Source organism: Nocardia sp. NRRL WC-3656, assembly GCF_000720265.1.
In the GTDB taxonomy this organism is placed as follows: domain Bacteria; phylum Actinomycetota; class Actinomycetes; order Mycobacteriales; family Mycobacteriaceae; genus Nocardia; species Nocardia nova.
Window position 1 is genome coordinate 1 of record NZ_JOJF01000031.1, and the last position, 57,671, is coordinate 57,671.

Sequence of the window (57,671 nt, forward strand, 5' to 3'; positions counted from 1 at the left end):
AGTCCTTCGGAGCCTCGAACAAGGCAAAAACCCATCAGCTACACCCCACCGCTCTGGGCATCCAGGGCACCAACCCCAGACACCTACAAACTTAGGGAACCACGATGGACATGCAATCGCCGATGATGCAGGTCATGCATTCGATCATGATGTGGCTGCACCAACAGGGCATTTGCCCGATGCCGATGCAGATGTGATTCTCCCGCGCGCCGCCGTGCACTGCGATCGGCACGGTGCGCAACCAACCTGCGAACGAGGCGAAGGAGACGACGATGATGATGTGGTACGGCAACGGTCTGAGCGGGTGGGGCTATGCACTCATGATCATCGGCATGGTGATCTTCTGGGCACTCATCGGGGCCGGCATCGTGGCCCTGATCCGCTACAGCGGCAAGAGCGGCTCAGCCATTCGGAACACACCCCCGCAACAGCACGGGCCCAGCCCCCAACAGATCCTCGCCGAACGCTACGCGCGCGGAGAGATCGACGAGGAGGAATACATCCGGCGCACGAAAACACTCGGCACCGGCACAGCCGCGTAACCGAGGCCGGGTACCGACGATGTAGAAACCGCGCCGACGCTCCTCGAGGCGCGCCGACCGCATTGCGCATCGGCCGCGGCAAATCGCCGCCATGTCCATGTCAGGCTCCAGCATCATCGTCGCCCTCAACGCTTCGGCCCTCAAACGACTCCGGCTCCCCGACCACACCGGACAATGCCGACGCGCATCGACGCGATCAGCCCCGCTGCCGGTGACGCGGCGTGCTTGCGCTGCTGCACTGATCGAAAGCCGCTCCGGCGGACGCCGGCACGGTCGGCGGTCACCGTAGCCGGACAGAAGGTTTGGCAGCGGCGGCGAAAAACAGCGGCATGGCCAGCATCAACCGGTCGTTGCGACCACGATGGGTTTGCTCGGCGATCCATTCGTCCGCCTGCTCACGGGTGACGGCCCCGGCAGCGCAAGCATTCTCGGCGAGCCCCGAAAGCATCGGCACCATCAGGGTATCGACGAAGACCACGGTGCGAACCTCCACAGCCACGTCGGCGAAGCCGTTGTCCAGCAACAAATTCCGGTAGCCGCGAGCGACGCGGGACTGACGACAGCGCTTGCCCTGGCCGTCACGATCGTGCGAGTCAGGTCCGGATCGTCGGAGTCGATGATGAACGATTCCCAATCCTGCCCAACCAATACGACACGCCCACCGGACGCCAGCACTCGCCAGGCTTCGTTAAGCGCGGCGCGAGGATCGGCGAGCTCGTGAAACACCTTGTCGGCGCGGTAACCGTCCATCGAGGAATCCTCGAGCGGCGACGCCGTAGCGTCGCCGGACCGAAAATCGTTACCAGGCAAGCGATCTCGCGCCGTATCGAGCATCTGGTGAGGTCGACCCCGACCACACGCATCCCGCGCTGCGACAGTTCCGCCACGGCGCGACCGGAACCGCACCCCACGTCGACCACCGGCAATTCTCGCCTCGAACAACTGCCGGACCCCGACGTTTTGTCTGCGCCTGACAGCCGTGTCGAAACGCCGTTCTGTGTTTTCACGGCACAGGCGCATCCCACAGTGGGAACCAGCGCTCGAGTTCGGCTTCGATGGGGAGTTCGCGGGAAAGTGCTGCGCGGGTCTGGAGTTCGAGGGTGTTGTCGCGGCGTTGCGCGCCGGAGGGCGCGAACGGGTAGATGGTGCCCCGTTTGAACAGATAGACCAACCCGAGCCGGTGTGGCGGGAGGTCAGCGGTGGCGAAGCCGATGACGGTGCACAGCAGATTCGGGCCGAAACCGTTGTCGGACAGAGTGGAATTGATCGCGTGCAGCGCCGTCACCAATGCGGACAGGTCGGCAGTGTCTTGCCGGCAGGTGATCCAGGTGTAGCCGAATTCGTCGATCGTCACCGCCACTGCGATGGTCGGTTCGAGGTGCAGCAGATCGAGGATCTCGGCCTCGGACTGTCTTGCGCCTGCGCCCTCGGCCTGTTTGAAGCACACGGCACCAGCCCCGGTCGGGTGGACGTCCAGCGCCGCCTGCAGAGTGTAGGCAGCGGGTGGAACAGCGAACAGTACATCGAGATTCGGCTGCACCGGCTTGGTGCGGCCCAGCAGCGCGTTGAGGAATCCCATCTCGATTTCAGCTCTCCTGCCCGAGTTCGGTAGCCAGTGCGCCGAGCTGGTCCAGTCGCTGCTGGAGGCTCGGATGGGTGGACAGTAGCGTCGACCAGGTGGCGCCGGCGCCCAGCGCGGGTGCGAAGAAGAACGCATTGAACGGCTGCTCGGTGCGCAGGTCACGGCTGGGAATGCGACCGATGTCCCCGCTGATCTTGGTCAGCGCCGAGGCCAGCTCCGACGGGCGGCCGGTGAGGATCGCCCCAGCCCGGTCGGCGGCCAGCTCGCGATACCGTGACAGCGCTCGGATCAGCAGGAAGCTGATCGCGTAGACGGCCGCGGAGACCGCCATCACGGCCAGGACGACGAGAAAGAGGTTGTCGCCGTCGCGGCGGTCCCGGCTGCCACCGCCGAACATTGCGGAGTACAGCGTGAATCGTGCGATCAGGCCCGCCAGCACGCCCATGAACGATGCGGTGGTCATCACCACCACGTCCCGGTGTGCGATGTGGGAAAGCTCATGCGACAGCACACCATCGAGCTCATCGGCATCGAGCCGCTGCAGCAGGCCGGTAGTGACGGCGATGACAGCGCGGCGGGGGCTGCGACCGGTGGCGAACGCGTTGGGCATATCGAGGTCCGCGATGGCGACCTGCGGTTTGGGCATGTTCGCGGTCGCGCAGAGCCGGTCGATGATGCCGTGTAGCTGCGGCGCCTCCTCCGCGGTGACGACGCGAGCCCGCATCGCGTACAGAGCGATCCGGTCGGAGAACCAGAACTGCGCGAACAGCAGCCCGCCCACGATCACCACGACCACCACGACCGACTTGATCAGCACCACCAGCGCCGCGATGAACGCGACATAGATCAAGCCGAGCAAGAACATGGTCAATCCCATGCGGGCCGTGAGCCGATGGTCCGGCCGGAAACGGGTACGCATGGCAGTTATCCCGGAATCAGTCCGTCGTCGCGCAGCATCGCGTGAACCTCGGCCAGCGGCATGTCCGCACTGGGAAGGACCAGATCCGAGGCGACCAGCGCATCGTCGGCTACCGGGGTGGCAAGATCCCGGACCGTGGCCAGCATGCGGCCCAAGACGAGCGAGAACCCGGTGTCGTCTCCCGCGTCGGCGGCCTGCAGCAGCTCGTCGTCGAGCTCGTTGAGGTCGCTGAGGCGGGCGTCGTCGAGGGTGTATTGGCCTTCGCCGAGAATACGAACGATCATGATTGCGGCCTTTCCTTCGCATTCGCCTCGATCGCCGGCGTGAGTGAGCTTTTCAGTTGCGCCAGTTCGGCATCGACATCGCTGCCCCGGCCGGCGTCGAGGGCGGCCTGAATATCGTCACGCCGGCCGACCGGAGCGGTGGCATCTTCCAAGGCACCGGAGGCGATCAGCTCGTCCAGCGCTTGCGAGCGCGAACTCATCTGCGCTGTCTTGTCCTCGGCCCGCTGGATCGCCAGCCCGACATCGCCCATCTCCTCCGAGATGCCGGTGACAGCCTCGCTGATCTTGGTCTGCGCCTCCGCGGCGGTATAGGTAGCCTTGATCGTCTCCTTGCGAGTCCGGAACGCCTCCACCTTCGCCTGTAACCGTTGCGAGGCGGTGGTGAGCTTCGCCTCCTGCGCGGCCAGGTCGTCATACTGCGGCCGTAGCTGCTCGATCTGGGCGAGGGTTGCCGCGCGCCGAGTCAACGCCTCCCGAGCCAGGTCGTCGCGACCTTGCCCGACCGCCTGCCGGGCCTGCGTCTGCAGGCGGTCGGCGGCCTGCTGGAGCTGGTTTTGCTGCAGTTCGATGCGTTTGCGGCTGGTAGCGACATCCGCCAGGCCGCGCCGCACCTGCGCGAGCATCTCCAACTGCCGCTGATACGAGTAGTCGAGCACCTCACGTGGGTCCTCGGTGCGATCGAGCAGCTTGTTCGTCTTTACCCGGAACAACAGAGCGATACGTCGAGCGATACTCACTTCTCGTCACTTCCTCACATGTAGGAGACGCTGTCTCCACTGTCGTCGCCCACTTCGCTCGCGGCCAGGGACCTACGGCCCAATTTCGACTGTCCATGCGTACGGCCGGGGTCTTCGGCTGGGGGACTGCCTGCGCATTGCGGAGCAATGGCCTTGCCGCGATCTCAGCTGCGGTAGTTGGGATCGAGCAACCGCCCAACAGCTGTGCGCTACGCACCACCAGGAGAGGGAGGCGCAGTTCGGGGATCGCCGGGCGGGAAGCGCGGTTCACCGAAGGGGGTCAGCGGTCGGGTAGCCGTACAAGTCGCTGGGTGTCGTCGAACAAGGCCTGTTCGGCTACGCGGGCAGTAGTGAGGGCGCCCAGCGCGGTGGCGGCGAGCAGCATGTACATGACAACTATCTGGTAGCGGATCGCGGTGAGGGGGTCGACGCCGGCGAGGATGAGCCCGGTCATGGCGCCGGGCAGGCTGATCAGGCCGACGACTTTGGTGGAGTCGATCGCGGGGATCAGCGCGGTGCGCAGGGCCGAGCGACGATGTGGTGCGAACGCCTCTCGGGCCGAAAGGCCAAGGCACAACCGGGCTTCGATGGCCGGACGGGCATGCTGGGCGTCTTCGCGCAGACGGCGCAATGCGATGCCGGTGGCCTGCATGGCGGCGGAGACGATCATGCCGCCGACCGGGACCACGACGCGGGCTTGGGTGGAGATGATCCCGAGTGCGAGCAGCGCGCCGAGAGTGATGCCCGATCCGGTGGCCACGCCGATGGTGGCCGCGCGGGCCGCGTGCGGGAGACCGGCACCGCGCCGTGCGGCGACTTGCCCCGCGATGACGATCATGACCAGGACCCAGCCGAGAGCGCCGGGCAGCCCGGTGTGCCGGACCAGGATCAGCAAGAGCGCGCCGACCGCGACCAACTGGATACCGGCACGAGCGGCGGCGACGAGCAGTTCGCGGGTCAGGTGCAACTGCTGGCGGTAGGCGATGGCGGCGGCTACCGCCACCAGTGCCAGCGATGTCGCCACCCCGCCCCAGCCGGGCACCGAAAGGCCCGCTGTCATTTCGTGTTCCGTGGTTCGAGGGGACGGGAACTACGGGTCAGCCGCCCGTGGTGAAGCGACCAGATCGTGTCGGCGACGCCGTCGACGAAGTCGGTGTCGTGGCTGACCAGCACGACGGTGCCGCCGTCGCGGGTGTGGGTACGGATGAGTTCGGCGACCGCGGTGGCGGAGTTCTTGTCGAGAGCGGAGGTCGGCTCGTCCAGCAGCAGCACTTCGGGTTCGACGGCGAGTGCGCGGGCCAGGCAGACTCGTTGGGCTTGACCGCCGGACAGTTGAGCGCATCGACGGGTGGCGAACTCCGGTCCCAACCCCAGCAGGGACAGCAACTGCTCGAGACGCTGCGTAGCCAAATCCGCTCGGGCATACCGGATCTCCTCGGAGACGGTATCGGTGAGCAGGACGGGCTGTTGTCCGACGAGCCCGACGCGACGACGGAGGTCGAGTACGTCGAGGCTGGTGATCGGCGTGCCGTCGAGCAGGATGGTGCCGCTGGTGGGTTCGGCGAGCCGGTTGAGCAGCCGCAGCAGTGTCGTCTTCCCGGCGCCGCTGGGCCCGACGACCGCCGAGCAGGCGCCACGGGCGAATTCCGCGTCGGCGTCGACGAGCACCGTGGTGGTGTCGTGGCCGGCGGTGACGCGGTCGAGGGAGATGGCAGACATGGGTTCCAAACAGGTTCAGCTGATGGGCTCGAATTCCCACAGCACCGGAGTGCCGTCAGGGCCTTTCGGGATCGGTACGTAGCAGTGGTGGGTAGCGGGGTCCACCGCGAGCGCCGGATGCCGAGGGGCCGCGAGAACTTCGCATTTCACCTCAACCGGAGCTAGCGTGCGGGTTCGATCCGGAAGACCGGGTACCGGTCCGCGATCTGCTCGAACTCACCGAGCGGGGCGGTGCGATCGATCAGAAAGTGCGGACGTGCGCCGGGAGCCACAGCAAGGTAACGGCGCAGAATCGGCGCCCGCTCCCCCACCTCCACCTCGGTGAGCCGCACCTCCTCACGACCGCGCCGGAGCAGGAACGCACGACCGTGCGCCGCACGAACATTGCGCACCCACCCCGCCTCCGCGCCCAGCATCGACACCAGGTACCGCTGCCCCTCGTACTCGGCGACCGCGATCGGAAGCCGCACCGGGCGCCCGGTACGCCGACCGGACACTTCCAAAGTCATGGCGTAGCCAGGGGACAACACACCCGCCGAATACATCCACTCCGAGGCCCGATTCAATACCCGGGCCAATCTCCCCGGCCGGTCACCCCGATACATCCGGCGTTTCGCCGCATACAGCAGATCCCGCACCCGGCCCATCCGATCCACCTTCCCTCGCCTGCCCCAGCGGTACCGCAAGACGGTAGCGCCTCCACTGTGCACCACGGGGTCTCCACACGAGGCAATAAAACCGTCGGAGTTGGTTTCGTGAAAATCTCCCTCCGCAGATAGCAGACTATGAGCCCGGGACCACACCCGGCAACGATTCCCACAGCCGGTACCAGCCGACCTCGACGCTCCAAAATATCGGCTTGCAAGCCCCGGAATCCGTGGCCACCATCGTGCGATGAGTGCTGAAACGTTCGGCGGCCTTGGCGCCCGGGATCACGCCGCCGCGCCGAGTCGAGGTGGATCGTCTGTTGATCCGCCAATGGCAGCCCGAGGACGTGACGGCGCGATGGCGAGCGATCACGGCGTCTTTCGATCATCTGTGTCCATGGTGGGGCGACAGTCTGATCGAACTGACAACGCTCGCCGGTCAGCGCGCTCATATCGAGCAGATCGCACGCTGGCCCGACAATGGCGGATCTTTCCGCTACGGCGTCTTCGACGGCGACAACACCGTGCTCGGGGGTGTCGACTTGCACGACAGGGTCGGTTGCCGGGCAATCGAACTCGGCTACTGGTGCCATATCGCCCACACCGGTCGCGGTGTGATCACCCGCGCCTCGGCAGCCCTGACCGAGACCGCGCTCCGCCTTCCCGGCATCGATCGGGTCGAAATCCACTGCGACGCAGCCAACACTCGCAGCGCCGCCGTCGCCCGTAGGCTCGGATTTCACCTCGACCGGACCGAACGGCGCGATAAGGCCGCCCCCAACGACTCCGGCCACATGATGTTTTGGATCCGGCACTCGTCGGGGCTCACGTCGTCCGCATGTCCAGCATCTTCGCCCGGACCTCGTTCTTGAGGATCTTGCCCACCTTCGAGCGAGGCAGCTCATTCCAGATCTCGATGTCCTTGGGCGCCTTCACACTTCCGATCCGTTGCTTGACGAAGGCTATGATGTCGTCGCCTGCGGTGTCGTGGCCGGCGCGGAGTTCGATTGCGGCGGTGACGCGTTCGCCCCACTTGGCATCGGGGAGGCCGACCACCGCCGAATCCTTGACCGCCGGATGTGCCGACAGGGCCTGCTCCACTTCCGCCGAATAGACGTTGAACCCGCCGGTGATGATCATGTCCTTCGCGCGGTCGACCACGAACAGGAAGCCGGCGTCGTCCAGATAACCGATATCACCCGTGTGATGCCATCCGAAGGCGCTGACCTCCGCTGTCGCCGTGGGGTTTTCGTGATAGCCGTCCATCACCAGCGGTCCGCGGACGACGATCTCGCCGCGCTCTCCGCGCGGAAGCAGTGTGCCCGCCGCGTCCATGATGGCGACGGTGGTCAATGGCGTCGGCCGGCCCGCCGACGTGAGACGCTCGGTCGCCACCGATCCGTCCGGGCGGAAGTGGTCGGCCGGTGCCAGCGTGGCGATCATGTTCGGGGCCTCGGTCTGCCCAAACAGCTGACCGAGAACGGGTCCGATCCGATGCAGGGCCTCTTCGAGCCGGGTCGGCGACATGGGAGCCGCGCCGTACCACAGACAGCGCAGTGATCCGAGGTCGCGGCTGTCGAGGTCGGGATGGTCGAGGACGCCGTAGACAACGGTCGGCGGGAGGAAGGCGTGGGTTATGCGGTGCCGCTCGATCGACGCGAGGAATTCGCCGATGTCGGGCGCCGGCATGATCACGACTTCGCCGCCGAGGCTCAGGATCGGAAAGGTCAGCACACCGGCGGAATGCGTCAACGGCGCGAGCGCGAGGTAGCGCGGCCGGTCACCGAACGGGTAGCTCATCAACGTCAGCGCCGTCGAGGTCATCATGTTGTCCTCGGTGAGCCGCACACCTTTCGGCCGCCCCGTGGTGCCCCCGGTGCCGGCCAGCATGCACAGGCCGCCCTCCGGCCGGCGCGTCTCGTCGGGCTGCGCGAGATGCTCGGCGAGCCAGTCGTCGTAGCGCATCGCCCACTCGAATTCGCCGTCGAGACAGACGAGCCATTCCAGGCGGGGCAGGACGCCGCGGATCCGGTCGACGAGCCCGGCGAACTTCTCCTGGAAGAACAGCAGCCGGCATCCGAACAGGTCGAACAGCTGCCGGTTCTCGTCGGCCTCGTTGCGGGGATTGACCGGGCACCACACCGCGCCCGCCCGCGATATGCCGAATACGCAGGTGAGCGCGAGGGGGTCGTTGGCCGACAGCACTGCCACCCGGTCGCCCGCCTCGATACCGGTGTGCTGCAGCGCACCCGCGATGCGGACGGATCGATCCTGGACCTCGCCGTAGCTGGCGGTCACGCCGCCGGTCGTGAGGCAGGGTTCCCCACGACCGAGCGACGCACCCTTGTCGAGATAATCTGCGAGACGCATCGTGGACCTCAGCGGTGCACGCTGACGATGGGATCGAGCACGAGCCCGAACGCGCGCAGCGTCCCGAGCAGTTCCCGATGCCCGAAAGCTTGGCAGCTGGAAGCGAATCCGACGCGCCGCGGTGGGCCCTGCAGCAGTTCGGCGGCGGCGTGCGCGTTGAGCAGGGCCGTCTGCTTGTAGTTGCAGTTGCCGTGGATCACGCAGTGCGCGCGCCCGAGCGGACCGGAGGCGTACACCGAGTCCAACGAGGTGTTGATCCGGGGGTTCTCCCGCGGCGGCATCTCGCTGCGAATCGCTGCCGACTGCTCGTCGATGATCCGGTACTTCTCCTCCTCCGACTTACCTTCCATCTGCTGCAACGCCGCGGCCACCAACACCGGAACACCTTGCATCAGTGGACGATTGAACACGCCACCCAGCGCGCGGGCGTTGGCGACGCGTGGATCGTTCTTGAACCACACCGGGTGTGAGGTGCCGCCCCAGGGCAGCGCCAGGCCGAGTTCGTGCTGTCCCGGCACGCTGACGGTGTAGAGCCCCTCCTCGGGAGGCCATTCGACGTACTCGTTCTGTTCCAGGTAGTACGCCTTGGCGAAGGCCGCGTTGGTGAGGATGGTGTTGGTCGAGGCCACGGTGGGATGGCCCTTCCAGAACACCTGGATGTCGAGGGTGTCGAGGCCGGGATTCTCCAGGCAGATGTTCGCGGCGATCTCACCGATCGAGTACATCTGCGCAAGGCCGGGCGTGAGAAGCACTCCGCGCGAGGCGAAGTCGGCGCTGTAGCGGTCCTGCGCGGCGATCATCCAGTTCTGCTCACCGTTGGTGTCGGTGTAGTGGGCGCCGATCTCCAGGCAGGCTTGCACTACTTCGTGGCCGTAGCGAGCGAAGGGACCGACGGTGTTGAGCACGACATCCGCGCCTCGGAATGCCTCGGCCAGTGCGGCGGTGGTGTGCTCGACCTCGACGATCTCGTGGTCGACGGTGTCGATGCCCGGCACGGCCTCGACGGCGGCTTTGACGCGTCCGTGGTCGCGACCGGCGGCGAGGAACGGAATGTTGTACTCGCGCAAGTACTCACAGATAAGACGACCGGTGTAACCGGAGGCACCGTAGACGACGACGCGCTTGTCGGTGGGCATGGCTGAACTCCTCTGAAGGTGGGGGTGTAGGTGAAAGCTGTTGCGACGGTGGAAGGTCCGGGCTACATCCCCATACCTCCGTCGACCGGGAGGCCCGCTCCGGTGATGAATTTCGCCGCGTCCGAGACGAGGAAGACGACGGCGTCGGCCATATCGTCGACCTGACCGAGGCGGCCGAGCGGCGTGAGCTCGGCAACGGCTTGCGCGGCGGCCTCGGGAGAGGGGAAGAGCCCGAGTTCGGCGCAGTCGACGGCGAGCTTGTTGCCCATGGCGGTCGGGGTCAGCGCCGGGTAGATGCAGTTGACCCGCACGCCGTAGCCGAGTTTGCCGGATTCGGCCGCGGCGACCCTGGTGAGGCGGTCGATGCCGGATTTGGTCGCCGAGTACATGCTGATGCCCGGGAACGCGATCGTCGCCGCCACCGACGCGATGTTGACCACCGCTCCCCCGTTGCCGGCCACACCGCCGGGACGCATGGCGCGGAACGCGTGCTTGATACCGAGGGCGGTGCCCAGCAGGTTGATCTCCATCATCTTCGATGTCGCTACGGGGTCGAGATCGACCAGCAGGTTCGTGACCTCGACGCCCGCGTTGTTCACGACGATGTCCAGTCCGCCCAGCGCCTGCACCGTGGTGGTGGTCGCGGCCTCCCATGCGGCGTCGTCGGTGACATCGAACGCGATGAATTCGGCTTTCGCCCCTGCCTTCCGCAGCGCCTCGACGGCTTGCCGGCCGCCCTCGACGTCGATGTCGCCGATCGCCACCGAGGCACCCGCCGCCGCGAGCGCTCGAGCCATGCCGGCCCCCAGGCCCTGTGCCCCACCGGTCACCAATGCGGTGCGGCCGGCCAGGTTGTAGCTCGTCATATCGATACCTCTTCGTCGAGATCCGCAAGCGTCGCGAACTTGCGAGCGTGATGTAGGAGACAGTCATCAGTCGATGTGTCGCAGGCCACAGTAAGCGGAAATCTTGACACTCGTCAAGACTTTTCTTGACAGACGTCAAGACTTCCTTGGACACTCGTCAAAAGGACGCCGCACGGGCACCGCTACACTCACAGGACAGACATGACGTGACCCGGACAGGACTCAACGTGACGCAGGTCGCCGACCCCAAAGCCCGCGTGGAAGAACGTGCCCGCGACAAGTTCCAGGCGCGGCGCAACGAGCTGGCCAGGGCCACTCTGCACACGCTGGCCGAACTCGGTTACGCACGCACGAGCCTGCGCGAGATCGCACAGAATTCCGAGTACTCGCACGGCGTACTGCACTACTACTTCACCGACAAACTCGACCTGATCGCCCACGCCGTACGCCAATACGAGGCGGTCTGCGTGACCCGCTACGACGAGGTCTGCGCGGCGGCCGAGAGCGCCGAGCAGCTGCGTACCGAGTTCGCCGCGACCTTCTTCGGCACCCTCCAGGCCGACGCGGCGATACACCGGCTCTGGTACGACCTGCGCAACCAGAGCCTGTTCGACGACTCGTTCCGCGCCGACGTCCTCGACATCGAGGCCCGCCGGGAGGAGATGATCTGGCGGGTCGTCTCACGTTACTGCGAACTTTCCGGCACGGAACCGGCGCTGACGCCCGCCACCGTCTACGTCACCATCGACGGGATCTTTCAGCGCACACTTCTGCACCACATCGCCGGCCGGGCAGCCGAAATCGACCGAGCCCGCGACCAGCTCGACGCGGTTTTCGCCCTACTGAGCGCACCGACCGGCCGAAACCGGAACGAGGCGGCCTCACCACCGAAGTGAGACGGAACCGGCAATCCCACACTCCCCCGATCTCCGAATGAAGTGGCGCTCTGCGAGCCGAAAGGTTTTCGGTCCGTTGCGCTTTCGAGGGCGTGGGGGCCGGTTGTCATGGCTGGGTGAAGAACTCGCGGAGGGAGGGGGCGACGGCGGTGGGGTTGCCGCCGCTGTTGGTCTGGCTGGGGTCGGCGGGTAAGCCGTGGTCCAGGCCGGGCAGCGTCACGCGCCGGTTGTGCGGGAGGGTGGCGGCGAGGTCGTCGAGGGCGGGCATGAGGAAGCGCGGGCCCTTCTTCGTACCGGACATCAACAGCACGTCCTGGTCGAGATTCGCGAAAGTGGTCAGCGTGCCTGCCATTTGGCCCAGAATGACGCAATCCCAGCGCAGAGTGGGGGCGAGCGCGCGCATGGTCACGTCGCCGGGGCCGGCCTTCTTGTCCTCGGCGGACATGGCCTTGTCGGTGAGGGCGGCGAGCAGGCCGCGGGGCATGACACGCATCGCGGCGGGGCCAGATCGAAGCCGTACATGCAGGTGATCAGGGCCGCGCCGACCTTACCGGCGGCCATTTCCCGGTCGAAGCGGGGCAGCCAGTCGGTGTAGCGGGTCTCACTAGTTCCCTGGGCGCTGTCCATGTAATGGATCCAGCAGACGCCAGGAAAACCCGGCGCCGACACGAGCCGCACACCGTGATCGCGGACAGGTGTCGCGACTAAGTTGCCGATATGGCTCTCGCGCTCGACCCACCCGTGGTCGCCTCCGCGACCGACACCGGCCTGATCCTCGACGTCGTCAGCATCACCATCGCCGACCCCCTCGGCCGCGGCGAACCCCACCTGCGACTACGCGACGGCACCACGATCGCACTGCCTGTACCGCTGCGCGACTGGGCGATGACCATGCTCGTCACCCACCACCACCGCGCCGGCGACGAAGTCCCGATCTTCCCTTGCCGCATCGAGTTCGGCGTCCGCGACGGCCACATGTACGCCCGACCCCTATCCCCCGCCGAACACCACGACGCGCAGTAGCGGGATCGACGCCACCCACGGTCCGGTCGCCACGGCGGCCGCCTTACGCCACGGCTCGTTCGTCACCGCCCAGCGTCCGGGTCAGCCGTGGACTCGCGATGCGCCGATCCGGTCGATGCGTGCGCGCCCCCACGCTCCGAGCGGTGCCAAGGCGGCGTTCAGCGCCGAACCCAGTTCGGTGAGTTCGTATTCCACGCGCGGCGGAACCTCCGGGAAGACGTTGCGGGTGATGATGTCGTCTTCCTCGAGTTCGCGCAGATGCTGGATGAGCATCTTCTCCGAGACACCGGGCAGCCCACGGCGGAGTTCCCCGAAGCGGCGGACGCCGTGTGCTTCCAGCTCCCAGAGGATGAGCGGTTTCCACTTGCCGCCGAGCACGTCCATGGCGGCGTCGATGCCGCAGAAATATGGTCCGGATCTCTTCGCGCCCATCGGCACCCTCGCTACCTGTTCACACACCTGCTGGTAAGTACCCGACCGAATAGTAGGTACTTGTCGAATGAACGGCCCTGCCGCAGGGTTGATTCCAGCGCGCTGACCACAACGTTTCCCAGTTTCCAAGGAGTTGATCCGCAATGGCGGAACAGACGACAGTGACGGTTCTCGGGCTCGGCGCGATGGGCCGCGCACTGGCCGCGGCGTTCGTGCGAGGCGGCCACCCGACAACGGTGTGGAACCGGACCGCGGGCAAGGATGCCGACCTGATCGCCTCCGGCGCCACCCGCGCATCCTCGATCATCGACGCGGTGCGGGCGAGCGATGTCATCGTGACCGTGCTGCTCGACCACGCCTCCGTCCATGCCACGCTGGAACCGGTTGCCGGACAGCTACGGGGGCGGCAGCTGATCAATCTCACCAGTACCGCACCGGAGGAGGCTCGGGAGCTGGCCCGCTGGGCCGCCGCTCACGACATCGACCATCTCGACGGCGGCATCATGGCGGTCCCGCAGATGATCGGCGGGCCGGGCTCCTCGGTTCTCTACAGCGGATCCCGCGCGGTATTCGACGCGAATCGCGAAGCTCTCGAATTGCTCGGCACCGCAGAGTATTTCGGCGCGGACGCCGGTCTCGCCTCGCTGTACGACTTCGCCCTGCTGGCCGGGATGTACACGATGTTCACCGGATTCCTGCATGGTGCGGCCATGGTCGCCTCGGCCGGGCAGTCGGTCGCGGCGTTCTCCGATCGGGCCGCCGCATGGGCCAGTGCCATGTCGCAATCGCTGCCCGAGTACGGACGGATCATCGAATCCGGGGATTACACCACCGATCGGCAACATCTGGCCTTCCAGAAGGCGGCGCTGGACGCGATCGTGCGCGCCAGCCGCGATGCCGGCGTCGCCCTCGACATGGTCGCGCCCGTCAAGAATCTGATCGACCGCCAAGTCGCCGATGGGCACGGGGCACTGGCGTTCGCGCGAACCTTCGAAGAACTGCGATGAAGAGACCATGGTCCAGCCGGCGGTGAACCGACGTCGACACTCGCAGCCAGGTCCTCATGGAGGCGTGCACCGACCGGCTTCACAGCTTCCATCCGCGGCGGGATGACTCGCCGGCGAGCTACTCAGTGCGTTCGCGCCGGCGACAGGCGCGCGATCTGGTTCCGGAAGCTCTCACGAAGAGCAGCTTCTGTGAATTCCGAACGGGCGGCGGGATCTCTGGCGACTCGGCTCTCCCAATGGAGACGAGCGTCGTTCTTGGAGATCCTCTTCGCTCCATGCCCGGGCAGGGCCCGGTATGCGCCGGGTTGAGGGACGGGGCGGTGCATGAATGCCCAGCCGCCGGTCCAATCGATCCGCAACTGCAGGCGCGCACCGGGATAGAAGTCGAGGAGCCACCCTCGTCCGGTCAGCAGTGATCGCTCGAGGGACGGGACCTGCCGCGCGCGGCAGGTCGCCGCGATTTCAGGCGCGAGGCGGTCGAGGGCGACGATCACGTCCTGCCATGTCACAGGCGCGTCCGTCTCCGGCGCAGACTTGTTCGATTCCGGCTCTGCTTCCGGTGGCTGCCAGCGAATCCGCTGTCCGATCCCCACGGATGAACAGGTTCGCACGACTACCACATTCCTGCAAGCTAGCAGGCTCGAAGTGGGGGTCATGGAATAGGCCGGAGGCAAATTGCCTGCTAATGGTCACGCGGAACGGCGCAGCCCGAGGCCTGTCGCGTAGACGGCCGCGGCGGTCCGGTTGGACGATCCTGTGCGGCGCAGGATCGCCTCCACGTGGGTGGCGACCGTCGATGCGCCGATCCGCAGGGTGCGGGCTATCTCGGTGTTGGCCGCACCGCGCGAAAGCAGTTCCAGCACTTCGAGTTCCCGCAACGTCAGTCCCGCGGGCGGCGGCACGGGGCGGTGCCGGACGAGGGTGCCACCGCGCACCGCGTCCAGGCGGACCTCGTGCACTTGCGCGCCGTGGATCACCGTCACCGCCGCAGGCCGGTCACGACCGATCAGGGCCGCGGCCAGGTCCGTGCGGGCGCCCGCGGTCAACGGGCGTGGGATGCCGTCGCGATCGATGAGCAGGGCCTCCTCGCCTGCGCCGATCGCGATGGCGCCGCCGTTCGTCGGGCGCAGCGGATCGACGGCGGCGGCGAGCGCGTCGGAGACCAGGGTGGTCAGCGGCAGGGTGTGCTCGTCGAGCGGTGTGTAGGTACTCAGGTTCAGCAAGCCGAGGTAGCGGCCGTGCGGCGAGTACAGGCAGTGGCTGAGCCCGTCGCGAAAGCCGTTGCGCCGGATGACGTCGAAGACGACGCCGCGCCGTCGCCGCCCGTCCACGTCGTGCAGCAGTACCGGGAGCCTGGTCTCGCGCAGTTCGTCGTACAGCTCCATGGCCGGCATGGCGTCGTTGATCAGGTCCAGCGTCGGGGTGCTGTAGCCGAAGTTGGTGTAAGTGGTGTGCTCGCCGGTCATCGGGTCCGGGATCGACAGCGCGGCATGGTCGTAGGGCACCACTCGGCGCAGCGCGAACAGCAGACGGCCCGCCTGCTGTTTGAGGGGTTCGCCCTCGGGTGATCCGGCCGCCGCGTCCCGGAGTTCGAGCGCGGCGGCGAGACGCGCACGCACCGCCGACTCGCTCATGCGGTCATGGTAGGTGCGCGGCTAGCGACTTGTCCGCGATTGCGCCTCCGCAATTCTGCCGATACGCGCCGTGATGTTCGCTCCTACCCTTCGCCCATCCTGCCCGCGAAGCACGAGGAGAAAATCGCATGGATGTCGCCGAATACGCCGCACACGACGCCACCGGTCTGGCGGAGCTGATCCGCGACGGTCAGGTCAGCGCGGCCGAGGTCTGGACGGCCGCCGCGACCGCCCTGGACGCGGTCGAGCCCGAACTGGCCGCCGTGGCGGGCGAGCGCTTCGACAAACCGCTCGACTACGACGAGTCCGGTCCGTTCGCCGGTGTGCCGTTCGCGCTCAAGGACCTCATCGCGCACGCGGGCGGGGTGCCGAGCCGCAGCGGCAGCAGGCTGTTCGGTGCGGGTGTCGCCCACCCGGAGGACACCCATCTGGTGGCGCGGTTCCGCCGCGCGGGCCTGGCGATCGGCGCGATCACTCGCAGCCCGGAGTTCGGGTTCAATGCCACCACCGAAGCCCTCGCCTACGGCGGACCCAGCCGCAACCCCTGGGCCACCGACCGCAGCCCCGGCGGTTCCAGCGGCGCCTCGGCGGCACTGGTCGCCGGGGGCGCGCTGCCGATGGCGCACGCCAACGATGGCGGCGGCTCGATCCGCATCCCCGCCGCCGCGTGCGGTGTGGTCGGCCTCAAGCCGAGCCCTGGGCGGACCACACCCGGCCCGGACTTCGCCGACCCGCTGCTGGGGCTCGGCATCGAATTCGCCGTCACCCGCACCGTGCGCGACAGCGCGCGGCTGCTCGACGCGGTGCACGGCGCCGAGCCCGGCGACCGCTACCTGCTGCCCGGCCCGGTTCGCAGCTACGCCGAGCACGCCGCCGCCGGTTCGCGCCCACTACGAATCGCCGTCACCGCGACCCCGATGGACGCCGGCCGCGCCGTCGACCCGGAATGCGTGGCCGCGGTGAACCACGTGGCCGAGCGGTTGGCCGAGATGGGGCACATCGTCGAGGAGGCCGCGCCCGAACTCGATGTGGCGGCCTTCGACCAGGCCAACCTCGACGCGTGGTGCAGTTTCCTCGCCGACGCCGTCCTGGGTGCCTCGGCGCTGCTGGGCGTGCAGGCGAGCCGGGAGCACCTGGAGGCGACCACGCTGGCGTGCGTCGAATACGGAAAGACGCTGTCCGCCTTCGACATCTACGCCGCCGACCGGGTGTTCAATCAGACCACCCGCGCGGTCGCGGGTTTCCTCACCCGCTACGACGCGCTGCTGACGCCCACGACCAGCGCGCCGCCGATCCCGCTGGGGCACCTCGACGCCGACGACGCCTCGCTGAGCGCCCGCGAGTGGTACGACCGCATCTTCGACTACGGCAGCTTCACCGCGCTGTTCAACGTCACCGGTATGCCCGCCATCTCGCTGCCGCTGGCCCAATCCGCGGCGGGGTTGCCGATCGGCATCCAGTTCGCCGGCCGCCACGGCGACGAGGCCACGTTGCTGGCGCTGGCCGGGGATCTCGAGCGCGCCATGCCGTGGGCGGACCGCCGTCCGGCCGTGCACGCGGGGCGGTAGCAATCATGGCAGCTGACCATTTTCAGTGGACAGTCATACACTGAATGGGTGAGCGATCGGCAGGAGGAGATCGAGGCGCTCGCCCGATTGACCGGCGATGAACTAGGCGGTGCCGTCGATGGGATCGCCGCGGTACATCGCGCCGTCGCCGATCACGTTTTCGCTGCCGTGCGGCTGGGGGTCGGCCCGGCCGCACGTCCGGCGCAGGTGGTACACGACACCATCGCCGACAACGTGTACCGGATCGTCAGCGGTTCCGCGGTGGCGGCGGGCACGCTGGCCGGACATGCCGCGACGTTCTCCGAGGTGCCCACCCCGTCGCGCACGGTTTTCGGCTCCGGCTTGCTCGCGGCCCTGCAGGGGTTGATCGGCGACACTCTCGCCCAGCAGCGGCCGATTCTGGCCGCGCCCATGGCATTTCGGTCCGACGGCGACCCGGTGGCGCCGGAACGGCTCGTGGAGCACGTCACGAACCCGAGCAGTCGAGTCGTGATCTTCCTGCACGGTTTGGCGGAAACCGAACACGCGTGGCGTCTCGGCGGCAGACCGACCTACGCCGAACGACTCGAGGCCGATCTCGGCTGCACATCCCTTCAGGTGCGATACAACAGCGGTCTGCACATTTCCGAGAACGCCCAGCAACTGAACGACCTGTTACAGCGCCTGGCCGAGCACTGGCCGGTCGAGATCGAACAGTTGTCGCTGGTCGGCCATTCGATGGGCGGGCTCATCGCCCGCAGCGCGTGTTTCGACGCCGCCGAGGAGCGACGTTCCTGGGTACGGCACGTGCGCCAGCTGGTCTGCCTCGGGTCACCTCATCTGGGAGCACCGCTCGAGCAGATCGTCCATTACCTCTCCGCAGCACTGGTCCGCGTCCCGGAGACCCGCCCCTTCGGACGGCTCCTACGCCGCCGCAGTGCGGGCATCCGCGATCTGCGCGATGGTTCACTCGTCGACCAGGACTGGGACGGTGTGGACGCGGACGCGTTGCGCCGCAAAGCGATCCGCGAGATCCCACTCCTCGAGGGCGCCGATCACTACTTCGTCACCGCGACCATAACCCGCAGCCCGCGAAATCCCCTGGGCCGCTTGATCGGGGACGGTTTCGTGCTGACCACGAGCGGTTCGGGCCGGAATCGCGCCCGCCGCATAGGTTTCGACGACGACAACGGCCTGCACCTACCCGGCGCGCATCATTTCACGCTACTCAACCACGAGGCAGTCTATGAGGCATTGACCCACTGGCTGCGCGGCGAGCGCGAACAGAAGTCGCTTCGTCCAGGCTGACCCCGCCCGTTCGACCGATCACGCGTCATGTCCCGCATCGGGATTCGGCTCCAGTTGTTCGGACACGATCCAGCGACCGGTTGCCGGAAGCGCGCACAGGATGAGGATCAGCAGGCTCACAGCGATCGGCATGTACAAGAAGGCGAAGCCTCTGTTGACAAGTTGCACCACGCACCCGACCAGCGCCGCCCCCGACGCGAGGATCAACAGAACTCGGCCCGTCTGCATGTACATCAGCAGCAGGAATCCTCCGACAACCCAGGCCAGTCCGATGACAGCGGCGACGATGCCCATGACCACCAGGTCCGAGGATCGGCTGATCTCGGTCGGCGCTTCGCGGGCCTGATCCTCGATTCCGGCGATCGTGTAGAGAACCCACAAGATTCCGGCGATGCCGGTGAGCAGGCCTACTATCAGCGCTGTGACGGCTGCGGCGATGGCCGTCGCACCATGTGGCGCAAACGACTCCGGGTTTGCCTGCGGATCTCTCACAGCACCGCCCCCTCATCGTTTCGGGTGAGACTACCTCGCGGTGGCGAAAGCTGGAGAGGTCGTCTCACCCGCCTTGCGTCATCCTCCATAGGAATTGCATCGCGACGAGACCGCAGCCATCAGCCGACAGGCTGGTGGCTGCGGAGGCGTGGACCGGTGTGCACGGGAAGGTGTTCGTATCCGTGCAGCGTGAAGAGCGGGCGACGGGTGGGCGCGTCGGTCGATCGCAGGTCCGGGAAAGTCTCGAAAAGGGCTCGCAGGGCATGCGCCGCTTCCATCCGTGCCAGACCGGCGCCCAGGCACACATGGATACCGCTACTGAATGACAGGTGGTTGCCGGCATTGTTCCTGGTGATGTCGAAACGGGCCGGCTCGGTGAACACAGCGGGGTCGCGGTTCGCGCCGGCCAATGAGAGCACCACGGTCGAACCCGCACGAAGTCGGATACCGCCGATCTCCAGCGTTGTACGGGTGGTGCGGGCGGTGGTTTGCACCGGCGGATCGATCCGCAGGATTTCCTCGACCGCGTTGGGCCACAGCTCCGGTTCGGCGCGCAATCGACACAACTGATCGGGGTGACGCAGCAGCCAGGTGATGCCCTTGCCGATCAAGTTGACCGTTGTTTCGAAACCCGCAGCCATCAGCAGCGTCGCCGAGGCGCACAGTTCATGGGTGGACAGATCGCTTCCGGTGACAAGGTTGCTGAGGATATCGTCGCCGGGTTCGGCGCGGAGGCGGTCGATGTGCTCCACGAGATAGTGGTGCACTCGCTCCGAGGATTCCATCGCCCGCTGATGTGTGTGCCAGGAGATCCCCAGGTCGAGCAACGGACTGATGTCGTCGCCCCAGCGCAGGAACATCTCGCGGTCGGCATCCGGGAAGCCGAGTATTTCGGAGATGATGGCGATGGGCACCCGTGCGGCGTACTGCGCCACCAGATCGGCGGGCCCGTCGTCGGGGAGCACTGCAAGCAGTTCCTCTGTAACGGTCTCGATTCTCTCGCGCAGCCGGGCGATGGCACGCGGTGTGAAGGCCGCGGTCACCGGTTTGCGCATCCGCGTGTGTTCGGGCTGGTCGATCACCAGCATCGACGGAGGATCCACCGGGTTGGGCGGGACGGGCCGGGGGTGCAGGACGCGCCGTACGAGGCGCGGCGCGAACACCGTCGGTACGCCTGCACCGAAACGCTTGTCGCGCAGTATTTCTCGGGTCATATCGTGATCGAAGGTGATCCACACCGGATAGGCCCGGATCAATCCGCCCTTTCCGCGCATCTTCTCGATCAGGGCGTACGGGTTTTCTATCCCCTCCGCGCTGCCGATCAATTGCGCGAATAGATCACCGCGACGGAGCTGCACCTTCTTGAACAGGAGGATCACCCCGTGATTGTTGACCCACCGATACAGGTACTGCGGTTTCATCGAGCACTCCATCCCGGTCGAAGTCCGGTCGCGGACCGGGTCCTCACCACTGCTCCATCACCCTTTCGATCACCGGACCGACCTCGGACAGTGCGTGAGGATGACTCAACTCGAGATGACGCGCATCGACCACCTTGTTGTAAACCTCACCGGTGACATAGACACGCCACTGCTTCGCGAGTTCATCGTGGTCCGAGTGGTCCTTCCCCGCGGTGAAGAAGATCAGATCTCCGTCGAAAACGTCGGGCCGGTAATCATCGGCGATGTGACTCGCGGTCTCGAAGCTCGCCATCACCCGATCGACCTGTTCCGCGGTGAACAGCCCGGTGCCGGTCACCTGATCGCGGATGACGGCCCATGCTTGTTCGTAGGTGTCGGCTTGCGCTTCGTCTCCGAGGCCGAACAACTCTCGCCAGCCGCCGAGCAGATCCGCCATCAGCTGCCCCGGCGCCGGTTCTTCCGCCAGCGCGGGCAAAGCAATCTGCTCCTGTGGGACGGCGAGCGCGCTGTCCAGCACGGCCAGCATTCCGACCGGTTCACCGGCGCACCGAAGCCGCGCCGCCATGGCATGCGCGATCTGCCCACCCAATGACCAACCGAGCAGGTGGTACGGCCCGTTCGGCTGAACACGGCGAATCTCGGCCACGTAGCGGTCGGCCAGTTCTTCCACCGACTCGGCCGGTGGTTCGCTCGCCACTACGTGGGGGTCCTGCAATCCGTAGACCGGTCGATCGCTGTCGAGATATTCGAGCAGGCCACCATAGAACCACGCCAGCCCGCCGGCGGGGTGCACAGCGAACAGCGCGGGTTTCGTTCCGTGCGCACGCAGTGGAAGCAACACGTCCAGGCCGGAGCCACCGCCTGTCGCCTCGTCGGCCCTGCGCGCCAATACCTTCGGCGTCGCGTCGTCGAACATCCACGGCAATGCGATCGTCACACCACGCGCTCGCAGCTCGGTGACCACCATCGTGGCCAGCAGCGAATTGCCGCCCAGATCGAAGAACCCATCCGATACGCCGACCCGCTGTACTCCCAGCACTTTCGAATAGACGTCAGCGATCAGCTTCTCCGTGCGCGTGCGCGGTGCCACGAATTCGTCGCCGGATACGTCGAAATCGGGGGCGGGCAACGCCTTTCGATCGAGCTTGCCGTTGACCGTCAACGGCAGATCCGGCAGCACCATGACCGCCGACGGCACCATGTAGCCGGTCAGGACCTGCGCAGCGACCTCCCGGACTTCGCCCGGTTCGATCGGCTGCCCGTCGACGCCCACGACGTAACCGATCAGCTGATCCACGCCGCGCTCGTGGCGATGGACTGCCACCGCGGCCCGTGTCACACCCGGATGCCGCAGCAGCGCCGCCTCCACCTCACCCGGTTCGATCCGATAACCGCGCAGCTGTACTTGCGCGTCGGCACGGCCGGCATACGTCAGCTCCAGACCGCTCGCAGACTTCCGCCACCGGCCGACATCTCCGGATCGATACAACCGGGCGCCACTCGGATCGAACGGGTTCGCCACGAATCGGCCCGCGGTCAGCGCCGGAGCCCCCAGGTATCCGCGCGCGAGTTGCTCACCGGCAACGTAGATCTCCCCGGCGACACCGATCGGTACCGGCTGCAACCGGGGGTCGAGTACGTACACCTTCAAGCCCGGCAGCGGTGATCCGATCCCGGCCCCACCCGCCCCGTCGATTTCGGTCGACGTCACATGCACAGTCGTCTCGGTGATTCCGTACATGTTGACCAATCGCGGCGATTCCGGGGAATGAGCCAGGAACCAGCCGGCCAACCGTGACGTATCCAATTCCTCACCACCGAATACAACGTACCGCAGGGCGAGATCACCTGCCCCGCAACCAGATTCGCGGTAGGCGCGCTCTGCATCGGCGAACCCGTAGAACGCCGACGGAGTCTGGCTCAGGACCGTCACGCGCTCCCGTGCCACGAGGTCGACCATCTCCTGCGGGGACCGGGACGTGTCGTAGTCGACAACGACCACCCTGCCACCGGACAGCAGCGCACCCCACATTTCCCACACCGCGAAATCGAAGGCATACGAATGGAACAGCGTCCACACATCATCGGGACCGATGTCGAATCGCTCGGCCGCATGGGTGAACAAGGTGACCGCGTCACGATGGCTGACCGCCACTCCCTTGGGACGGCCCGTGGACCCCGAGGTGTAGATGACGTAGGCGAGATTGTCCGGCCGCGGCTTCGGCAATGCCGCATCGCGACAGGTCGCGATCGCTCCCACACAACCCTCGGCGATTATCAGCGGTGCCGGGTATTCCGGAATCGCCGCCGCCATATCCGCCGAGGTCAACACCGCCGCGGGAGCGGCGTCGTCCAGTATGAACCGCAATCGTTCGGGCGGGTATGCCACATCCAACGGCAGGTAGCCGGCACCCGCCCGCACCACCGCGAGCAGGCCGACGACCAGTTCGACAGAGCGCGGCAGCGCCACAGCCACCAGCGATTCCGGCCCCACTCCCTGCTCGGCCAACCGTGCGGCCACTTCACCGGCACGCCGATCGAGCTCCGCATAGGTCAGCTGTGTGGCGCCGTCGGTGACGGCGACCGCGTCCGGCTGCGCCGCGACCCGCTCGACGAACAGCTCCGCCAGCGTCGTGTCCACCACCGGGACGCCCGGCTGCCCTGCCGCGCTGAGCAATTCGCGCCGCTGCACCGGACCGACGATGTCGATATCGCCGACCGGCACCGCCGGATTCGTGGTCACCTCCTCCAGCGTCCGCACGAACGCCTGCGCGAACCGAGTCATCGTCTCCTCGACGAAAAGATCGGTGGCGAAGGTCAATCGACCCACCATGCCGGCCGGACGCCCCGCCTCGTCCACCTGCTCGACCAGCTTCACGGCCAGGTCCGCCTGTGCCTGATCGAAGCCGCCCTCCACCGGCTCGACGGTGAGCCCCGGCAGTTCCAGCGCGGCCCTACTCAGGTTCTGCACATCGAGTGTGACCTGGTAGAGCGGCAGATGCGCGGTCGACCGGGGCGGATTCAGCATCTCCACGACGTGCTCGAAGGGCACCTCGGCGTGCGCGAAGGCAGCAAGGTCCGTATCACGCGTCGCGGCCAGCAAATCGGCGAACGGCTGTTTCGGCGACACCCGCGATCGCAACACGAGGGTGTTGACGAACATCCCGATCAGATCGTCGAGTTCGCGCTCCCCGCGGCCGGCGACCGGGGTGCCTATCGCGATATCGTCCACCCCCGCCAGCCTGGACAGCAGGACGGTCAACGCGGCGTGCAGCACCATGAAGGCCGTCGCGTTCGACGCGCGTGCGACGGCATCGATGCGGGTGTGCAAGGCGACGGGCAGCTCGAAATCGATTGCGCGGCCTCGCATCGACGCCACCGGCGGCCGGGGCAGATCCGTCGGCAACTCGAGCAGGTCGGGCAGCCCGTCGAGGGTGTGCTTCCAGAACCGCAACTGCTGGGACGCGACCGAGTCCGGATCGTTCTCATCGCCGAGCAATTCACGTTGCCACAGCGCGTAGTCCGCGTACTGGACCGAAAGGGCCGGCCATGTCGGCTCCGTCCCCCGCCGAGTCGCCTCGTACGCCACAGCGACATCCCGCGCCAGCGGCATCATCGATTGCCCATCGGCACAGATGTGGTGCACACAGACGACCAGTACGTGGTCACGGTCGTCGACAGCGAACAGTTCGATCCGCACGGGCGGCGCCTGTCGCACATCGAATCCGCTCGATACGGCCGCGACCACACGTTCCATCAGATGCCGTTCGTCGATCCGGACGGGCGTCAGGGCCGGCACGACCTCGCCGACGGCGACGGCGACCTGGTGCGGCATGTCGCCGGTCACCGGGAACTTGGTCCGCAGAGACTCGTGCCGGTCGACGACCGATCCGCACGCGCGCCGCAGTGCGTCGAGATCGAGTTCTCCCCGCAACCGGACCACCAGTGGGATGTTGTACGCGCCGACCGAGGTGTCGAACTGGTTGAGGAACCACATCCGTTGCTGCGCCGGTGACAGCGGTACGAGCGCCGGCCGAGGTCGCGGAATCAGCGGCGTCCGAACGTGCCGGTCGTAAGTCGCGGTGCGAGCCGCGAGCTCGGCAACCGTCGCCGCTTCGAACAGATCCCGGACACCGATGCGCACCCCGAGGGCCGCGCTCAACCGCGCGGTCACACGCGTCGCCGACAGCGAATCTCCACCGAGGTCGAAGAAATTGTCCACTGCCCCGACTCGGTCGACGTTCAACACCTCCCCGAACACCTCCGCGACGCGACGCTCGGCGTCGGTCCGTGGGGCGACCCACTCCTTGATACCCGTGAACGCCGGCGTGGGAAGCGCCCGGCGGTCGAGTTTGCCGGTGGTGGTGAGGGGCAATGCGGCAAGCGTCACGAACACGTCGGGCACCATGTGCGCGGGCAGCCGCAACCGCGCGGCGGCCCGCACATCGTCCGGGTCCACCTCCTCGGCGGCGACGAGATAACCGACGAGCCGGCCGATGCCGCGTTCGTCCTTTCGCAGCGCGACACCCGCACGCTCGATCCCGGGACAGTCGGCCAGGACGGACTCGATCTCGCCGAGTTCGATGCGTTGCCCGCGAATCTTGACCTGGAAATCGCGGCGGCCGAGATATTCGAGCGTGTGCTGCGGTGTCCAGCGGGCCAGGTCGCCGGTGCGGTACATGCGTGAACCTGCCGCAGCGAACGGGTCGGCCACGAACGCGGCGGCGGTCGCCGCGGACCGGTTCACGTAGCCACGAGCCAGCTGTACGCCGGCCAGGTACAACTCCCCCACCACTCCGACCGGCACCGGCCGCAACCACTCGTCGAGCACGACGGCCTCGACACCGCGCATCGGGGCACCGATCGTCACCACGTCACCGGGATACAAATCGCCGATCGCGGCCAGGATCGTGGTTTCGGTGGGCCCGTACCCGTTCAGCAACCGCCGTCCGGGCGCCCACACCGCCACGGTCTCGGCCGTGACCGCCTCGCCGCCGGCGGCCAGCACCCGCAACGAGTCGAGTCCGGTGGGCGACATCGTCGCCAGCACACTCGGGGTCAGGAAGGCATGCGAAACTCGCTGCGCCGCCATGAGTTCCCGCAGCGCCTCGCCGGCGAACAGCTCCGGAGGCGGCACCACCAGCGTCGCGGCGTTGCTGTGTGCCAGCAGCACCTCGAGCACCATCGCGTCGAAGCCGGGAGCGGCGCCGAGCAGCACCCGCGACGCGCTGTCGGCACCGAAGCGATCACGTTGTACCGCTGCGAAATTCGCCAGTCCCTCATGGGTGACCGCGACCCCCTTCGGTGTTCCCGTCGAGCCCGAGGTGTAGATCACGTATGCCGCATCCCGGATATGGGGGGTGCGTGTGCGTTCTGCCGTGGTCACGGCGGACGCCGGGCACGAGGCGATGGTTTCGGCGGTGTCCGGGTGGTCGAGAACCAGCACGCGCACCGCGTCGGGGAGCAACTGCCGCGATGCCGAGTCCGTGATCGCCACTCGCACAGCGGAGTCCGCGATCATGTGCCCGACTCGCTCGGCCGGATTCCGAGTATCGACCGGCACGAAAGCCGCACCCGCTTTGGCCACCGCCCACAACGCGACGACGAACTCCACCGACCGCGGCATCACCAGCGCGACCTGATCTCCAGGGCCGACACCCCAGGCGATCAAGTGTCGCGCCATCCGGTTCGACCACGCGTCCAGCTCACGATAGGACACCGTGCGTTCCCCTGAAACCATCGCTGCGGCAGCGGGTTCGGTGGACGGGCCCACTGCGAGCAGCTCCGCCATCAGGCGCGGCGCTTCGGCGCTGCCCCCCGAAGCGGGTACCAGCTCGCGACGCTCGCGCGCGGACAACAGGTCGATCGCGCCGAGCGGCGTACGCGGATGGGTCGTGACCGTGCGCAGCACCGCCTCGACACGTGCGGCGAGACCGGCCGCCGTGACGTCGTCGATACGGGACCGCTGGTACCGGACTCGGACATGCAGTTCGTCGGTGTGATGCGCTTGCACCGTGATCGGGTAGTGCGTGGCGTCGCTGCCTTCCGCCGTGACCACCCGCATCCCGTCGATGTCGGCGTCCCCCATGCCGCTGCTGTCGACCGGATAGGACTCGAAGACGACCAGTGTGTCGAACAGTTGAGTGCCGCCCGCGGCCGCCATGATCTGCGACAGTTCGACGTAGTGGTGTTCGAGCAGACCGGTGTTCTCGGCCTGCAACCGATTCAGCGCGTCCTCGACGGTCAGGTTCCGGCCCACGTCGGCGACGACCGGAATCGTATTGATGAACAGGCCGATCATCGACTCGACGCCCGGCAGGTCGGCCGGCCGGCCGGAAACGGTGCTGCCGAATACGACGCGTTCGACGCCGAGCAGATTGCCCAGTACCAGCGCCCAGGCGAACTGCACGATCGTCGCCATCGTCACCGCTTCGGCCCGGGCGAATTCCATCAACTCCGCCGTGACGGCGTGATCGAGCACGATCGCCAGATCGATCGGGATGTCGGTGGTCGCCGCCGAGTGCGGATCGGCGACCAGTGTGGGCTCACCGATGTCGGACAGCGCATCTCGCCACGCCGCGATGCTGGTGGACCAGTCGCGCCGGTTCAGCCAGTCGAGGTAGTCGCGGTACGACGCGACGTCGGGCAACAGTTCCGCCCGGGTGTCCACCGCGTACAGGCCGATCAGCTCACGCCACAACAGCGGCAAGGACCAACCGTCCAGCAGGAGGTGGTGCGCCGTCAACACCAGCCGGAAGTCCTGCGGCCCGGCGACGATGAACAAGAACCGCAGCAGCGGTGGGTCGGCCGGATCGAATGTGGCCGTACGCTCGGCCGCGAGCAGGTCATCCAATTGCTCTGCCCCGGTGGTCGACTCGATTCTGCGCCAGCTGACGGTGGTGTGGGCGGGCACGACCTGCGCGGGCACGCCGTCGGCCGTGCGGGTGAAAGCGGCTCGCAGGTTGGGGTACCGCTCGAGCAGGGCGTTCGCAGAACGCTCGAGCCGGTTCTCGTCGACGGCGCCGGCCAGGACGACCACCGATTGAGCTGTGTAGACGTCGAGCCGGCCGGTGGCGAGTTCGGCGTGGAACAGCAACCCCGCCTGCAGCGGCGCCAGCGACCATACGTCGGTCAGCGCACCGTACCGGTCGGCGAATGCGTCCAGCTCGGGCTGGGTGAGGTCGACGAGCGGGACGTCGGCGCGGGAGAGACCCCAGTCGGGGTTCGCGCGGGCCGCCTCGGCGATCGCGGTCACGGCGTCGACCCATTCGTCGACGAGTTCGGCGACGTCGTCGTGTTCGAGCAACCGCGAGGCGTAGCCGATGTGCGCCGACAGCTCGGGTCCGGCCGCGGTGTCCGCGATATTCACGTCGATCGTCAGCACGGCCGCGGCGGGCATATCCGGATCGAATGCGGCGCGCCGGTCGAACTGTTCATCGGTCGGCACCCATGCCAGGTCCGACAAGGACGTGAGATCGACGCCGGCGCGGCCGAGATTGTTGTAGCTGATCTGTGGCTCCGGCGAGGCTGCGAGCCGGTCGGCGGTGTCGGCGTTCGTATAGCGCAGCAGACCGTATCCGATGCCCTTGTCCGGGATCGCGCGCAACTGATCCTTCACGGATTTGACCGTCGCGCGCGGATCCGCGAGCGCGATTCCATTCAGGTCGAGCGCAACCGGGTACGCGTTGGTGAACCACCCCACGGTGCGTGAGACGTCGGCGCCCGCAGCGATCTGCTCTTCACGTCCGTGACCCTCCAACAGGACTTTCACGCCCTCATGGGTGACACCGCGCCGCTTGCGCCAGCGTGTCACCGCCACGGCCAGAGCGGCGAGCAAAGCATCGTCGATGCCGCCGCGAACGGCACCGGGCACCGCATCGAGCAACACCGAGGTGCGCTCTGCCGGAATGGACACTGCCAGATGCCGCACGGTCGACTGGGTATCGACTGCGGGATCCAATGCCGCACAGCCGACCAGCGGATCGGCGGCCGCACTCATCCGATGCCACAGTTCGTATTCACCGGCGCGATCCTCAGCGGCGGCACCCAGCGCGTGCGCCCACCGGCGCATGGACGTGCCCGGCGCCGGCAGCTCCACCGGTTGCCCGTGTGTGACCTGTTGCCAGGCGGCCACGAAGTCGGGAATCAGGATGCGCCACGACACCCCGTCGACCGCCAGGTGGTGAATCACGATGAGTGCCCGGGCCTCGGCATCGACACCCCGTTCGGGAACCAGGCACACGACCTGCAGCATCCGGCCCGTGGCCGGATCCAGGCCGTCGGACGCGGCTGCCAGCGCCGCTTCCACCACGGCCGTGAAACCGTCGCTGCCCGGCGCCTCGCCGGCACGGAATGTGCGGGTCAGCACCGACCCCGCCGCGTCAGCGGCGGACTCCGGCAGCACCTCCAGCCGTCGTTCGCGCAACCGCGAGCGCAGCATGTCGTGCCGTTGAAGAACCGCCTGCACGGTCGCGGTCACGTCGTCGACTCGCACGTCACCGGGCAACCGCACCAACATCGATTGCGCGAACCGATCGGCTGCCCCGAGTCGGTCGACGAACCACGACACGATCGGCGTGAAGGGGATCTCTCCCACTCCGCCCTCGGGCAGCTCCGCGAGCGACGTCCGTTCGGAAGCCGCCGCAACCTGCGCCAGTCCGCGAACGGTCTTGCGCTCGAAGATGTCCCGGGCGGTCACGACGACACCCGCGGACTTCAGCCGCGATGCCAGCTGGATCGACATGATGGAGTCACCGCCGAGCGCGAAGAACGATGTTCCCGCGCCGACCGACGCGATGCCGAGAACGTCGGCGAAGACAGCCGCGATAGTACGTTCCAGGTCGGTCGCCAACGCCGGCACATCGTCTTCCCCGAGCTCGAAGACGGGCTCCGGCAGCGCTTTCCGGTCCACCTTGCCGGTCGAGGCGAGCGGCATGCGGTCGAGCACCGTGACGACTGCCGGCACCATGTGGGCAGGCAAGGCGGCAGCGACATGGTCGAGCACCGCAGTCGGTTCGAGGTCCGCCGCAGGGTCGGTCACGATGTAGGCGGCGAGAATCGGTTGCCCACCGGGACCGGTTCGGTGCACGGTCACGGCGGAGACCACCTCGGGGTACGCGAGCAGCGCGGCGTCGATTTCGCCGAGTTCGATGCGCTGGCCGCGAACCTTGACCTGGAAGTCGATGCGGCCGACGTATTCCAGCGCACCGCGCGCGGTCCAGCGGACCATGTCGCCGGTGCGGTACATCCGCGAACCCGGTTCCCCGTAAGGATTCGCCACGAACGCAGCCGCCGTCGCCACGGACCGATTCAGGTAACCGCGCGCCAACTGAGCGCCCGAAAGGTACAGCTCCCCTTCCACTCCGACCGGCACGGGCCGCAACCGCGCGTCCAGGACCACGGCCTGCGCACCCCGGATGGGCCCGCCGATGGTGATCACGTCCCCGGGCTGCACCGGATCGCTCATCGTGATGACGATCGTTGTTTCCGTCGGCCCGTAGATGTTGTGCAAACGCCGGCCCGGTGCCCAGGCGGCGACCACATCCGTCGCCACCATCTCCCCGCCGACCGCCAGCATCCGCACGCAATCGAGGCCGGCGGGCGACATCGTCGCCAGCACACTCGGCGTCAGGAACGCATGCGATACCCGGTGCGTCCTGATCAGCTCGGCCAGCTCCGAACCGCCGAACACCTCCGGTGGCGATACGACCAACGCCGCACCGGCGGCGTGCGCCATCAACGCCTCGAGCAGGACCGCGTCGAAGGCGGGCGCGGCCACTTGCAGCACCCGCGAGGTGCTGTCCACCCGGTACCGATCACGCTGCTCGGCCGCGAAGCCCGCCAGTCCTTCGTGTGTGACGACAACGCCCTTCGGCTTTCCCGTCGAGCCGGAGGTGTAGACCACATAGGCCGCGTCTCTAATCTGCAAGGCCCGCGGGCGATCCGCGTCCATGACGGCGTGCTGCGGACGCGAGGCGATATCGGCGGCCGAACGCGGATCATCGAGCATCAGCCAGCGGACGCCGTCCGGCAACGACATGCGTGCCGCCTCGATCGTGATCCCGATCTCGACGCCGGAATCGTCGACCATATGCCCGATGCGCTCGGCGGGGTACCGCAGATCCACCGGCACGAATGCGGCGCCGGTCTTCGCGATCGCCCACATGGCGATGTGGTAGCCGACCGACCGGGGCACGGCGAGGGCGACGAATACACCCGGCCCGACGCCCTGGGCCAACAGATGAGCGGCGAGCTGGTTCGACCGCCGGGCGAGCTCCTCGTAGGTGAGGCTCTCGCCGTCTCCGATCAGCGCGATCGCGAAGGGGTTCGCGACCGCGGCCGACGCGAGCAGCACGGGAAGCAGGCACGGCGTGGTCGTGCCGGCGCCACGTGCGGGAAGCAGGTGTTGTGTCTCCTCGGCACTCAGCAATCCGATGTCGCCCACCGGCCGGGTCGGATCGGCCGTGACCGCGTCGAGTACGCGAACGAACCGCTCTGCGAACGATGCTACGGTCGACTCGACGAAAAGATCTGTGGCGTAGACGATCTCGACATCGATACCGGCGGGCCGCTCATCCTCGACGCGTTCGGTCGCCAGCACGGTGAGGTCGGTTTTGGCCTGTGCCACGCCGGGATCGAGGAGTTCGACATCGACACCGGGCAACTCGAACCGGGCCGGGCGCATGTTCTGCAGCCCGAACATCACCTGGAACAACGGTGTATACGCGGTCGACCGGGGGCGCTCCAGGGCATCGACCAGTCGTTCATAGGGCACGTCGGCGTGCGCGAGCGCCTCCACATCGGTGCGGCGCACCTCCGGCAGAAATTCGCTGAACGACCGGTCCTCACGTACCCGCGTGCGCAACACGACGGTGTTGACGAACATGCCGACCAGATCGTCCAGCGCCTGGTCGCCGCGCCCGGCAACCGGGGTGCCGACACAAATGTCTTCGCTGTGCGCGGTGCGAGCCAGCAGGATCGCCAGCGCCGCGTGGAGCACGACGAACACGGTGACGCCTTCGCGGTGCGCCAGCCGCACCACAGCGTCGTGCAGCCGCGGCGGCACCGCGACGTCGATGCTGCCGCCGGCCGTCGACACAGTGGCCGGCCGGGGCCGATCGGTCGGAAGGTCGAGCATTTCCGGGGCGTCATCGAGAACATCGCTCCAGTAGGCGATCTGCCGCGCCGACAACGACGCCGGATCGTCCTCGGCGCCCAGCATGTCGCGCTGCCACAGCGCATAGTCGGCGTACTGCACTGTCAGCGGTTCCCATTGCGGCACAAGCCCGTTCACACGTGCTTCGTAGGCGGCGAAGATGTCACCGGCCAGCGGCGCCATCGAGGAGCCGTCAGCGGCGATGTGATGAGCCACGAGCACGATCACGTGCTCTTCGGCGCCGATGCGGTACAGCCGTGCACGCACAGGCGCCGAGTGCGCGATGTCGAAACCCGCCCCGGAGGCCTGGTGGATCCGGTCGGTCAGCTCGGGCTCGCCGGCGACCGTTTCGGGAACAAGCGCCAGTTCCGCGGCCATGGCGGACACGTCGTGCACCACTTGGCACGGCTCGCCGTCGACGGGGGGATATGTCGTCCGCAGCGGCTCGTGTCGAGCCACCACGTCGAGCAGCGCCGCCTGCAGCGCAGCGACGTCCAGCGCACCGGTCAACCGCGCCGCGAAACAGATGTTGTACGCCGCCGACACGGTGTCGAACTGATTGAGGAACCACATCCGTCGCTGGGCCGCCGCCAGCGGCACGGTCGCCGGCCGTGTCCGTGGCGCGAGGGGAATCGTCGTGGAATCGGTGCGCCGGGCGAGGTGCTCGCCGAGTCGTGCGATCGTCGGCTCGTCGAAGATGTCACGGATTCCGGCCTCGACACCGAGGGCTGCCCGGGCCCGCGCCGCTATCCGCGCGGCCGAGAGCGAGTTGACACCGATCTCGAACAAGTTCGCCGTCACGCTCACGCGATCGGCTCCCGTGACCTGCGCGACGATATTCGCGAGTACCGTTTCGGGGCCGGTTCGAGGTGGCACGAATTCCTCCCCATCGTCGAACGTCGGCTGCGGCAACGCGGCTCGATCGAGCTTGCCGTTCGCGGTGAGCGGCATCGAGTCGAGCACTTCCACCGCGGTGGGAACCAGGTACGGCGGCAGCGAGCGAGTGAGCTGCTCGCGAATCGCGCGACCGCTGGTTGTCGCTCCCGGCGCCCGCGTCACGTATCCGACGATCCGATCCGAGGTGGCGACAACGACCGCACGAGCCACCTCCGGCAGTGCGGACAGCGCGGCTTCGATGTCACCGGGTTCGACTCGCTGTCCGCGGACCTTCACCTGGAAGTCGCTGCGGCCCAGGAATTCCAGCTCGCCGGCCTTCGTCCACCGGACCAGATCGCCGGTGCGGTACAGTCGCTCCCCCGGGTCACCGAACGGGTTCGCGACGAAGGCCGCGCACGTAAGAGCGGCACGAGCGTGATAACCCCGCGCCAGCTGTACACCCGAGACGTACAGATCGCCGACGACCCCGATGGGCACCTGCCGCAGCCGCGCATCGAGCACATGAACCCGCATACCGGCGACGGGTGTACCGATCGGCACCGTCGCGCGGGGCGTCACGCCGGGCAGGCACCGCCGGGAGGTGACGACCTCCGCCTCTGCGGGGCCGTACCAGTTCACCAGATCCGCGTTCACGAACACCTGCGCCGCAGCGTCGACTGTGCGTTGTGCCAGCGCCTCTCCCGCGACGAATACCCGCCGCACGGACGCCATCTGCGGGGAGCTCGTGGATTCGAGAAGCACGTCGAGCATCGACGGGACGAAGTGCACCGTGCCGACCTGATGGCGCGCGATGACATCGGCGATGTACGCCGGATCGCGGTGTCCGTCGGGCGCGGCGATCACGATCCGCGCGCCGGTCTGCAACGGCCAGAACAATTCCCAGACCGCGATATCGAACGTGATCGGAGTCTTGTGAAGCACCACGTCGGCCGTGCTGTGCGGCCACTGCTGCTGTGCCCACGCCAGCTGACTCACAGTCGCTGCGTGAGTGAGGGTGACTCCCTTCGGGACACCGGTGGAGCCGGAGGTGAACAAGACGTAGGCACAGTGTCCCGCCTCGAGCGGCACGCGCCGCTGGGCGTCGGTGATCGGGCTGTCGGGCATACCCGTCAGGTCCAGTCGATCGATCCGCACAGAGTCGAATTCATCCGGCAGTTCGGCGCCGTCGGACGTGGTGGTGAGCACCACCAGCGGCTGTGCCGCGTCCAGCACACGCGCGATACGCGCACTCGGATGATCCGGATCGATCGGAAGGAACGCGGCGCCCGACTTCACCACGGCGTACAGAGCCGTCACGAGCTCGGCGGAGCGGCGCACGGCCACTGCCACAACGGTTTCGGGCTCCGCGCCACGGGCGATGAGCCATCCGGCCAGACGATTGACGCGGGCGTCGAAATCCCGGTAGGTCAACACCTCACCGTCCGGAAGGACGACCGCCGGAGCGTCGGGCGTGCGCGCTACCTGCTCGTCGAAGGCATCGACAAGGGTCCGGCCCGTCACGACGGCGTCGCCGGTGTCGTTCCACCGTTCCAGTAGCTTCCGGTCGGCGGCACCGAGCAGGTCGATCCGATCGACAGTCGTGCCGGCATCGGACGCCGCGACGTCGAGAACGTGCACGAACTGCTCGGCGAAGCGTCGCACGGAGTCTTCGTCGAACAGATCTGTGGCGTATGTCATGCGCAATCGCATGCCGGCCGGCTCGTTGTGTGTGCCGTGTTCCTCGGTCATCATGAGCAGCAAGTCGTAGATCGCGGCGCTGTCGCCGGGGTCGACGCTCTCGGCAGTGAGACCGGGAAGCTCGACCCGTGCCCGCGCCATGTTCTGGTAGGCGAGCATCACCTGGAACAACGGGGTGTGCGCCGTCGATCGTGGCGGATTCAGCGCATCGACGAGCTGCTCGAACGGAACAGCGGCATGGTCGTATGCCTCGATGTCGGTGCGCCGCACATCGTGGAGCAGGCTCATGAATGTCTGATCGGGCGTGATCCGGGTGCGCATGACCAGCGTATTGACGAACATCCCGACCAGATCGTCCAGCGACCGGTCGCCGCGCCCGGCGTGGGGCACACCGATGGTGACGTCGTCACTGCCGGACAGTTTCGACAACACGATGGCCAGCGCGGTGTGCACCACCATGAACGTCGTGGCCCCGGCTCGGCGCGCCAGCGACTCCACCCGCCCGTGCAGCTCAGCGGAGATCGCGACGTGGGTCACCGCTCCGCGTTGGGTCTGCTCGATCGGCCGCGGCCGATCGGTGGGCAGCTCCAGCACATCGGGGATGCCCGCCAGTCGAGTTCGCCAATAGGCGATGTCGCGGGCGACGTAGGAGTCCGGATCGTCCACCGAGCCGAGCACCTCGCGCTGCCACAGCGCGTAATCGGCGAATTGGAGGGGCAACGGCGCCCATTCCGGCGCGGTGCCGCTGGACCGCGCCCGGTAGGCGGTGACGATATCGGTGGCCAGGGGCGCCACCGAATAGCCGTCGCAACTGATGTGATGGACAGCCATCGCGATCGTCCAGGTGGTGTCCGACAGCTGAAACAGCGCGACGCGCACCGGTACCCGCTGCGAAACGTCGAATCCGATGCTCGAGAATTCGGCCAGCCGCTGCGCCAGCTCGCGCTCGCCGATCGGCTGAGGCGTGAGATCGCACGTGGCGAGCACGTCGGCCGCATCCAGCACAACTTGAGCCGCCGTACCGTCGACTGCCGGGTATACCGTGCGCAAGCTCTCGTGCCGCTCGACGACGTCGCCGACGGCCGCTGCCAGCGCTTCGACATCGAGAACGCCTTCGAGCCGAATCGCCAGCGGCACAACGTATCCCGCCGACTCGGGATCGAATTGGTTGAGCAACCACATCCGATTCTGCGCCTGCGACAGCGGAACGCGATCCGGCCGGGAGCGCCGGGTCGGCGCAGGAAGGCTCGGTACCGCACGCAAATGCCCGATACGCTCGGCGAGATCGGCCACAGTCGATGCCGCGAAGATCATGTGCACCGGTATGGATATGTCGAGAATATGGCCGATGCGGCTCAATGCGCGCGTCGCGAGCAGCGAATTGCCGCCCAGGTCGAAGAAACTGTCGTCGGCGCTGACCGCCGGCAGCTCGAGAAGCTCGCCGAAGACCCCGGCGATGGCCTGTTGGACAAGACCTTTCGGCTCCCGGTACTCGGACGGATGGGTGCCCGCTTCCGGTTCGGGCAATGCCCTGAAATCGACCTTACCGTTCGCCGTGAGCGGGATCGAGTCGACCCGTACCACCGGTGTCGGCACCATGTAGGCGGGCAATCGCTGCAGCAGGAAACTTCGCACCTGCCTGACGTCGAGCGCGGGTTCGGCCACCACGTAGGCGACCAACCGCTGCTCGCCGCCGTCGGTGCATACCTGCGCGACGGCCCCGTGCACCTGCTCGTGGGCGAGCAACGCCGCTTCGACGTCACCGAGTTCGATCCGCAGCCCGCGAATCTTGACCTGAGAGTCCGCGCGACCGACGTACCGGATATCTCCGCCCTCGTCCCAGCGGACCAGGTCGCCGGTGCGATACAGGCGGCCGCCGGCGGCACCGGCGAACGAATCGGCAACGAACGTCGCCGCCGTCGGACCCGGCCGCCGGTGATAACCGCGCGCCAATTGGATTCCGCCCAGGTACAACTCGCCGGTCACCCCGGGGGGAACCGGACGCAGCCGCGAATCCAGCACGTGGACGACCACGTTGGCTTCGGGAGCTCCGATCGGCACCGCGACGGCATCGAAATCTTCGATCCGGTGGGCGGTCACGCTCACCGCGGCCTCGGTCGGCCCGTACAGGTTGTCGATGCGCGCGTCGCTGAGATCGCGGAACCGGCGGACGGTGTCGGCCGGGAGCGCCTCGCCGATGCACAGCACACGACGCAGGTCGGGGAACGCGCCGGGAGTGGCCACGTCGACGAAGGCCGAGAGCAACGACGGGACGAAGTCCACGGTCGTCACCCGGTACTCCGCCATCAGCCTGGCCACGGCAGTGGGGTCGGCGTGTGCGTCAGGACCCGCGACAACCAGTGACGCGCCGCACGTCAACGCCGAGAAGAGCTCCCAGATCGACAGATCGAACGTGAACGGCGTCCGCAGCAGCATGACGTCGTCGCCGCCCAGCCGGTAGTGATCGCGCATCCACCGGAGTTGGTTCACGACCGCGGCGTGCGGAACGGCGACCCCCTTCGGCACGCCCGTCGACCCGGATGTGTAGATGACATAGGCCAGATCGTCCGCACGCAACGGCCGGGTTCGGTCGGCGTCGGTCAACGGCGCCCCGTCGATGCGGGCGGTCTCGAACTCTTCGAGCGTCCACACCGCAACGTCGTCGGGCAGAGTCACCGCGTCGGCGCGACGGGTGAGGACCGCGCTCGGCCGTGCGGCGGTGAGCACGGCCCGCAGGCGGTCGATCGGATGATCCGGATCCAGGGGCAAGTAGGCCGCGCCGGCCGCGTGGATCGCATACAGGGTGGTCAGCATCTCGACGGAGCGCCGCATCGCGACTGCCACAACGTTTTCCGGACCGACCCCCCGTGCGATCAGCGCGCGGGCGAGCGAATTCACTCGCGCAGCGAACTCACCATAGGTGAGTCGATCCCCGGTCTCGGTGACCAGAACCGCCGTGCGCTCCGGCGTCTCCACCGCCTGCGTCGCGAACATCTGCGCAATCGTCGAGCTCGTACGGCGGATGGTCTCCCCCGTCGAGCGTGCGGTGAGTACGCGTGCCTCGTGTGCCGACAGCAGATCGATGTCGCCGACGGCCCGGGCAGGATCGGCGACGACCGCGCGCAGGAGCGACAGGTAGCGCTCGAACATCGTGACGATCGTCGTCTCGTCGAACAGGTCTGTGGCGTACCCGAATTCGACTGTCATCTCGCCCGGTTCACCAGCGGGTCCGAGAGTGTCGACGAGGTTCAGATGCAGGTCGTATTTGGCCACGCTCGGGTCGGGCATATGAGCCGAAACCGTCAGGCCGTCGAACGTCACCGTGGGGATATCGATGTTCTGGAACGAGAATCCGACCTGGGTCAACGGCGCGTGGGCCGTCGTGCGCTGCGGGTTCAGCACCTCCACGAGGCGTTCGAACGGGATATCGGCATTCTCGAAGGCGGCCAGATCTGTGGCCCGGACCTGTTCCAGAATCCGGGTGAAGGACGCATCGGGCTCGATGCGCGTCCGCAATACCAGTGTGTTGACGAACATTCCGATCAGGCCGTCGAGTCCCGGCTCTCCGCGACCTGCGATGGGCGTGCCCACTGCGATGTCATCGGTTCCCGACAGTCGCGCCAGCAGCGCCGCGAACGCGGCGTGCGTCACCATGAACACCGTGGTGTCGTGGCGGCGGGCCAGCCCGGCCAGGTCACGATGCAGGTCGGCCGGCACTGTCGTCGACACCGTCGCCCCGCGGAACGATTGCTGTGCCGGTCGCGGACGGTCGGTGGGCAGGTCGAGCACTTCGGGCAGATCGGCGAGAGTTGCCTGCCAGTACGCGATCTGGGCCACGGTGGCACTGTGTGGGTTGTCTTCGGTACCCAGCAGCTGACGTTGCCACAGGGCGTAATCCGCGTACTGCACGGGCAACGGCGCCCATTGCGGAGCCTGCTGCCGAGTGCGGGCTCGGTAGGCGGTCGTCAAGTCGGCGGCGAGGGGGGCGAGCGATGAACCGTCGATACTGATGTGATGAACCACGAGAACCAAGGTGTGCTCGTCGGTTGCAGTGCGCAGCAGCGTGATTCGGCAGGGCACGGCGGAGGTGACGTCGAATCCGGCCGCAACTTCGGCGGCGATCCATGCCTCGACTTCATCCGCCGCGACGGACACCGGCGCCGGCGTCGGCAGAACGGCAGCCACCGGGACGATCACCTGGTGTGGGCCGCTTTCGCTGTCCGGGTAGACGGTACGAAGGGACTCGTGCCGGTCGAGCACATCCGCGATCGCGGCGTGCATGGCGCTCACGTCCAGGGTTCCCGACATGCGCACGACCAGCGGAACGTTGTATACCGCAGAGCCGGTGTCGAATCGGTTGAGGAACCACATGCGGGTCTGGGCGGGTGACAGCGGGATTCGGTCCGGGCGCTGCTGTGGCTCGAGCGGTGCTCGTCCGCCCGCGTCGGCGGTGCGCAAGCGCTCCGCCAACGCCATGACGGTGTCCGCCTCGAACAGGGCGCGCAGTGGTACGTCGACGCCGAAGGCGCTGCTCAAGCGGGCCGCGGCACGCGTAGCCGACAGCGAATTGCCGCCGAGATCGAAGAAACTGTCCAAGACACCGACTTGCTCGATGCCCAGAACCTCCGCGAAGACATCCGCGACGCTCTGCTCGGCCGCGTTGCGAGGTGCGACGAACTCGGTGGTCGTTGCGGCGAAGACCGGTTCCGGCAGTGCCGCTCGATCGACTTTGCCCACCGACGATAGCGGCAGCGTGTCGAGCACCATCACCGTCTCGGGCACCATATGCGAGGGCAAGCGCTGCGCGACATGGTTCAACAGTTCCGCTGTGTCGATATCGGCTCCGGCGGGGACCACGTAGCCGGCCAGTCGAGTGCCGCCATCGGTCGCAACCCCTACGGCGACTGCTGCCGCGACGTGGGGATGTCCGGACAGAACGGATTCGATTTCACCGAGTTCGATCCGCTGGCCGCGGATCTTGACCTGGAAATCGGTGCGCCCGACATATTCCAGCGTGTGCTCCGGTGTCCAGCGGGCGAGATCGCCGACGCGGTACATGCGTGTGCCCGGCGCACCGAACGGATTCGCGACGAACGACGTGGCCGTCCGGGCGGGCCGATTGAGATATCCGCGAGCCAGCTGGATGCCGGCGACGTACAACTCTCCGGTCACCCCGACCGGCACCGGCCGCAATGACGCGTCCAGCACCACAGCCTCTACTCCACGGATCGGACCACCGATCGTCACGAGGTCGCCGACACACAACGGATCACTGATCGCGACCATGATCGTGGTCTCGGTCGGTCCGTACCCGTTGAACAGCTGTCGTCCCGGCGCCCACACCGCCACGGTTTCCGGGGACACGGCCTCTCCGCCTGCCACCAGCACCTGCAGCGAATCCAGTCCGGCGGGCGACATCGTCGCCAGCACGCTCGGTGTCAGGAACGCGTGGGAAACCTGGTGTGTCCGAATCAGTTCCGCCAGTTCACGGCCGGCGAACACATCCGGGGGCGAGATCACCAGCAGGGCGCCGTTGGTGTGCGCCATCAACAGCTCCAGCATCACCGCGTCGAAACCGGGCGCGGCGACCTGCAGCACGCGCGACCTCGAATCGGCCCGGTAGCGCTCACGCTGTTCGGCCGCGAAATTCGCCAGGCCCGCGTGGGTGACCGCCACGCCCTTCGGTGTGCCTGTCGATCCCGAGGTGTAGATCACGTATGCCGTATCCGCGGCTCGGCAGGGGCGCGTCCGGTCTACGTCCGTGACGGTAGCGGCCGATCGTGTCGCGATCGACGCCTGAGTGTCCGGATCGTCGAGAACCAGCGCTCGAACCGCGGTCGGGAGCAGGTTGCGCGAATTGTCGACGGTGATCGCGATCCGCACGCCGGAGTCCGCGATCATGTGTGCGACACGTTCTGCCGGGTTGCGAGGATCGACCGGAACGAACGCGGCACCCGCCTTGGTCGTCGCCCACAGTCCGACCACGAATTCCACCGACCGAGCCATCATCAACGCGACGTGATCGCCCGGGCCCACGCCCTCCTGGATCAACACTCGCGCAAGACGATTCGACCACTCGTCCAATCGGCCGTAGGACACCGAGTGCGCACCGGACACAATCGCAGGCGCATCGGGATCTCCGCCCAGCAAGTTCGCCAGCACCGACGGTTCGACGCCGGCGCCACCCGACGCGGGCACCAGCTGCGTTCGCTCGAGCCCCGACAACAACTCCACATCACCGACCTGCGCCTCCGGGTTCGATACGAAGGCATCGAGAATACGGTTCAGCCGCGCGGCGAGCTCGTCGATCGTGCCCCGGTCGAACAGGTCCGTCGCGTAATTGATTCGCAGTGCGACGTCGCCGCCCGCAGCCGAGTTCTCGGCCACCGTGACGATGAGGTCCACCTTTGCCGGCTCGGGCCCCGGATCCAGGATCTCGACGGTGAGTTCAGGAAGCTCCAGTCTCGGCCGGTCCATGTTCTCGAAGGCCAGATAGACCTGACACAACGGGGCATACGCCGTCGAATGTGCCGAATCGAGTTTCTCCACGATGCGTTCGAACGGCAGATCGCGGTAGGCGAAGGCGTCGACGTCGACATCTTTGACCCGCGCGAGGAATGCGGTGAGTGATTCGTCGTCGCGCACCTCGGTACGCAGCGGCACCGTATTGACGAACATTCCGATGAGCGGCTCGAGCGCGCGTTCACCTCGGCCCGCGACCGGTGTCCCGACGGTGATGTCCGAAGAACCGGACAGTCGGGCGAGCAGCACGGCCAGTGCGGCATGAACGACCATGAAGGTCGTGACATTCGCGGTGCGCGCCAACCGCTCGATCTCGCCGAAGGTCTGAGCCGGGATCACCGTGCGCGTGACGTCGCCACGCAGGGATCGGCAGCTGGGGCGCGGGCGATCGGCGGGGAGTTCCAGCACCGGCGGCATGCCCGCCAGTCGCTGTGTCCAGTAACCCAATTGCTGCGCGGCCACCGAGTTCGGATCGTTCTCGTCGCCGAGCAGTTCCCGGTGCCAGACGCTGTAATCGGCGTACTGCACCGTCAACGGCTGCCAGTCCGGAGTCTTCTCCTCCGACCTCGCGCTGTACGCGGCTGCCACATCGGCGGCGAGCGGTCGCAGAGATGAGCCGTCGCAGCAAATATGGTGCAGCACAAGAACAAGGACGTGGCACCGCCGGTCGCCGGTCGCAAGCAGCGCGCCCCTGATCGGCGGACCGAGGCGCACGTCGGTCCCGGCCGAGGCCAGCTCTCGAATCCGGTTCGCGATCTCGTCGGGGTCGGTGGGCTTCGGCGTCAGATCGAGTTCCGCGACGACTTCCTCGGCCGGCAGAACGACCTGTGTCCCGGTACCGTCCACGGCGGGGTAGAAAGTGCGCAGTGACTCGTGCCGGTCGATCACGTCGGTCAGACAGGCACGCAGTGCCGCGGTGTCGAGACGTCCGGTCAGCTGCATCACCAACGGAATGTTGTATGCGGCAGAAGCCGGATCGGCTTGGTTGACCAGCCACATTCTGTTCTGCGCGGGTGCCAGCGGAACCGGCCCGGACCGCCGCGCCGGGCTCAGCACCGGCCGGCGAGCGTGGTGGCCGGCCTCGATATGCGCGGCGAGTTCGGCGACCGTCGGTTTACCGAACAGGTCGCGGACCGACACATCGCGTCGGGTCACCTCGGCGATGCGCACGGCCGCGCTGGTCGCGGTGAGCGAATTGCCGCCGAGTTCGAAGAAACTGTCCGACACGCCAACCCGCTCCAGGTCGAGAACCTCGGCGAAGACGTCTGCGATCGACTCTTCGACAGCGGTGCGCGGCGCGACGTACGCTGCGGCCGAATCGAATACCGGATCCGGCAGCGCACGGTGGTCCACCTTGCCGTTGACCGTGAGCGGCAAAGCCGCCAATACGACGATGCCCGCGGGGACCATGTATTCCGGCAGCCGCGCACCGACGTGTGCGCGAAGGGATTCGGCCTCGCAGATGGCGTCGTCGGCCGGCACGACATAGGCGACCAGCCGAGCCGCCTCCGTGCCCGGACGGTGTACGACGACGACGGCCGCCGACACCGCGCTGTGACTCAACAGTGAGTTACGAATTTCGTCCAGCTCGATCCGGAAGCCGCGCAGTTGCACCTGCTGGTCGGCTCGGCCACGATATTCCAACTCGCCGTTGTGGTTTCGTCGTGCCACGTCACCGCTGCGGTACAGGCGCTCGCCCGGCTTCCCGAACGGATTCGCGACGAAGCGTCCGGCGGTCAACGCAGGGCGGTTCAGGTAACCGCGCGCGAGTTGAGCGCCTGCCACGTAGATCTCGCCCCACGCGCCGAGCGGGACCGGGCGGAGACGCTCGTCGAGGACGAATGTTCGCAGACCCGGCAACGCCGGCCCGATCGCACTCGGCGCGCCCGGCGCGGCGATGTCGCGTGTGAGGCCGAGGTAGGTGACGAAGACCGTGGTTTCGGTGATCCCGTAACTGTTGGCCAGCACAGGCGAATTCGGGTTGTGCTCGTACCAGTCGGCCAACCCCGCCGGATCCAGCGCCTCGCCCGAAAGGATGACCAATCGAAGCGATAGCGCACCGTCCGGCTCCCCTGCGGTGGCGTAGCGCTGCCGGGCGGCTGCGAACTGGAGGAACGCCGAAGGCGTCTGGTTGAAAACGGTCACCTTCTCACGGACCGCGAGCCGCACGACATCGTCGGGCGAACGCGTGGTGAGGCTGTCGACGATGACGACTCGGCCTCCGCTGACCAGGGCGCCGAATATTTCCCACACCGAGTAGTCGAACGCGAACGAGTGGAAGAACGTCCAGACGTCCTCGGCGCCCACTCCGATCTCGGCACACGTATTGACCAGGTAGGTGGCGACGGCGCGATGGGATATCGAGACTCCCTTCGGCCGTCCGGTCGATCCGGACGTGTAGATGACGTAGGCGACGTGGTCGGAACGCAGTGCACCGGTGCGCTCGGCATCGGTGATCGGAGCCGAGCGGTCGCCGGGTTCTACACAGGTATCGTCGTCGAAGAGAATCACGCGTCCGGGGTCACCCGGAATATGCTCGCGCATATCCTGATTCGTCACGATGACGATCGGGTCGGCGTCGTTCAACACATATTCGAGCCGCTCGGTCGGGTGAGCTACGTCCACCGGCAGGTATCCGGCGCCCGACTTCAGTACGGCCAGGACGACGACGATCAGATCGACATTTCGCGGCATGGCGATGGCCACGAGAGTCTCCGGCCCTGCGCCGAGGGCGATGAGCCTGCGAGCGAACCGTGTGGACGACTCGTCCAGTTCGCGGTAGGTGAGGGCTGTCGCGCCGGAACTGACAGCCACCGCGGACGGACTGGCGGCAGCCTGCCGGGCCAGGAGTTCCACCAGAGTCTCGCCGGGCGATTCTCCGTGGCGGCCGGCGAGTTCCCCTATGATTCGCAGTTTTTCGCCGGGGTCGACCAGCGGGACGTCGACAATGGCGGTGCCCGCCGGCGACTCGATCATCCGGTGCAGGAATGCGATGAATCGGTGCGCGTGCAGTTCGAGTTCATCCTGGTCGTACAGGTTCGCGTTGCCGTGCAATTCGATCAGCAGCGGCGCCTCGGCGCCGGGCCGATACAGATTCAGCTGCAGGTCGTCGAGCACCCCGGACGTCAAGGCGCGGTAGCGGCCCTCCGCTGATCCGAGGCGAATCTCGGAGTCGAAGAAGAGAACATTGACGATCGGCCCGAACGAACTCGCCGCCGCGTCCAGCGCATTCGAGTCCCGGCGCAGGTCCTCGAATCGGTAGAGCTGATGCCGCATCGCCGAGACGAGTTCGGACACCGAGGCGCCGACCAGCTCCTCGACGGTAGTTGTCGCGTTCACACCGAATCGGATCGGCACCATGTTCGCCAACATGGCGGCGGCATTGCGCAGTTTCATCGTCACGCGCCCACTCACCGGCATCGACAGCACCACGTCGTCGGTGCGTGTCATCCTGGCGAGGAACGCCGCGAATGCGGCGATCACCACTTGGGCGGCGGAGGCTTTCAGGTCGTCGGCGAAACGGTCGAGCCGGTCGGACAACTGCGAGGGGAGCTGCCGGCCGACTACGCGGTCGTCCTTGCTCCAGCGTGCGGTGCGGCCCGACAGGCTTGCCGGCGTCGGAAGATCCGCGACCTTCTCGAGCCAATACGACTTGTCCGTCTCGAACCGAGAGCCGGCGCGGTAGGTCTGTTCCGTCTCGATGATTTCCCGCAACTTGGCTGCCACCAACTTCTTGGGCGGCCTGTTCTCGAGTATCGCGTTGTAATGTTCGGCTACTCGGGTGATGAGATTGAACGCACCGTAACCGTCGATCACCAGATGATGAGCACGCGCGTACCACAGATGCCGCTCCCCGGAGATCCGGATGAGCCGTGTCACCGCGAGCCGATCACGGCTCAGGTCGGCGACCTTGGTGTTGTAGTCGCGGCGCATCCACTCCATCGCCGCTTCGAACGGATCGTCCTCGGCACTGAAATCCAGTACGGGCTCGTCGTAGACAATGCTGCGGTCGACGAATTGGTATGGGCGACCGTCGTATTCGACCACGCGCACCACCGGAGACTCGATCTCGAGCGCGGCGCGGTTGACCGCCAGAGCGAACACGTCGGCATCTATCGGGCCTTCGAGATCGACGTACTGCGCGATGTTGACGGCCGGTCCGCCCGGCATGCTGTCCGCGAACCACATACCGTGCTGCGCCCTCGAGAGCGGAATCAGATCCAGTTCGTCGTCGGCGGTTCCGGTTGACTTCAGATTCATCGTGTAATCCCTCGCTCAGACTCGCGGGCATTGCGGCACAACGGAACCACGCCGTACCACCTATCCGAAATGTGTATTCATGCCTATTTCGAGATCGAACCCGAACTACGGCTGCATTCGAATACGCCGATCGACCGCAGTGCACGGCTCAGCTCGATGCACCCGCCCCCGAAACGGGCGAATTCTCTGCAGACAGCAGTAGTACGCATGCTGGATCGAGACGCTCGGCCGCGGAATCCGACTCACACGGCCCTTCTGCCCCTTCGGGATCCCCACCCACCAGCGGCATCGACAGCTATTCGAAGCCGAAGAAGTGAACACATATGTATGTGCGGCATATTCGAGTTCGCCGCACATACCACATCACTGAACCGTGGTTTGCTCGGAATCGGGTCGAAGATATCGCCGAAGGAATTTCATCGGTCTTCGACAGTCCGCGGCGGCGCGGTGAGAGCATGCACCGCACCGAGGGTTCCGCCGGCCGCCGCACCGATGGCCGTCAACGGGACAGCCATGAGGGCGGCACCGTATGCGGCGCCTATCGGGCCCGCGGCAAGGCCGATCGGCGCGAACGGCACACCGACCGCCAGTCCGATTCCACCACCCACGACGGCTCCTATCAGTGCGAACGGGCTCGCTACCGCAGCGCCCGCCGCCGCACCGATCGCGGCGCCGCCCAGAGTCTCGCCTGCGATGCGGTCGGACCTGCTGCGCTCCATCCCCACGGAATCGAGAAAGGTGGCCATATCGGCCTCCGCGACTGCAGCACCGTCGTTGACCTGGATGGCCTGCTCCCGGTAGAGCCACTGCGGCGCGTCGACTTGCACGTCCCCGAAGCGCAACTTTCCGGCCGGCGGTGCGATCGGCGGTACAGGAGCGACCGGGACCGGCGGGTGGAGCACGCCCACCGGCGCCAAATAGTTCTTCTCGGGCATCGGCCGTGCCCACTGCAGCGAACTCAACGTATCGTGCGGAATTTCCAGCCCCTCGTACGGATGGACGTTCGGAGACTCGGCCGCGGGCCACTGCGCCGGTTGCGCAACCTCCGACTGGCCGGACCCGGCCGCCGGGACGGTCCGCACGCTTTCGGCTTTCGCGAATCCGGCGCCCACCAGCGTGAGAGTCATCGAAAGGGCGACCCCTGTCCCGATCGCCGAAGTCACCACTTTTCGCTGCGCGTCGTGAGCCCTGTGCTTGCCCTTGCCCATAGATCACCTTTCATCGGAAAAGAGATACTCGATACCCGAACAGAGGTGGCCTGCCGTAAGCGTCGATCGGCTCTGGCAGTGCATAACGCCGATGGAGCCGGTCGGGTGTTATTTGCTACGGCGGGTGGATGATTTGGGTTTGCCGGTTTTGCGGGGCGCGTCGTCGGCGGCCATCGCATCGCGCAGGCTCTTCGGTCGCATATCCGTCCAGTTCTTTTCGATGTACTCGATGCAGGCGTCCCGGCTGTCTTCACCGAAGACGACGCTCCATCCATCGGGGACCTCGGCAAAGACCGGCCAGAGGGAGTATTGCTCTTCGTGGTTGATCAGAACCGAGAATCGTCCGTTGTCGTCATCGAAGGGATTGGTGCTCATTTCACCTCGCTGAATGCTCGCATTGTGCGGATAGGGGAATGCTCGTGCGTGTATCGGTGTCCGCAACCGGTGTGCGATCACACCGTGCGTGGAGCGGCGAGCGCTCCGGCAGATGGCCGATGAGTTGCGACACCGTCGGATCCCCTCCCCGGTGCGTCGACCTCCGGGCAGGAGAAGAGGGTGCGAATTGCATGTTCTTCGAGGCGGTCCCACACGTGGATGGGGGCGAAGCATCCACGCCCGTCCTGAGGCGAGAAGTCGGCAATCGTCGATCCGGCAGTACCAAAGTATGCGGATGAACACTCAAACCGCTAATCGGGCGAACCACTCATGTCGGCCATACGGCGCAAACGGCGGTCACCAAGACAGCGAAAAATGTTCCGATCCAAGATCCCTGCGGCTTCGAATAGCTGTCGATGCCGCTGGTGGGTGGGGATCGACCGGCTCGACACGGCACTACGTTGCTACATCCTCGAAACCGAGGTTCCGGTCAGCAGCACTGTTCCCTGCCTCCCCGTAACTACCCGTTGCACGGTCGGGGCTGCCGGGTGGTCCGCGGCTGCACGCACAGAATTCCATCCGGGAGATGCGTCTATTGACTTCGAATGTGCACGCACGACCGATACGCTCGGCGTTGTTGCGGGGGATGTCGACTGTATTCGTTGTAGCCGTCGTCACTGCGACCGGCTCAGCACAGGCGCAATCCGAAGACGGGCCATCTCCGAACCTGCAGCATTGCCCACCCCTGTATGTCCTAGGGGTGCAAGGGACCGGCGAATCGTCGCCCGACGCACCGGCTTCCGTCGATGACGGCATGCTTTCGGCTGTGCTGGTCCCGCTGCTGTCGAGGGTGGGGCCGCAGCAGGCCGGGCATGCGTATGTCCCGTACCAGGCCTCGTTCGGCGGGATGGTCCCCGGCGGTCTGACGCCGTATTCGTACTCAGCGGCCGAGGGGCTCGACCGTCTGCGGTCGATGGCGCGCGAGGTCGTCGGCCTCTGCTCTCATACCGAGCTGGGGTTGATCGGGTATTCACAAGGGGCGCACGTCGTTTCGATGTTCGCGCGTGAGGTCGGGGCCGGCGGAGGTGCGGTGCCGGCGGATCGGGTTGCGGCGGTGGCACTACTCGCGGACCCGACTCGCGGCCGTGCTGCACCCGTATTCCCGGGAGCCCCTGGCAAGGACCGGCCGGATCCGGCGCCCGACACCACCGGCACAGAGGTCGCCGAGTTGCCGCAGTTTCCACTTGCGACGCCGCCTGGCGGCGGAATCGGCCCGGTGCGAGACATCATCGACGATTTCGGTGCGCTCACCGGGCGGGTGGCGTCGCTGTGTCGGCCCGGCGATCTGGCTTGCGACGCACCCGCCGATTCGCCGCTGATCCACATGGTCGCGACCATCGCGGGCCAGATCGAATTCGACCCCGACGACCTGTTGCTGACCTTGTCCTCCATCGCGGAGACTCTCCAGGCGACGATCGCCAAAACGCTGACCGCGGTGGTGAGCGACGACCTGCACGGTGATTCGCTGGGAACACTGTCGCTGACCCCGCAGAAGACACTCAGTATCCGGCTCGCGGAAGCTGCCGACCCGCGCGTGCCCGTCGGCCCGGAGGCGCACGAGGCACTGCTGAAGCTTGCCGCTGCCGCATTCAACACCCTCCTCGCGATCACCGGGACCGTGTTGTCCACCTCGGAGTTTTCCGAAATCGCCGGCACAGCGGCGACCAACCCACTCGCGGGGATTGCACTTCTCGCCCAGGAAATCGCCTCCGCGTCGCACCACCCGCCGCCACCAACGCACGCGTCTCGGCTACTGACTCAGATATTCGACGCCCTCGGCGAGCTAGGAGCGGACAACGCCGAATTGCTGGATCCGCACACCTGGCTCAGTTATGTCGATACCGTCCGCCAGCACGGCGCCTATGCCACCGCCGGCGCCGGCGTCCGCTCCAGCACCGAAATGCTCACCGAGTGGTTCACGGCCGTAGCCGGCGACCTGGCCGGCCACCGGCTCCCCCCGCCCCGCGAAGGATCGAGCGAAACGCCCGGCCCCCCGTTCTCGACACCGACCACCTCGCCTCCGGCGCTGCCCGCGAGTCCACCGGTCACGGTTCCACTCGCGGCGCCCTCGTCACCAGCCGTACTCCCTGCCCCGATTGCGACTACGCCGAATACCCGGCCCGGCACCGCCCCGATTCTCAGCGAGACCGATCGGACGGACAGGCGGCTCCATTTGCTGCTGGTCCTGATGGGTCTCGTCATTGTTTCCGGAGCTGCGACCGCGATACGTACTCGCTTGCGCCGGGCGCACGCCGCTGCGGAGTCCCCTCGAGAGGATTCCGCAAGCGAAGAAGTCGTTCACACGCTACCGGAAAATATCACCACTCCCGAGCCGGGAGACGGCGCCGAGATTACGGTGGACCAGCGCGAATCATCGCCGGAAGCGACGAGTGCCAGCACCGCTTCTTCATCGCTCCCCACCGGGTAACACATATCCTGCCACAGCCGGCCGAATTCAGCTTTGCCGGAACGGATTTCGCACGCGCAAACCCGTACCTTCTCGAATAAAACAGAACAGTTCACGTGGTCCGCTTATCGAGTTGTCCATCGAAGCCGCACACGAATCTACGTCGACCGGGAGCTTTGTATTGAACGTCACCATGGATGAGAGCCAGGACGCAGTTGCCGAAATTGTCGTAAGCCTGCTGGAGCGCGTGAGCGCACGGAATATCGACCTATGGCCCGCCCTCCTCGGCAGCGGTCTGCTCTCGGCGCCCCTGCCGCAACGCTACGGCGGAGACGGCCTGGGCCTCTCGGAGGTATCGGCGATACTGAAGGAGCTGGCAACCGACGCCGTAGAGGTTCCGATCCTGTCGACCCTCGGATTCGGGGTACTTCCCTTGCTGCGAGCCGCGACGGATGACGTGATGGAACGAATTTTCCCAGCTGTCGCCGAGGGAGCGATTGTCACGGCGGCGCTCAACGAACCCGGGGCACCGTTCTCCTCGAAACCCTCGACCACTGCGATCACCGACGGAACCACGGTGAGAATAAGCGGCCACAAGGTCGCCGTGCAGTATGCGAGCCGGGCAAGCTGGATCCTGGTGCCGACCGATTCCGGACTCGCCGTCGTGGATGCGAAAGCGCCCGGTATCAGCCGTGTCCCGAACGCATCTCCGACCGGAGTGCCCGAATTCACGCTGCGATTGGACAACGTGTCCATACCGGCGGAGCAGTTGCTGCCCGACGGTGTCCCGCCACTGAAGCGGTTGGCGCTGGCTTCGATCGGATCAGTGGCGGATGGCCTGCTGCACGGAGTGCTGAGACGGACCGCCGAACAAGTGCACGCCCGGGCTCGGCTCGGACTGTCCCCCATACAGTTCCGGGCGGCATCCCGGAATATCCACGATATCTACGTCGCCTCTCGCGCGGTGCACTCGATCACACTGTCGGCGAATCGGGCGCTTGCGCAGGAGGATGACAGCGCCGAACATCGAAAGCGCGTCGACACTGCCCTCGAGACGCTGGCTTACCGGGTGACCACGGCGCTGCCGGAGGCCATGCAGAAGTGCTACCGGCTCCACGGCATCGGCTCCGAACACACGGGACCGCTGTACCGCTATTACTCGCAAGCGAAGGCCATCGCCCGCATCATCGGCGGATCTCCGTTCCGACTGGAGTGCTCTTGCGCCGAACGCGCTGCCCCCCGGCCACACGACGATGGGGCTGCCCCGAGTCCTGCCGACTTCGTATCTGCGGCGACTTCGGTCGCCACGATCTGAGGAGCGCGGCTGGAAACCCGCATCACGTCACTGAATCTGCTGTCACACTGAGGAATTGCGGCAAACACTCCCACTTCGCCATCGACTTCGTAGTCCAGAGAGGTCTTCATGCCGGACCCGTCCGAAACCATCGCTGCGGACCATGGGCGCACACCTGTCGGGTTGGACACTTCGCGGGCAAGCATCGCTCGCGTCTATGACGCGACGCTCGGCGGCAAGGACAACTACGAAGTCGATCGTGTCGTTCGCGATACGGTCGCTGAAATCGCGCCGCGCCAAAGCGATGTGGCCTGGATGAACCGTCGATGGCTGCATCGGGTGGTCCGATACCTCGCCGGCTGCGTCGGCATCGACCAGTTTCTCGATCTCGGTGCCGGACTGCCGACCGTCTGCAACACCCATGAGATCGCACAACAGCACAATCCCACCGCACAGGTGGTGTATGTCGACAACGATCCGCTGTGCGCTCTCCACGGCCGAGCCCTACTCGAACGCAACGAACACACCCACTTCGCATCGGCCGACCTGACCGAGCCGGATGCCTTGCTGGCCTGTCCCGAGATTGCCGCACAGCTCGATCCGAGCCGTCCTCTCGCTCTGATTCTGTGCGGCGTCCTTCACCACATCGATGACGATGCCGACCCCGCCGGAGTCATGCGCCGATACATCGACGCGATACCGGTCGGATCCTATGTTGCAATCACCCATTTCTGGGATCCCGCCGACGGATCCGCGGCACACGAAATGGCTGTTCGACTCCAGCACCGGTTCATGACGTCGGGATTGGGGTCCGGCTGGTACCGCACCCGCGACGAGATCGCCTCGTTCTTCGGTGATCTGGAGGTTCTCGCCCCCGGACTCGTCGAACTGGACGACTGGTGGCCGATGGGGCCCGAACTCGAACCCCGATGCCTCGAGAAACGGCTACTTCTCGGCGGAGTCGGGCGCAAAACGTTGCGGTCCAACGTGATCCCACTTCAGCACCAGAGCAAGCATCGGTGACGCGCTCGGCGGCAGGGATTTTCGAGGCGATGACGCCCGAGTCCGCGAATGGGACTGCGTCGCCGGAACCGGCGGGAGGATGTGGCCGGCGCCGAAGCTGCCGCTTCCGGTAGCCGGGCCACCGCGCCATCCACGTTATCGACGGCCTGGGCCGGCTTACCCGGAATAACATGCGGACGCGGGCGGCATGCCAAGGTGCCACCCGCGTCCGACATTATGGGGTATCTCGTAAATGAGATCCCAGCAGCGACCGAATTACCTGACGGAGACTGTTGACGCCGATAAGGAAATTCGGGCATAAACAGAATCGAATGCGGTGTTGGTAAATCGCCGGATTCTATCACCGCACCCGATTCCTGCGAATCGAACATTCGCGTTGCTCAGGGGTGTGTGGTGCACCCCCGATTCGACCCGCCACCGCGCACCCCCACAGCAGAGGAGAACAACAGCGGATATTGCGAGTCGAGAAGAAATACCGGCCGCACATTGGGGAGGTACGTCGGCCGGCTCGCACTCACAGCCCGACAATGCCGAGCAGCGAGTGCAGCAGGTTCACAACAAAAGTCAGAATCACAAGCAATCACCTCCCTTCGAGAACATCGTTGCCGTTGCCGAATTGAATCGGCTATCTGGGCCCGATCGGAGACATTACACAACGTCATTGCGGATCAAAACTCACGTGAAAGCGCCAGAAGAAAGAGTCACGAAGGAAAAAACTGCCCGTTCACTGCACCTCTCCCGCGCTTACCACTCGCCAATCCGTACTCCCACTCACGCTTTGACCGCCACAATTCGGGTTCGTTTCGAAAAATTCAATGAATCGGATGCCGAAAGGTTTTTCTCACCCATCGGGTCACGAATGCGGCTGCAGCCACTACGCCTTCTTTGCGGGTGTCCGGTCGGTTCCGCAACCTCTCGCGAGGTGACCGGCGGTTCACGAAACGCGAATCGATGCACAGGCTCAGCGAACACGCCGATAACCGCGCAACGACGCCGACCCGCATGACTATCGGGCGAGCACCCGGCGCCGTTACTCTCAACGCGCCGTGTACATCCGACGATCTCCTCGCCGGACGACAGTCACTCCACCGGAACGGTGCAGGCCATTCGGTTCGACAACGAAACTTGTTGTGCTGCAGCTATCTTCAGCGATGTCGTTCTCGTTCCCCCCTCGGGCAGGAGCCGGGGACTCGCACGACGGGCACGCCTTTCGAGTTCCACATCCGAAACCTCGCAACAGGCACGCAAGTGCTGAACTCTTGTGCGCGGTCACCTGGAGTGGGTCGGCACGCTCGATCACTTCACCAGCCTCGGTGGTCTGCACCCACGTGCCGCCGTGCACGTCGATGCCGCCACGCCAGGATTTCGGCTCGACCACCATGACCGCACGTAAGCGCGAGTTCACCAAGCGTTTGCCCGCCGCTGAGCCGGTGTGCATCCGGCTGCCCTAGCTTCTGGCGAGGGTGGCTCGGCTGCCGCCCGGCGTGCACGTTCCGCAGGAACGGCAGAGATATGCCGCACCGGGGACAACCCGTTGCGGCCGAGCAGGTCCGGAGGATCAGTGAACGTGAAGAAGAGCAGCGCGCTCCTCGGCGTCGTCGCCGCGGCGGGCGTCCTCGCGCTGAGCGCGTGCGGCAGCGACGACAATTCCGCGGCGCCCGGCGGCGCGGCGATCAGCAAGGTCAGCGTCGACTGCGGTGGCAAGAAGGCGCTGAAGGCCAGCGGCTCGTCTGCCCAGAAGAACGCGATGGACCGTTTCGTCACGGCCTATCAGACGAACTGCCCGGACCACAATCTCGACTACACCTCCAGCGGATCCGGTGCCGGTCTCAACGACTTCTTCGGCGGCCAGACCGATTTCGCCGGCTCGGACTCCCCGCTCGACGCGGCCAAGGGCGAGTACGACAAGGCGCAGGCCCGGTGTGGTTCGCCCGCGTGGAACCTGCCGACCGTGTACGGCCCCATCGCGATCACCTTCAACGTGCCCGGCGTGGACCACCTCGCCCTCGACGGGCCGACGGCGGCCAAGATCTTCAACGGCCAGATCACCAAGTGGAACGACCCGGCGATCGCGGCGCTCAACACCGCGAGCACACTCCCGGATCTGCCCGTTCACGTCGTATTCCGCAGCGACGAGTCGGGCACCAGCGACAACTTCCAGCACTACCTGGACGCGGCGTCGAAGGGCGCCTGGGGCAAGGGCGCGGGTAAGAGTTTCGCCGGTGGTGTCGGCGAGGGCGCCAAGGGCAACGAGGGCACGTCGGCGGCGATCGGCCGTACTCCCGGCTCGATCACCTACAACGAGTGGTCGTTCGCCAAGGCGCAGAACCTGCACATGGCGAGCATCGTCACCGACGCCGCGGGCGGCAAGCCGGTCGATCTGAGCGTCGACTCGGCACAGAAGGCGGTCGCCGGCGTCAAGGTCAAGGGTCAGGGCAACGATCTGGTGCTCGACACCAGCTCCTTCTACAACCCGACCGACCCGGGCGCCTACCCGATCATGCTGGCCACCTACGAGGTGGTGTGCTCCAAGTACTCCGACGCGAGCACCGCCACCGCGGTCAAGGCCTTCCTCACCTCGGCCACCGACAACGGCCAGACCGGTTTGGACACAAGCGGTTACATTCCGATCCCGGATTCGTTCAAGACCAAACTCGGCACGGCGATCAACGCCATCTCCTGACCGTCATTTGGGTGATGAGTGTGCCCGTGGTTCCAGCCGGGACCACGGGCACACTCGTCTTGCGGCGGGTCGCGGAGCCGTGCGACTAGGACGAGGCCGAACGGTCGTCGCGCGGGGACTCGGTGAGCGCATCGACGGCGCTGGTCAGCTCGGCGAGCGCCGGCGTGGCCGCGGTGAGAAGATGCTGCCACCCGGGGTGCAACGACGACAATGCCGCACGCAGGATGGCCGTGTTGGTCGCCTGCCACTCCTGGACCGCTTGCCGGCCCGCGGCCGTCAGCGTCAGGGTCACCGCGCGCCGGTCGTCGCCGCCCGCCCGGGCCATCATGCCGCGCTGAGTGAGCGCGTTCGCCAAGGTCGTCACCGTATTCGGGGCCAATTGCAGTAGGCGAGCCACCTGACCGGGCCGCACCCCGGGGTGGTCTCCCACGCACGACAGCAGTTCCAACTGCGCGACCGACAGGGTCGCCGCAGGTTCGGCGGTGCGCGCTGCTCGCCGCATGGCGCGTCGGAGCCTGGCGATGACGTCGGCCAGAGCCACTTCGCCGAGTTCGCCGGTGTCGGCGGACGGTCCCTTCATCGGGCTGCTGCCTTTCGCTGCACTGGTTCGGCGCGCCGTTGACATGTGGTGGCCAGTGCCGCGGCGGCCACGATCGACAGTACGGCCACGGCCACCCGCGCGCCGTCGGCCGGCAGATGCGCGGCGTCGCACAGATGAAGAGAGAGTGTCACCACCGCCACCCCGCCCGCCGTTCCCAGACCGCGAGCCATGTTCACCAATCCGCCCGTCGTGCCGGAGCGATGCTCGGGGACCGCGGTCATGATGACGGCGTTGTTTCCGGGAATGAACATGCCCAGACCGATGCCGAGCACCGCCAGCCAGATCGCCGCCCACCACGGCGCCGTCGGCTCGATCACGATCGCCGCGGTGGCGATCACCATGATCGTCGCGCCGCCGCGTTCCCTGCCATCGGCGCGCCATCGGTTCGGCAGCACCCGCGCACCCCCGACCGCGGCCACGGCGAATCCGGCCGGCAGCGCCGTGAGGAGCAACCCGGTGCCGACCGCGCCGGCCGATCCGATCTGCGGAAACAATGCCAGCGGGCCGAACAGCACCAGATACGCCGCCCATGCTCCGAGAAGGCCGCGTCGCAGCGGCGGATGTGCGAACTGCGCCGGATCGATCAGCGGATGCTCGGTCCTTCTCTCCCACCACCACAGGCCCACGGCGCAGGCGATCGCGAATGCCGCCGGGAACACCGACGTCCACGCCGGCACCCCGAGTCCGGAAACCGCCGATGCGGCGGTCAGAACTCCGGCCGCGCCGCCGATGAGCAGCAGCAGACCCGGCACATCGAATCCGGTCAACCGGGCGCGAGTACGCGTGCGCGGCAACAGGTATCGCCCCGCGACAACCGCCAGACACCCCACCGGCACATTGATCGCGTACACCCATCGCCAGCCCAGCGAGGCCACGACCACTCCCCCGACCAGCGGTCCGAGCGCCAGACCCAGCGCCTGCGCACCGGCCTGCACTCCCAGCGCAGTGCGGATCCGACGTGCCGCGACACTCGTTGCCACCAGCGCCACGCTGTTGGCTTGCAGCATCGCCGCCCCCACCGCCTGCAGAACCCGAAAACCTGTGAGCCACCACAGATTCGGCGCCAGCGCGCACAGGCCGGAGGCGAGGGTGAAGATCACGAAACCCTGAAGGTAGACGAACTTGCGTCCGGCAGCGTCGGACACTCTTCCAGCCGCGACCACCAAACCCACGAGGGTCACCAGGTAGGCGAGCGACACCCATTGCACACTCGCCAGCGGAGCCCCGAACTCCGACTGCAGCGCCGGGAACGTGAGAGTGACGATGCTGGCATCCAGTTGTCCCATGAACGCACCGAGACAGACCGCCGACACAGCCATCCATCCAGCCCACCGATGCTCCCTGATCACCCGCGGACGCGGCGACTCGACAACCATCGCTTCCTTTGATCATAGTTCTGCTACAGAAGTACCTAAAGACTGACCCGCGCACGTCGGATTGTCAAAACCGATCTACCCTGGATCTATGTGCTCATGATCGCCCGTGAGGATGCATGATCACGATCTGTTACAGAATAATTTCGCTGAAGTTCACCGCCTGGTTCGCGGCTGCGCAAGTATCCGGACAGACCGACGGAACTTTCGGAACTACCGTCCGGTGCCGCGCCCGGCCCCGCGCGGATCTCGTCGCCATGTGACAACCGGTTCCGAATCGGCGGCACTCATCGCCATCAGGAGACGGGAAGCCGACACCGACAATCAACGCGGCTCGCGCACCGAATTCGAATCCGGCAACACGACGTCCGGCAAATCGGTGAAATATTCAAAGAGGTTGAGGGCCAAAGCATGTGATCCTGCCCACATCCAAAGGCGCATCCTCGCCTTTCTTGTTCGCCGCCTCGCCCCGAAGGGGGCCACACCCTGCTGATTTCAGCCGCCTGTCCGACAACAAGGGGCGCGAGATGAACGAGGTTTGAATGATCAATATTTCGGTGTTCACTGCCCGTTAGCTGGCCTGGTCTGTGATTCCTTCGTCCCTGAACCACTCCGTCTCGAGGTTCCGCAAAAATGATGATGAGGAAATTCGCCGCGACCGCCGCCATGCTGGTCGCCGCCGTCGGCGTCGCGGCCGGTACCGCGAACGCCGACCCCGCCGCCCCCGCCCAGCGTCGTCGACAACGACAAAGCCGTCATCAAGACCGACGGCGGCTCGATCGTCAACGAAGACGGCATGCTCGAGATCAAGGCCGCCAACGGCTCGCCCTGCCGTTCGAGGACTCGGCCCCCTTCAAGACCCCTTACGACCGTGAAACCGCCGCGTTCAACCGCCTGAAGGACACCATCTCCACCGGTGCCACCATCGGCACGCTGGCCGGTGGTATCGGCGGCGCGGTCATCGGCTGCATCGCCGGCGCCGCCGTCGGTGTCGTCGCCACCGGTGCGCTGGCCACTCTGTTCGGCCTCGGCCCGCTCGGCGGCTGCGTCGCCGGCGCCGCCGCCGTCGGCTTCCTGGGTGTGCTCGCCGGGCAGATCTTCATCACCGCCCCGGTCGCCATCGGCGCCGCGATCCAGTACTTCGCCACCACCACTGCGCCGTTCAACCCGCCGGCGCCGGCCAAGTAACGGGCCGGCACTCGGGCTTACGAACCGAAACGGGGCATCAGCCCACGATTTCGAACAGCCGGTAGGAACCGAAGCATGACGATGCCCTCGCAGCAGCTGCTGCGAGGGCATCGTCACGTGCGCATGTTGTCTGCCTCATCCGGCATTTCGTCATGACCTGCCGGCCTCGTCCCGCGATCTCGGCACTCGAATGTGCACACCCTCGACGGCCGGCTCATCGCGGCGGCCCGACCACCGGACCGACGTCGGGCATGGCGGTGATACCGAAGTGCCTGCGCAGAGCTCTCCGGGCGGCGTGCACGCCGGGCATGCCGTGCACACCGGGGCCGGGCGGGGTGGATGCCGAGCAGAGGTAGACGTCGGGCAGCGAGGTGCGGTACGGATCC

The 57,671-nt window shown here is 66.6% G+C and carries 35 protein-coding genes and 3 pseudogenes (1 of these 38 running past the window's edge); 14 read left to right on the forward strand and 24 right to left on the reverse strand.

Annotated features, from left to right (window positions below):
- Window positions 1-272 precede the first annotated feature (272 nt).
- Together IG65_RS0128640 and IG65_RS39905 are read left to right on the forward strand one after the other, a co-directional pair.
- The gene (locus tag IG65_RS0128640; RefSeq protein WP_030518058.1) at window positions 273-542 is read left to right on the forward strand and encodes an SHOCT domain-containing protein; all 270 of its coding nucleotides are present in this window, start codon (window positions 273-275) and stop codon (window positions 540-542) included.
- A gap of 79 nt (window positions 543-621) precedes the next feature.
- A pseudogene (locus IG65_RS39905) lies at window positions 622-831 on the forward strand (hypothetical protein); the annotation flags it as partial.
- Here the strand turns inward: IG65_RS39905 and IG65_RS38700 are convergent.
- The 9 genes and pseudogenes from IG65_RS38700 to IG65_RS0128680 all read right to left on the reverse strand — a co-directional run bounded on the left by IG65_RS38700 (window position 823) and on the right by IG65_RS0128680 (window position 6,430).
- Entirely contained in the window at window positions 823-1,065 is a 243-nt protein-coding gene (locus IG65_RS38700; protein WP_197039968.1) for a hypothetical protein, read from the reverse strand. The pseudogene IG65_RS39905 and the gene IG65_RS38700 overlap by 9 nt on opposite strands.
- Window positions 999-1,405: pseudogene (locus IG65_RS39910) on the reverse strand (methyltransferase domain-containing protein). The gene IG65_RS38700 and the pseudogene IG65_RS39910 overlap by 67 nt, the downstream one beginning before the upstream one ends.
- Window positions 1,406-1,545: 140 nt before the next feature.
- Complete coding sequence (locus IG65_RS0128650) at window positions 1,546-2,121, reverse strand: hypothetical protein (protein WP_030518059.1); 576 nt, start codon at window positions 2,119-2,121, stop codon at window positions 1,546-1,548.
- 7 nt (window positions 2,122-2,128) lie between these two features.
- Window positions 2,129-3,043, reverse strand: coding sequence for a zinc metalloprotease HtpX (gene htpX, locus IG65_RS0128655; RefSeq protein ID WP_030518060.1), 915 nt, complete (start codon window positions 3,041-3,043; stop codon window positions 2,129-2,131).
- Between the two features lie 5 nt (window positions 3,044-3,048).
- A complete protein-coding gene (locus IG65_RS0128660; RefSeq protein ID WP_030518061.1) occupies window positions 3,049-3,327 on the reverse strand; it encodes a hypothetical protein in 279 nt (92 codons plus the stop codon).
- Window positions 3,324-4,064, reverse strand: a complete 741-nt coding sequence (locus IG65_RS0128665; RefSeq protein ID WP_030518062.1) for a PspA/IM30 family protein — start codon at window positions 4,062-4,064, stop codon at window positions 3,324-3,326. Before IG65_RS0128665 ends, IG65_RS0128660 begins: the two co-directional genes overlap by 4 nt.
- A gap of 280 nt (window positions 4,065-4,344) precedes the next feature.
- Window positions 4,345-5,124: an iron export ABC transporter permease subunit FetB gene (fetB, locus tag IG65_RS0128670; protein WP_030518063.1), complete on the reverse strand. Its 780-nt coding sequence runs from the start codon at window positions 5,122-5,124 to the stop codon at window positions 4,345-4,347.
- Window positions 5,121-5,783, reverse strand: coding sequence for an ATP-binding cassette domain-containing protein (locus IG65_RS0128675; protein ID WP_030518064.1), 663 nt, complete (start codon window positions 5,781-5,783; stop codon window positions 5,121-5,123). Before IG65_RS0128675 ends, fetB begins: the two co-directional genes overlap by 4 nt.
- Window positions 5,784-5,944: 161 nt before the next feature.
- Window positions 5,945-6,430 (reverse strand): nitroreductase/quinone reductase family protein, encoded by a 486-nt coding sequence (locus IG65_RS0128680; RefSeq protein WP_197039961.1) that lies wholly within the window; start codon window positions 6,428-6,430, stop codon window positions 5,945-5,947.
- Between the two features lie 251 nt (window positions 6,431-6,681).
- Between IG65_RS0128680 and IG65_RS0128685 the strand changes: the two genes are divergently transcribed.
- Window positions 6,682-7,302, forward strand: a complete 621-nt coding sequence (locus IG65_RS0128685) for a GNAT family N-acetyltransferase (RefSeq protein ID WP_231509488.1) — start codon at window positions 6,682-6,684, stop codon at window positions 7,300-7,302.
- Here IG65_RS0128685 and IG65_RS0128690 read toward each other — a convergent pair.
- From IG65_RS0128690 to IG65_RS0128700, 3 genes are all read right to left on the reverse strand, one after another.
- Complete coding sequence (locus tag IG65_RS0128690) at window positions 7,256-8,800, reverse strand: AMP-binding protein (RefSeq protein ID WP_030518067.1); 1,545 nt, start codon at window positions 8,798-8,800, stop codon at window positions 7,256-7,258. The two genes, IG65_RS0128685 and IG65_RS0128690, sit on opposite strands and share 47 nt — an antisense overlap.
- A gap of 8 nt (window positions 8,801-8,808) precedes the next feature.
- Window positions 8,809-9,936: a DUF5938 domain-containing protein gene (locus IG65_RS0128695; RefSeq protein ID WP_030518068.1), complete on the reverse strand. Its 1,128-nt coding sequence runs from the start codon at window positions 9,934-9,936 to the stop codon at window positions 8,809-8,811.
- A 62-nt stretch (window positions 9,937-9,998) separates the two neighbouring features.
- Window positions 9,999-10,802, reverse strand: coding sequence for an SDR family NAD(P)-dependent oxidoreductase (locus IG65_RS0128700; RefSeq protein ID WP_030518069.1), 804 nt, complete (start codon window positions 10,800-10,802; stop codon window positions 9,999-10,001).
- A gap of 227 nt (window positions 10,803-11,029) precedes the next feature.
- On the opposite strand from IG65_RS0128700, the gene IG65_RS0128705 reads away from it, so the two are divergent.
- Window positions 11,030-11,698 carry a TetR/AcrR family transcriptional regulator gene (locus tag IG65_RS0128705; RefSeq protein ID WP_051757120.1) on the forward strand — a complete coding sequence of 223 codons (669 nt, stop codon included), beginning with the start codon at window positions 11,030-11,032 and terminating at the stop codon, window positions 11,696-11,698.
- 106 nt (window positions 11,699-11,804) lie between these two features.
- Here the strand turns inward: IG65_RS0128705 and IG65_RS0128710 are convergent, their stop codons facing one another.
- A complete protein-coding gene (locus tag IG65_RS0128710) occupies window positions 11,805-12,182 on the reverse strand; it encodes a hypothetical protein (protein ID WP_197039962.1) in 378 nt (125 codons plus the stop codon).
- A 233-nt stretch (window positions 12,183-12,415) separates the two neighbouring features.
- On the opposite strand from IG65_RS0128710, the gene IG65_RS0128715 reads away from it, so the two are divergent.
- A complete protein-coding gene (locus IG65_RS0128715) occupies window positions 12,416-12,721 on the forward strand; it encodes a hypothetical protein (protein WP_030518072.1) in 306 nt (101 codons plus the stop codon).
- Window positions 12,722-12,802: 81 nt separating this feature from the next.
- On the opposite strand, the gene IG65_RS0128720 is transcribed toward IG65_RS0128715, so the two are convergent.
- Window positions 12,803-13,153 carry a helix-turn-helix domain-containing protein gene (locus IG65_RS0128720; protein ID WP_030518073.1) on the reverse strand — a complete coding sequence of 117 codons (351 nt, stop codon included), beginning with the start codon at window positions 13,151-13,153 and terminating at the stop codon, window positions 12,803-12,805.
- 143 nt (window positions 13,154-13,296) lie between these two features.
- Between IG65_RS0128720 and IG65_RS0128725 the strand changes: the two genes are divergently transcribed.
- Window positions 13,297-14,160, forward strand: a complete 864-nt coding sequence (locus IG65_RS0128725; protein ID WP_030518074.1) for an NAD(P)-dependent oxidoreductase — start codon at window positions 13,297-13,299, stop codon at window positions 14,158-14,160.
- Between the two features lie 122 nt (window positions 14,161-14,282).
- On the opposite strand, the gene IG65_RS0128730 is transcribed toward IG65_RS0128725, so the two are convergent.
- Window positions 14,283-14,753 carry a hypothetical protein gene (locus IG65_RS0128730; protein ID WP_156055827.1) on the reverse strand — a complete coding sequence of 157 codons (471 nt, stop codon included), beginning with the start codon at window positions 14,751-14,753 and terminating at the stop codon, window positions 14,283-14,285.
- Between the two features lie 96 nt (window positions 14,754-14,849).
- On the reverse strand, window positions 14,850-15,794 hold the full coding sequence (locus IG65_RS0128735) for a LuxR C-terminal-related transcriptional regulator (RefSeq protein ID WP_030518076.1): 945 nt from the start codon (window positions 15,792-15,794) through the stop codon (window positions 14,850-14,852).
- 128 nt (window positions 15,795-15,922) lie between these two features.
- Between IG65_RS0128735 and IG65_RS0128740 the strand changes: the two genes are divergently transcribed.
- Window positions 15,923-17,362: an amidase gene (locus IG65_RS0128740; protein WP_030518077.1), complete on the forward strand. Its 1,440-nt coding sequence runs from the start codon at window positions 15,923-15,925 to the stop codon at window positions 17,360-17,362.
- 48 nt (window positions 17,363-17,410) lie between these two features.
- The gene (locus tag IG65_RS0128745; RefSeq protein WP_030518078.1) at window positions 17,411-18,649 is read left to right on the forward strand and encodes a triacylglycerol lipase; all 1,239 of its coding nucleotides are present in this window, start codon (window positions 17,411-17,413) and stop codon (window positions 18,647-18,649) included.
- Between the two features lie 18 nt (window positions 18,650-18,667).
- On the opposite strand, the gene IG65_RS0128750 is transcribed toward IG65_RS0128745, so the two are convergent.
- From IG65_RS0128750 to IG65_RS0128770, 5 genes are all read right to left on the reverse strand, one after another.
- Window positions 18,668-19,141 (reverse strand): hypothetical protein, encoded by a 474-nt coding sequence (locus tag IG65_RS0128750; protein WP_156055828.1) that lies wholly within the window; start codon window positions 19,139-19,141, stop codon window positions 18,668-18,670.
- Between the two features lie 119 nt (window positions 19,142-19,260).
- Complete coding sequence (locus tag IG65_RS0128755; RefSeq protein WP_030518080.1) at window positions 19,261-20,562, reverse strand: cytochrome P450; 1,302 nt, start codon at window positions 20,560-20,562, stop codon at window positions 19,261-19,263.
- 43 nt (window positions 20,563-20,605) lie between these two features.
- The gene (locus IG65_RS0128760) at window positions 20,606-45,073 is read right to left on the reverse strand and encodes a non-ribosomal peptide synthase/polyketide synthase (RefSeq protein WP_051757091.1); all 24,468 of its coding nucleotides are present in this window, start codon (window positions 45,071-45,073) and stop codon (window positions 20,606-20,608) included.
- Window positions 45,074-45,489: 416 nt separating this feature from the next.
- Window positions 45,490-46,200: a hypothetical protein gene (locus IG65_RS0128765; RefSeq protein WP_030518082.1), complete on the reverse strand. Its 711-nt coding sequence runs from the start codon at window positions 46,198-46,200 to the stop codon at window positions 45,490-45,492.
- Window positions 46,201-46,389: 189 nt separating this feature from the next.
- A complete protein-coding gene (locus IG65_RS0128770; RefSeq protein WP_030518083.1) occupies window positions 46,390-46,656 on the reverse strand; it encodes an MbtH family protein in 267 nt (88 codons plus the stop codon).
- Window positions 46,657-47,302: 646 nt separating this feature from the next.
- Here IG65_RS0128770 and IG65_RS39915 point away from each other — a divergent pair.
- From IG65_RS39915 to pstS, 5 genes and pseudogenes are all read left to right on the forward strand, one after another.
- Window positions 47,303-48,013 (forward strand): annotated as a pseudogene (locus tag IG65_RS39915) (cutinase family protein); the annotation flags it as partial.
- Window positions 48,014-48,040: 27 nt separating this feature from the next.
- Complete coding sequence (locus IG65_RS39385) at window positions 48,041-49,144, forward strand: hypothetical protein (protein WP_231509490.1); 1,104 nt, start codon at window positions 48,041-48,043, stop codon at window positions 49,142-49,144.
- Between the two features lie 160 nt (window positions 49,145-49,304).
- A complete protein-coding gene (locus tag IG65_RS0128780) occupies window positions 49,305-50,438 on the forward strand; it encodes an acyl-CoA dehydrogenase family protein (RefSeq protein WP_081879841.1) in 1,134 nt (377 codons plus the stop codon).
- A 108-nt stretch (window positions 50,439-50,546) separates the two neighbouring features.
- Entirely contained in the window at window positions 50,547-51,440 is an 894-nt protein-coding gene (locus IG65_RS0128785; protein ID WP_051757095.1) for an SAM-dependent methyltransferase, read from the forward strand.
- Window positions 51,441-53,001: 1,561 nt separating this feature from the next.
- Window positions 53,002-54,123: a phosphate ABC transporter substrate-binding protein PstS gene (pstS, locus tag IG65_RS0128795; protein ID WP_030518087.1), complete on the forward strand. Its 1,122-nt coding sequence runs from the start codon at window positions 53,002-53,004 to the stop codon at window positions 54,121-54,123.
- An 85-nt stretch (window positions 54,124-54,208) separates the two neighbouring features.
- Here pstS and IG65_RS0128800 read toward each other — a convergent pair whose 3' ends face one another.
- Both IG65_RS0128800 and IG65_RS0128805 read right to left on the reverse strand, forming a co-directional pair.
- Complete coding sequence (locus IG65_RS0128800) at window positions 54,209-54,703, reverse strand: MarR family winged helix-turn-helix transcriptional regulator (protein WP_051757097.1); 495 nt, start codon at window positions 54,701-54,703, stop codon at window positions 54,209-54,211.
- Complete coding sequence (locus IG65_RS0128805) at window positions 54,700-56,043, reverse strand: MFS transporter (protein ID WP_197039963.1); 1,344 nt, start codon at window positions 56,041-56,043, stop codon at window positions 54,700-54,702. The genes IG65_RS0128800 and IG65_RS0128805 overlap by 4 nt, the downstream gene beginning before the upstream one ends.
- A 720-nt stretch (window positions 56,044-56,763) precedes the next feature.
- Here IG65_RS0128805 and IG65_RS35245 point away from each other — a divergent pair.
- On the forward strand, window positions 56,764-57,285 hold the full coding sequence (locus IG65_RS35245; RefSeq protein WP_369801603.1) for a hypothetical protein: 522 nt from the start codon (window positions 56,764-56,766) through the stop codon (window positions 57,283-57,285).
- 214 nt (window positions 57,286-57,499) lie between these two features.
- Here the strand turns inward: IG65_RS35245 and IG65_RS0128815 are convergent, their stop codons facing one another.
- Window positions 57,500-57,671 carry the final stretch of an NAD(P)/FAD-dependent oxidoreductase gene (locus IG65_RS0128815; RefSeq protein ID WP_036525995.1) on the reverse strand. Its footprint extends 1,337 nt past the window's final position, so 172 of the gene's 1,509 nt are visible here — the last part of the coding sequence; its start codon lies beyond the right edge, outside the window; it ends in the stop codon at window positions 57,500-57,502.

What these genes read in the sequence shown, in the direction of transcription:
- IG65_RS0128640 (WP_030518058.1), top strand. Translation starts at nt 273, where the DNA reads ATGATGATGTGGTACGGCAACGGTCTGAGCGGGTGGGGCTATGCACTC.
- IG65_RS0128650 (WP_030518059.1), bottom strand. Translation starts at nt 2,121, where the DNA reads ATGGGATTCCTCAACGCGCTGCTGGGCCGCACCAAGCCGGTGCAGCCG.
- htpX (WP_030518060.1), bottom strand. Translation starts at nt 3,043, where the DNA reads ATGCGTACCCGTTTCCGGCCGGACCATCGGCTCACGGCCCGCATGGGA.
- IG65_RS0128660 (WP_030518061.1), bottom strand. Translation starts at nt 3,327, where the DNA reads ATGATCGTTCGTATTCTCGGCGAAGGCCAATACACCCTCGACGACGCC.
- fetB (WP_030518063.1), bottom strand. Translation starts at nt 5,124, where the DNA reads ATGACAGCGGGCCTTTCGGTGCCCGGCTGGGGCGGGGTGGCGACATCG.
- IG65_RS0128675 (WP_030518064.1), bottom strand. Translation starts at nt 5,783, where the DNA reads ATGTCTGCCATCTCCCTCGACCGCGTCACCGCCGGCCACGACACCACC.
- IG65_RS0128680 (WP_197039961.1), bottom strand. Translation starts at nt 6,430, where the DNA reads ATGGGCCGGGTGCGGGATCTGCTGTATGCGGCGAAACGCCGGATGTAT.
- IG65_RS0128690 (WP_030518067.1), bottom strand. Translation starts at nt 8,800, where the DNA reads ATGCGTCTCGCAGATTATCTCGACAAGGGTGCGTCGCTCGGTCGTGGG.
- IG65_RS0128695 (WP_030518068.1), bottom strand. Translation starts at nt 9,936, where the DNA reads ATGCCCACCGACAAGCGCGTCGTCGTCTACGGTGCCTCCGGTTACACC.
- IG65_RS0128700 (WP_030518069.1), bottom strand. Translation starts at nt 10,802, where the DNA reads ATGACGAGCTACAACCTGGCCGGCCGCACCGCATTGGTGACCGGTGGG.
- IG65_RS0128710 (WP_197039962.1), bottom strand. Translation starts at nt 12,182, where the DNA reads ATGCCCCGCGGCCTGCTCGCCGCCCTCACCGACAAGGCCATGTCCGCC.
- IG65_RS0128715 (WP_030518072.1), top strand. Translation starts at nt 12,416, where the DNA reads ATGGCTCTCGCGCTCGACCCACCCGTGGTCGCCTCCGCGACCGACACC.
- IG65_RS0128720 (WP_030518073.1), bottom strand. Translation starts at nt 13,153, where the DNA reads ATGGGCGCGAAGAGATCCGGACCATATTTCTGCGGCATCGACGCCGCC.
- IG65_RS0128725 (WP_030518074.1), top strand. Translation starts at nt 13,297, where the DNA reads ATGGCGGAACAGACGACAGTGACGGTTCTCGGGCTCGGCGCGATGGGC.
- IG65_RS0128735 (WP_030518076.1), bottom strand. Translation starts at nt 15,794, where the DNA reads ATGAGCGAGTCGGCGGTGCGTGCGCGTCTCGCCGCCGCGCTCGAACTC.
- IG65_RS0128740 (WP_030518077.1), top strand. Translation starts at nt 15,923, where the DNA reads ATGGATGTCGCCGAATACGCCGCACACGACGCCACCGGTCTGGCGGAG.
- IG65_RS0128755 (WP_030518080.1), bottom strand. Translation starts at nt 20,562, where the DNA reads ATGAAACCGCAGTACCTGTATCGGTGGGTCAACAATCACGGGGTGATC.
- IG65_RS0128760 (WP_051757091.1), bottom strand. Translation starts at nt 45,073, where the DNA reads ATGAATCTGAAGTCAACCGGAACCGCCGACGACGAACTGGATCTGATT.
- IG65_RS0128765 (WP_030518082.1), bottom strand. Translation starts at nt 46,200, where the DNA reads ATGACTCTCACGCTGGTGGGCGCCGGATTCGCGAAAGCCGAAAGCGTG.
- IG65_RS0128770 (WP_030518083.1), bottom strand. Translation starts at nt 46,656, where the DNA reads ATGAGCACCAATCCCTTCGATGACGACAACGGACGATTCTCGGTTCTG.
- IG65_RS39385 (WP_231509490.1), top strand. Translation starts at nt 48,041, where the DNA reads ATGGTCGCGACCATCGCGGGCCAGATCGAATTCGACCCCGACGACCTG.
- IG65_RS0128785 (WP_051757095.1), top strand. Translation starts at nt 50,547, where the DNA reads ATGCCGGACCCGTCCGAAACCATCGCTGCGGACCATGGGCGCACACCT.
- IG65_RS0128800 (WP_051757097.1), bottom strand. Translation starts at nt 54,703, where the DNA reads ATGAAGGGACCGTCCGCCGACACCGGCGAACTCGGCGAAGTGGCTCTG.
- IG65_RS0128805 (WP_197039963.1), bottom strand. Translation starts at nt 56,043, where the DNA reads ATGGCTGTGTCGGCGGTCTGTCTCGGTGCGTTCATGGGACAACTGGAT.
- IG65_RS35245 (WP_369801603.1), top strand. Translation starts at nt 56,764, where the DNA reads ATGCTGGTCGCCGCCGTCGGCGTCGCGGCCGGTACCGCGAACGCCGAC.